General features: G+C 70.1%; 50 protein-coding genes and 1 pseudogene (2 of these 51 cut by a window edge). 34 read left to right on the top strand and 17 right to left on the bottom strand.

Features of this window, described 5'->3' with window-relative positions; all coding sequences use genetic code 11:
• Window positions 1-509, bottom strand: the 5' portion of a protein-coding gene (corA, locus tag ACIBVL_RS27085; RefSeq protein ID WP_399100717.1) for a magnesium/cobalt transporter CorA. It extends 487 nt beyond the left edge of the window; the window shows 509 of its 996 coding nt (coding positions 1-509); the start codon lies at window positions 507-509; the stop codon falls past the left edge of the window.
• Between the two features lie 62 nt (window positions 510-571).
• Between corA and ACIBVL_RS27090 the strand changes: the two genes are divergently transcribed.
• The 5 genes from ACIBVL_RS27090 to ACIBVL_RS27110 all read left to right on the top strand — a co-directional run bounded on the left by ACIBVL_RS27090 (window position 572) and on the right by ACIBVL_RS27110 (window position 5,251).
• Entirely contained in the window at window positions 572-1,258 is a 687-nt protein-coding gene (locus tag ACIBVL_RS27090) for a histidine phosphatase family protein (RefSeq protein ID WP_399100719.1), read from the top strand.
• Window positions 1,259-1,345: 87 nt separating this feature from the next.
• Window positions 1,346-1,936 (top strand): DUF3090 domain-containing protein, encoded by a 591-nt coding sequence (locus tag ACIBVL_RS27095; RefSeq protein ID WP_399100722.1) that lies wholly within the window; start codon window positions 1,346-1,348, stop codon window positions 1,934-1,936.
• The gene (locus tag ACIBVL_RS27100) at window positions 1,900-2,733 is read left to right on the top strand and encodes an SCO1664 family protein (protein WP_399100724.1); all 834 of its coding nucleotides are present in this window, start codon (window positions 1,900-1,902) and stop codon (window positions 2,731-2,733) included. The genes ACIBVL_RS27095 and ACIBVL_RS27100 overlap by 37 nt, the downstream gene beginning before the upstream one ends.
• A gap of 103 nt (window positions 2,734-2,836) precedes the next feature.
• The gene (gene mshC, locus ACIBVL_RS27105; RefSeq protein ID WP_399100726.1) at window positions 2,837-4,066 is read left to right on the top strand and encodes a cysteine--1-D-myo-inosityl 2-amino-2-deoxy-alpha-D-glucopyranoside ligase; all 1,230 of its coding nucleotides are present in this window, start codon (window positions 2,837-2,839) and stop codon (window positions 4,064-4,066) included.
• Window positions 4,067-4,288: 222 nt separating this feature from the next.
• Window positions 4,289-5,251, top strand: coding sequence for an SMP-30/gluconolactonase/LRE family protein (locus ACIBVL_RS27110; RefSeq protein ID WP_399100728.1), 963 nt, complete (start codon window positions 4,289-4,291; stop codon window positions 5,249-5,251).
• 51 nt (window positions 5,252-5,302) lie between these two features.
• Here the strand turns inward: ACIBVL_RS27110 and ACIBVL_RS27115 are convergent, their stop codons facing one another.
• From ACIBVL_RS27115 to ACIBVL_RS27145, 7 genes are all read right to left on the bottom strand, one after another.
• Window positions 5,303-6,238, bottom strand: a complete 936-nt coding sequence (locus ACIBVL_RS27115; protein WP_399100730.1) for a PAC2 family protein — start codon at window positions 6,236-6,238, stop codon at window positions 5,303-5,305.
• Window positions 6,239-6,416: 178 nt separating this feature from the next.
• Window positions 6,417-7,088 carry a FadR/GntR family transcriptional regulator gene (locus ACIBVL_RS27120; RefSeq protein WP_399100732.1) on the bottom strand — a complete coding sequence of 224 codons (672 nt, stop codon included), beginning with the start codon at window positions 7,086-7,088 and terminating at the stop codon, window positions 6,417-6,419.
• A 260-nt stretch (window positions 7,089-7,348) separates the two neighbouring features.
• Window positions 7,349-7,888, bottom strand: coding sequence for an SMI1/KNR4 family protein (locus tag ACIBVL_RS27125; RefSeq protein ID WP_399100734.1), 540 nt, complete (start codon window positions 7,886-7,888; stop codon window positions 7,349-7,351).
• Window positions 7,889-8,007: 119 nt separating this feature from the next.
• Window positions 8,008-9,624, bottom strand: coding sequence for an FAD-dependent oxidoreductase (locus ACIBVL_RS27130; RefSeq protein WP_399100736.1), 1,617 nt, complete (start codon window positions 9,622-9,624; stop codon window positions 8,008-8,010).
• A 50-nt stretch (window positions 9,625-9,674) separates the two neighbouring features.
• The gene (gene glpK, locus ACIBVL_RS27135; RefSeq protein ID WP_399100738.1) at window positions 9,675-11,213 is read right to left on the bottom strand and encodes a glycerol kinase GlpK; all 1,539 of its coding nucleotides are present in this window, start codon (window positions 11,211-11,213) and stop codon (window positions 9,675-9,677) included.
• Between the two features lie 72 nt (window positions 11,214-11,285).
• Complete coding sequence (locus tag ACIBVL_RS27140; protein WP_399100740.1) at window positions 11,286-12,080, bottom strand: MIP/aquaporin family protein; 795 nt, start codon at window positions 12,078-12,080, stop codon at window positions 11,286-11,288.
• Window positions 12,081-12,455: 375 nt separating this feature from the next.
• A complete protein-coding gene (locus ACIBVL_RS27145; RefSeq protein ID WP_399100742.1) occupies window positions 12,456-13,220 on the bottom strand; it encodes an IclR family transcriptional regulator in 765 nt (254 codons plus the stop codon).
• Window positions 13,221-13,545: 325 nt separating this feature from the next.
• Between ACIBVL_RS27145 and metH the strand changes: the two genes are divergently transcribed.
• The 4 genes from metH to ACIBVL_RS27165 all read left to right on the top strand — a co-directional run bounded on the left by metH (window position 13,546) and on the right by ACIBVL_RS27165 (window position 21,630).
• Complete coding sequence (gene metH, locus ACIBVL_RS27150; protein WP_399100744.1) at window positions 13,546-17,061, top strand: methionine synthase; 3,516 nt, start codon at window positions 13,546-13,548, stop codon at window positions 17,059-17,061.
• 109 nt (window positions 17,062-17,170) lie between these two features.
• Window positions 17,171-17,866, top strand: coding sequence for an HAD family hydrolase (locus ACIBVL_RS27155; RefSeq protein ID WP_399100746.1), 696 nt, complete (start codon window positions 17,171-17,173; stop codon window positions 17,864-17,866).
• A 483-nt stretch (window positions 17,867-18,349) separates the two neighbouring features.
• Window positions 18,350-19,957 (top strand): ABC transporter substrate-binding protein, encoded by a 1,608-nt coding sequence (locus ACIBVL_RS27160; protein ID WP_399100747.1) that lies wholly within the window; start codon window positions 18,350-18,352, stop codon window positions 19,955-19,957.
• An 89-nt stretch (window positions 19,958-20,046) separates the two neighbouring features.
• Window positions 20,047-21,630, top strand: a complete 1,584-nt coding sequence (locus ACIBVL_RS27165; RefSeq protein WP_399100749.1) for an ABC transporter substrate-binding protein — start codon at window positions 20,047-20,049, stop codon at window positions 21,628-21,630.
• 73 nt (window positions 21,631-21,703) lie between these two features.
• On the opposite strand, the gene ACIBVL_RS27170 is transcribed toward ACIBVL_RS27165, so the two are convergent.
• Together ACIBVL_RS27170 and ACIBVL_RS27175 are read right to left on the bottom strand one after the other, a co-directional pair.
• Complete coding sequence (locus tag ACIBVL_RS27170; RefSeq protein WP_399100751.1) at window positions 21,704-22,375, bottom strand: response regulator; 672 nt, start codon at window positions 22,373-22,375, stop codon at window positions 21,704-21,706.
• A gap of 14 nt (window positions 22,376-22,389) precedes the next feature.
• Window positions 22,390-23,352 (bottom strand): RecB family exonuclease, encoded by a 963-nt coding sequence (locus tag ACIBVL_RS27175; RefSeq protein ID WP_399100753.1) that lies wholly within the window; start codon window positions 23,350-23,352, stop codon window positions 22,390-22,392.
• Window positions 23,353-23,526: 174 nt separating this feature from the next.
• Here ACIBVL_RS27175 and ACIBVL_RS27180 point away from each other — a divergent pair, with 174 nt between their 5' ends.
• The 3 genes from ACIBVL_RS27180 (at window position 23,527) to ACIBVL_RS27190 (ending at window position 27,082) form a co-directional block, all read left to right on the top strand.
• Window positions 23,527-25,338: a site-2 protease family protein gene (locus ACIBVL_RS27180; RefSeq protein WP_399100755.1), complete on the top strand. Its 1,812-nt coding sequence runs from the start codon at window positions 23,527-23,529 to the stop codon at window positions 25,336-25,338.
• Window positions 25,339-25,396: 58 nt separating this feature from the next.
• The gene (locus tag ACIBVL_RS27185) at window positions 25,397-26,299 is read left to right on the top strand and encodes a tRNA (adenine-N1)-methyltransferase (protein WP_399100757.1); all 903 of its coding nucleotides are present in this window, start codon (window positions 25,397-25,399) and stop codon (window positions 26,297-26,299) included.
• A gap of 204 nt (window positions 26,300-26,503) precedes the next feature.
• The gene (locus ACIBVL_RS27190) at window positions 26,504-27,082 is read left to right on the top strand and encodes a hypothetical protein (protein ID WP_399100759.1); all 579 of its coding nucleotides are present in this window, start codon (window positions 26,504-26,506) and stop codon (window positions 27,080-27,082) included.
• Window positions 27,083-27,139: 57 nt separating this feature from the next.
• On the opposite strand, the gene ACIBVL_RS27195 is transcribed toward ACIBVL_RS27190, so the two are convergent.
• Window positions 27,140-27,445, bottom strand: a complete 306-nt coding sequence (locus tag ACIBVL_RS27195; RefSeq protein WP_399100761.1) for a ferredoxin — start codon at window positions 27,443-27,445, stop codon at window positions 27,140-27,142.
• A 243-nt stretch (window positions 27,446-27,688) separates the two neighbouring features.
• Between ACIBVL_RS27195 and arc the strand changes: the two genes are divergently transcribed.
• The 6 genes from arc to prcA all read left to right on the top strand — a co-directional run bounded on the left by arc (window position 27,689) and on the right by prcA (window position 33,745).
• Window positions 27,689-29,455 carry a proteasome ATPase gene (gene arc, locus ACIBVL_RS27200; protein WP_399100763.1) on the top strand — a complete coding sequence of 589 codons (1,767 nt, stop codon included), beginning with the start codon at window positions 27,689-27,691 and terminating at the stop codon, window positions 29,453-29,455.
• A gap of 238 nt (window positions 29,456-29,693) precedes the next feature.
• The gene (gene dop, locus ACIBVL_RS27205) at window positions 29,694-31,205 is read left to right on the top strand and encodes a depupylase/deamidase Dop (RefSeq protein ID WP_399100765.1); all 1,512 of its coding nucleotides are present in this window, start codon (window positions 29,694-29,696) and stop codon (window positions 31,203-31,205) included.
• A gap of 198 nt (window positions 31,206-31,403) precedes the next feature.
• Window positions 31,404-31,622, top strand: a complete 219-nt coding sequence (locus ACIBVL_RS27210) for a ubiquitin-like protein Pup (protein ID WP_133913474.1) — start codon at window positions 31,404-31,406, stop codon at window positions 31,620-31,622.
• A 346-nt stretch (window positions 31,623-31,968) separates the two neighbouring features.
• Window positions 31,969-32,145 carry an endonuclease domain-containing protein gene (locus ACIBVL_RS27215; RefSeq protein WP_399101241.1) on the top strand — a complete coding sequence of 59 codons (177 nt, stop codon included), beginning with the start codon at window positions 31,969-31,971 and terminating at the stop codon, window positions 32,143-32,145.
• Window positions 32,097-32,942, top strand: coding sequence for a proteasome subunit beta (prcB, locus tag ACIBVL_RS27220; RefSeq protein ID WP_399100767.1), 846 nt, complete (start codon window positions 32,097-32,099; stop codon window positions 32,940-32,942). The genes ACIBVL_RS27215 and prcB overlap by 49 nt, the downstream gene beginning before the upstream one ends.
• 62 nt (window positions 32,943-33,004) lie before the next feature.
• Entirely contained in the window at window positions 33,005-33,745 is a 741-nt protein-coding gene (prcA, locus tag ACIBVL_RS27225; RefSeq protein WP_399100769.1) for a proteasome subunit alpha, read from the top strand.
• 67 nt (window positions 33,746-33,812) lie between these two features.
• Here prcA and ACIBVL_RS27230 read toward each other — a convergent pair whose 3' ends face one another.
• Window positions 33,813-34,829, bottom strand: a complete 1,017-nt coding sequence (locus ACIBVL_RS27230) for a LacI family DNA-binding transcriptional regulator (protein ID WP_399100771.1) — start codon at window positions 34,827-34,829, stop codon at window positions 33,813-33,815.
• Between the two features lie 170 nt (window positions 34,830-34,999).
• Here ACIBVL_RS27230 and ACIBVL_RS27235 point away from each other — a divergent pair, with 170 nt between their 5' ends.
• Entirely contained in the window at window positions 35,000-35,362 is a 363-nt protein-coding gene (locus tag ACIBVL_RS27235; protein WP_399100773.1) for a hypothetical protein, read from the top strand.
• A 263-nt stretch (window positions 35,363-35,625) separates the two neighbouring features.
• On the opposite strand, the gene ACIBVL_RS27240 is transcribed toward ACIBVL_RS27235, so the two are convergent.
• Window positions 35,626-36,822, bottom strand: a complete 1,197-nt coding sequence (locus tag ACIBVL_RS27240) for an MFS transporter (RefSeq protein ID WP_399100776.1) — start codon at window positions 36,820-36,822, stop codon at window positions 35,626-35,628.
• 231 nt (window positions 36,823-37,053) lie between these two features.
• Between ACIBVL_RS27240 and ACIBVL_RS27245 the strand changes: the two are divergent.
• The 11 genes and pseudogenes from ACIBVL_RS27245 to ACIBVL_RS27295 all read left to right on the top strand — a co-directional run.
• Window positions 37,054-37,338 (top strand): annotated as a pseudogene (locus ACIBVL_RS27245) (MFS transporter); the annotation flags it as partial.
• A gap of 9 nt (window positions 37,339-37,347) precedes the next feature.
• The gene (pafA, locus tag ACIBVL_RS27250; RefSeq protein ID WP_340382033.1) at window positions 37,348-38,709 is read left to right on the top strand and encodes a Pup--protein ligase; all 1,362 of its coding nucleotides are present in this window, start codon (window positions 37,348-37,350) and stop codon (window positions 38,707-38,709) included.
• Between the two features lie 130 nt (window positions 38,710-38,839).
• Entirely contained in the window at window positions 38,840-39,844 is a 1,005-nt protein-coding gene (locus ACIBVL_RS27255; RefSeq protein ID WP_399100778.1) for an FKBP-type peptidyl-prolyl cis-trans isomerase, read from the top strand.
• Between the two features lie 60 nt (window positions 39,845-39,904).
• Window positions 39,905-40,276, top strand: a complete 372-nt coding sequence (locus ACIBVL_RS27260) for an FKBP-type peptidyl-prolyl cis-trans isomerase (RefSeq protein ID WP_399100780.1) — start codon at window positions 39,905-39,907, stop codon at window positions 40,274-40,276.
• Between the two features lie 130 nt (window positions 40,277-40,406).
• The gene (locus ACIBVL_RS27265; RefSeq protein WP_399100782.1) at window positions 40,407-41,408 is read left to right on the top strand and encodes a helix-turn-helix transcriptional regulator; all 1,002 of its coding nucleotides are present in this window, start codon (window positions 40,407-40,409) and stop codon (window positions 41,406-41,408) included.
• A gap of 18 nt (window positions 41,409-41,426) precedes the next feature.
• On the top strand, window positions 41,427-42,503 hold the full coding sequence (locus ACIBVL_RS27270) for a helix-turn-helix transcriptional regulator (RefSeq protein WP_399100784.1): 1,077 nt from the start codon (window positions 41,427-41,429) through the stop codon (window positions 42,501-42,503).
• The gene (locus ACIBVL_RS27275) at window positions 42,500-42,790 is read left to right on the top strand and encodes a hypothetical protein (protein ID WP_399100786.1); all 291 of its coding nucleotides are present in this window, start codon (window positions 42,500-42,502) and stop codon (window positions 42,788-42,790) included. Before ACIBVL_RS27270 ends, ACIBVL_RS27275 begins: the two co-directional genes overlap by 4 nt.
• Before the next feature lie 20 nt (window positions 42,791-42,810).
• Window positions 42,811-43,005 (top strand): hypothetical protein, encoded by a 195-nt coding sequence (locus ACIBVL_RS27280; protein ID WP_399100788.1) that lies wholly within the window; start codon window positions 42,811-42,813, stop codon window positions 43,003-43,005.
• 281 nt (window positions 43,006-43,286) lie between these two features.
• Window positions 43,287-43,574, top strand: coding sequence for a Sec-independent protein translocase subunit TatA (gene tatA / locus ACIBVL_RS27285; protein WP_399100790.1), 288 nt, complete (start codon window positions 43,287-43,289; stop codon window positions 43,572-43,574).
• Window positions 43,575-43,621: 47 nt separating this feature from the next.
• Window positions 43,622-44,581, top strand: coding sequence for a twin-arginine translocase subunit TatC (tatC, locus tag ACIBVL_RS27290; protein WP_399100792.1), 960 nt, complete (start codon window positions 43,622-43,624; stop codon window positions 44,579-44,581).
• A gap of 109 nt (window positions 44,582-44,690) precedes the next feature.
• Window positions 44,691-47,546: a DEAD/DEAH box helicase gene (locus tag ACIBVL_RS27295; protein WP_399100794.1), complete on the top strand. Its 2,856-nt coding sequence runs from the start codon at window positions 44,691-44,693 to the stop codon at window positions 47,544-47,546.
• Between the two features lie 142 nt (window positions 47,547-47,688).
• On the opposite strand, the gene atzF is transcribed toward ACIBVL_RS27295, so the two are convergent.
• The 4 genes from atzF to ACIBVL_RS27315 are packed head-to-tail and all read right to left on the bottom strand — an operon-like array spanning window position 47,689 to window position 54,299.
• On the bottom strand, window positions 47,689-49,341 hold the full coding sequence (gene atzF, locus ACIBVL_RS27300; RefSeq protein WP_399100796.1) for an allophanate hydrolase: 1,653 nt from the start codon (window positions 49,339-49,341) through the stop codon (window positions 47,689-47,691).
• A 13-nt stretch (window positions 49,342-49,354) separates the two neighbouring features.
• Entirely contained in the window at window positions 49,355-52,861 is a 3,507-nt protein-coding gene (locus ACIBVL_RS27305) for a 5-oxoprolinase/urea amidolyase family protein (protein WP_399100798.1), read from the bottom strand.
• Window positions 52,858-53,475, bottom strand: coding sequence for an urea amidolyase associated protein UAAP2 (locus tag ACIBVL_RS27310; RefSeq protein ID WP_399100800.1), 618 nt, complete (start codon window positions 53,473-53,475; stop codon window positions 52,858-52,860). The genes ACIBVL_RS27305 and ACIBVL_RS27310 overlap by 4 nt, the downstream gene beginning before the upstream one ends.
• A complete protein-coding gene (locus ACIBVL_RS27315; protein WP_399100802.1) occupies window positions 53,472-54,299 on the bottom strand; it encodes an urea amidolyase associated protein UAAP1 in 828 nt (275 codons plus the stop codon). Before ACIBVL_RS27315 ends, ACIBVL_RS27310 begins: the two co-directional genes overlap by 4 nt.
• A 149-nt stretch (window positions 54,300-54,448) precedes the next feature.
• Here ACIBVL_RS27315 and ACIBVL_RS27320 point away from each other — a divergent pair, with 149 nt between their 5' ends.
• From ACIBVL_RS27320 to ACIBVL_RS27335, 4 genes are all read left to right on the top strand, one after another.
• Window positions 54,449-55,084, top strand: coding sequence for a TetR/AcrR family transcriptional regulator (locus ACIBVL_RS27320; protein WP_399100804.1), 636 nt, complete (start codon window positions 54,449-54,451; stop codon window positions 55,082-55,084).
• A gap of 282 nt (window positions 55,085-55,366) precedes the next feature.
• Complete coding sequence (locus ACIBVL_RS27325; protein WP_399100807.1) at window positions 55,367-56,995, top strand: ATP-binding protein; 1,629 nt, start codon at window positions 55,367-55,369, stop codon at window positions 56,993-56,995.
• The gene (locus tag ACIBVL_RS27330) at window positions 56,992-57,399 is read left to right on the top strand and encodes a roadblock/LC7 domain-containing protein (protein ID WP_399100809.1); all 408 of its coding nucleotides are present in this window, start codon (window positions 56,992-56,994) and stop codon (window positions 57,397-57,399) included. Before ACIBVL_RS27325 ends, ACIBVL_RS27330 begins: the two co-directional genes overlap by 4 nt.
• Window positions 57,396-57,671: the 5' portion of a DUF742 domain-containing protein gene (locus tag ACIBVL_RS27335; protein WP_399100811.1), read on the top strand. It continues 135 nt past the right edge of the window; the window shows 276 of its 411 coding nt (coding positions 1-276); its start codon is at window positions 57,396-57,398; the stop codon falls past the right edge of the window. Before ACIBVL_RS27330 ends, ACIBVL_RS27335 begins: the two co-directional genes overlap by 4 nt.

The following is a 57,671-nucleotide window of genomic DNA, read 5'->3' on the forward strand; positions in this document are numbered from 1 at the left end:
TCCGCCTCCAGCTCCTCCAGGTCGGTCCCCAGCTCGGTCGCCACGTCCAGGTAGTGGTCGACGGTGACGTCGGCGATCGCGTACACCACCGCCGTGGGGCCCTTGGCGAGCATCTCCGGCTCGTCCTCCAGCCGGCGCCGTACGGAGGCCAGCGGCGCGCCCTCGCCGTGGCGGACGGTCACCACGAACGCGTCCCCCAGGAACACCATGACCTCGCCGGAGGAGACGGTGTCGCTCTCGGCCTCGTACACGACCGGTTTGAACACCATGAAGAGGGAGTCCTCGTACACCTCCAGCTTCGGGCGCTGATGGGCCTTGAGCGCGTCCTCCACCGCCAGCGGGTGCAGCCCGAACTCCCGGGTGACGTGGTCGAACTCCTGCTCGGAGGGCTCGTGCAGCCCGATCCACACGAAGCCGCCCGCGGCGCGTGCCTCGTCCAGGGCGTCGGAGAGGTCCTGCGGACCGTCCGTACGGTGCCCGTCACGGTAGATGGCGCAGTCGACGATCACCGGGCGCGTTCTCCGTTCGGGTGTTCTCCGGCGTACGCGCGCGTACGCCTACGCTGGGCCGCATGCCCACGCTGATCCTCGTCCGGCACGGACGTTCGACCGCCAACACCTCCGGAGTGCTCGCCGGCTGGACGCCCGGCGTCGCCCTCGACGAACGCGGGGCCGCGCAGGCCGCCGCGCTGCCCGGCAGGCTGGAGGGGCTGCCGATCGCCGAGGTCGTCGCGAGCCCCCTGCAGCGCTGCCAGGAGACGATCCGGCCCCTCCTCGACGCCCGCCCCGGCCTGCCCGCCCACACCGACGACCGGATCGGGGAGGCCCACTACGGCGACTGGTCCGGCCGCAAACTCGCCGAACTGAAGGACGAGCCCCTGATGGAGGTCGTCCAGGCGCACCCGTCGGCGGCCGCCTTCCCGGGCGGCGAGTCCATGCGGGCCATGCAGACCCGTGCCGCCGAAGCCGTACGCGAGTGGAACGCGCGCGTGGAGCGCGACCACGGCGCCGACGCCGTCTATCTGATGTGCTCGCACGGCGACATCATCAAGTCGCTCGTCGCGGACGCCCTGGGACTCCATCTCGACCTCTTCCAGCGGATCTCCGTCGAACCGTGTTCCATCACCGCGATCCGTTACACCCGGCTGCGCCCCTTTCTCGTGCGCCTCGGCGACACCGGCGACTTCGCCTCCCTCGCGCCCCGTGAGGAACCGCCGACCGGTGACGCGACGGTCGGGGGTGGTGCGGGCGCACCGTGATCGTCGGCCGCAGTAGGGTGAAGCGGTCCACACACGCGCGTACACGCATGGACGTTCCCGAAACCACGACTCCCATGGAGACAGGACGTGTCCCGTCAGGTGTTCCTCTACGACCCACCGGACCGCTTCGTGGCCGGTACGGTCGGACTGCCCGGGCGCCGTACCTTCTTCCTCCAGGCCACCGCCGGCGCCCGAGTGACCAGTGTCGCCTTGGAGAAGACCCAGGTCGCCGCGCTCGCCGAGCGTATGGACGAACTGCTGGACGAGGTCGTACGCCGTAGCGGCGGCAACGCGGCCGTGCCCGCCGTGGCGCCCGCCGAGAACGCCGACACGGCCCCCCTCGAGACCCCCGTCGAGGAGGAGTTCCGGGTCGGCACCATGGCTCTCGCCTGGGACGGCGAGGAACAGCGCATGATCGTCGAGGCGCAGGCCCTCGTGGAGCTGGAGGCGGACTCCGAGGAGGACCTCGCCGAGGCCGAGGAAAGGCTTCTCCAGGACGAGGAGAACGGGCCCCCGATGCTGCGGGTCCGGCTCACCGGCGCGCAGGCGAGAGCCTTCGCCAAACGCGCCCTCGACGTCGTCAACGCCGGCCGGCCGCCGTGCCCGCTGTGCAGCCTGCCGCTCGACCCGGAAGGACACGTATGTCCGCGCCAGAACGGATACCGCCGCGGGGCGTGACGACCACCGACCCGGCCGCCGCCGAGCTGCTCGCGCACGGCGAGCTGACCGTCCGGGGACGTATCCGTGACGCCTCCAACGCGGCCCTGTACTGCACCGTCGTACACGAGGGCCGCGAGGCCGCCTGCGTCTACAAGCCCGTCGCCGGGGAGAGACCCCTGTGGGACTTCCCCGACGGCAACCTCGCCCGGCGCGAGGTCGCCGCGTACGAGGTCTCCGAGGCGACCGGCTGGGGGCTCGTCCCGCCCACCGTGCTGCGCGACGGGCCGTACGGCGAGGGCATGTGCCAGCTGTGGATCGAGGTCGCCCCGGAATCCGAACTGCTGGCCCTCGTCGACGGCGAGGAGCCGGAACCGGGCTGGAAGGCGATCGGGTTCGCCGAGGTCGGAGAGGGCCGCACGGCCCTCCTCGTGCACGCCGACGACGAACGGCTGCGGCGGCTCGCCGTCCTCGACGCGGTGATCAACAACGCCGACCGCAAGGGCGGCCACCTGCTGCCCACCGCCGACGGCTGGCTCTACGGCATCGACCACGGCGTGACCTTCAACACCGAGAACAAGCTGCGCACCCTCCTGTGGGGCTGGGCGGGGGAGCCCCTGACCGGCGAGGCCGTCGCCGTCCTCGAAGGGCTCAAGGCCGCCCTGGAACCCTCCGGGCAGCTGACGGCCACCCTGGCCGCCCTCGTCACCCCGGCCGAACTCGACGCCACACGCGCGCGTGTCGAGGCGCTCCTGGTGTCCGGGAAGCACCCCGAGCCCAGCGGCGAATGGCCGGCCATCCCCTGGCCACCGGTGTAACGGTCCGCAAGCACACCGGACGGAATCGCACAAGAGCGCCTTCCCGGTCATGCGGGCCGCTCCGGTTCGTATACGCAACATCCGTCCGGGTTACGCTCATGACATGCATGCCTGGCCCGCTTCCGAGGTCCCCGCCCTGCCTGGTCAGGGCCGCGACCTGAGGATCCACGACACCGCGACCGGTGGCTTGGTCACCCTCGACCCCGGTCCCGTCGCCCGTCTCTACGTCTGCGGCATCACGCCGTACGACGCGACCCACATGGGTCACGCGGCGACCTACAACGCGTTCGACCTCGTTCAGCGCGTGTGGCTCGACACCAAGCGGCAGGTTCACTACGTCCAGAACGTCACCGACGTCGACGACCCGCTCCTGGAGCGCGCCGACCGCGACGGCGTCGACTGGGTCGCCCTCGCGGAGAAGGAGACGGCCCTCTTCCGCGAGGACATGACCGCCCTGCGGATGCTCCCGCCGCAGCACTACATAGGCGCCGTCGAGGCGATACCCGGCATCGTCCCGCTCGTCGAACGCCTCCGTGACGCGGGCGCCGCCTACGAGCTCGAAGGCGACATCTACTTCTCCGTCGAGTCCGACCCGAACTTCGGCAAGGTCTCGAACCTCGACGCCGCAGCCATGCGGCTGCTGTCCGCCGAACGCGGCGGCGACCCCGACCGCCCGGGCAAGAAGAACCCCCTCGACCCGATGCTGTGGATGGCCGCCCGCGAGGGCGAGCCGAGCTGGGACGGCGGCTCGCTGGGCCGCGGCCGGCCCGGCTGGCACATCGAGTGCGTCGCCATCGCCCTCGACCATCTCGGCATGACCTTCGACATCCAGGGCGGTGGCTCCGACCTCGCCTTCCCGCACCACGAGATGGGTGCCTCCCACGCCCAGGTGCTGACCGGCGAGTTCCCCATGGCCAAGGCGTACGTCCACGCCGGCATGGTCGCCCTGCACGGGGAGAAGATGTCCAAGTCCAAGGGCAACCTCGTCTTCGTCTCCCAGCTGCGCCGGGACGGCGTCGACCCCGCCGCCATCCGGCTCAGCCTGCTGGCCCACCACTACCGTGCCGACTGGGAGTGGACGGACCAGGTCCTCGCGGACGCCGTCGCCCGCCTCGGGCGCTGGCGTGCGGCCGTCTCCCGGCCCGACGGCCCGCCCGCCGAGGCCCTGGTGGGGGAAATCCGCGAAGCTCTCGCGAGCGACCTCGACGCGCCCGCCGCCCTGGCCGCCGTCGACCGCTGGGCCGCACTGCAGCAGGAACAGGGGGGCACGGACATCGGTGCTCCCGGCGTGGTGTCCCGCGCCGTGGACGCGCTGCTCGGCGTCGCGCTGTAGGACGGGTACGAGGGGTCCTTCCCGCCGGGCGCGGGCAGGGCCCCTCACTCAGAGCTCCGAACAGGAATGGAGCCCGGCTCCTCTTTCGTCCGGAGCTCTTACTGTCGAAATGCTGTGGACCGGCCACGAGAAGCTGTGACCACGGCGGCACCTGTGGTGAGGTGGGGCGGTAGTTGACCGTTGGACCGGCCAACTGCCGGTCCCTACGCGGAAGGACGACCCGTGGCACCGACACACGGTTCCTTCGCACACTCCCTCTCGCGCCGCAGACTGCTCGCGATCGGCGCGGCGACCTTAGGTGCCGCCTCCCTCGGCACGCCCGCCCACGCCGCCGCCACCTGGCCGGACGTGATCCCCCTGCCCGACGGCTTCCGGCCGGAGGGCATCGCCGTCGGCCACGGCCCCCACGCCTACCTCGGCTCGCTCGGCGACGGCTCGATCTACCGAGCCGACCTGCGCACCGGCGAGGGCGGCATCATCTCGGCCGGTCCCGGCACCCCGTCCGTCGGCCTCAAACTCGACGACCGCGGGCGGCTTTTCGTCGCCGCACGCGATGCCGGCGCCCGGGTCGTGGACGTGCGCAGCGGCGAGATCCTCGCCTCCTACCAGCTCGCCACCAGCACGCCGACATTCACCAACGACGTGTTCCTCACCCCGCGCGCGGCCTGGTTCACGGACTCCTTCCAGCCCACCCTGTACGCCCTGCCGCTCGGCCGGCACGGTGAACTCCCGGACGCCGCCGATGTCGTACGCCTCCCTCTGAGCGGCGACTGGAAGCAGGTCGACGACGGATCGGTGAACGCCAACGGCATCACCCGCACCCCGGACGGCTCGGCACTGCTGGTCGTCCAGAGCGGGGCCGGCGGACTGCACCGCGTCGACCCGCGCACCGGCGTCACCCGCCTGGTAGACCTCGGCGACGCTGCTCCGCTCACCTACGGCGACGGCCTGCTGCGCGCCGGACGGACGCTGTACGCCGTACAGAACCGGCAGAACGCGATCGACGTGTTCACGCTGGCCGGCGACGGCCGCAGCGGTGTCTTCCGGCGCCGGATCACGGACGCGGACTTCGACGTGCCGACCACCGTCGCCGCGTACGGGAACCGGCTCTACCTGCCCAACGCACGCTTCACGACCACGCCGACGCCGGAGACGGCGTACTCGGTGGTCGCCGTGTCCGCATGAAGGAACGGGCGGTGCGCCCAGTGGCACACCGCCCGTTCTCAGCCCTCCGAGTCACTCCTCCGACGAGTCGTCCTCGTCGGAGACGTCCCCGCTCGGCTTCGGCGGCTTCGGCGGACGCGTCCGCTCCCCGGGGTCGGGTGGACCGCCGCCGTCCCGGCGCCGCAGATAGCGCTCGAACTCGCGGGCGATCGCCTCGCCGGAGGCCTCCGGCAGCTCGGCGGTGTCGCGGGCCTCCTCCAGTGTCTGCACGTACTCGGCGACCTCGCTGTCCTCCGCCGCCAGCTGGTCCACGCCCACCTGCCACGCGCGCGCGTCCTCGGGCAGCTCGCCCAGCGGGATGCGGACGTCGATCAGGTCCTCCAGCCGGTTGAGCAGGGCCAGCGTCGCCTTCGGGTTCGGCGGCTGCGACACGTAGTGCGGTACGGCCGCCCACAGCGACACCGCCGGCACACCCGCGTGCGTGCACGCCTCCTGCAGGACACCGACGATGCCCGTGGGACCCTCGTACTTGGTCTCCTCCAGGTCCATCCGCTGCGCCAGGTCGGTGTCGGACGTCGTCCCGCTGATCGGGACCGGACGCGTGTGCGGGGTGTCACCGAGCAGGGCACCCAGGATGACCACCAGCTCGACGCCGAGCTCGTGCGCGAAGCCGAGCAGTTCGTTGCAGAACGAGCGCCAGCGCATGGACGGTTCGATACCGCGGACGAGCACCAGGTCCCGCGGCTTCTCGCCGCCGACCCGCACCACCGACAGTCTTGTCGTCGGCCACGTGATCTTGCGCACGCCGGCGTCCATGAACACCGTGGGCCGGTTCACCTGGAAGTCGTAGTAGTCCTCGGCGTCCAGCGCCGCGAACACCTCGCCCTTCCACTCCCGCTCCAGATGCGCGACCGCGGTGGAGGCGGCGTCGCCGGCATCGTTCCAGCCCTCGAACGCGGCCACCATGACCGGGTCGATCAGCTCGGGAACCCCCTCGAGCTCGATCACCCAGCGCCTCCTTCCGACGTGCCCTCGCTTGACCACCCAACCTTACGGCGTTCCGCGCGGGCGCCCGCAGCCCCCTTGCACGGGGGAGTGAACGGATCACTGCCCCGTTCGTCACTCTCGAACACCCCGTGTCAGTCCCCTCTCGGACGGCACCTGTCACAGGGAGATCAAAGGGAGATCAAAGGGTGGATCTCAGCCACTGCTCCACGCTCGCGATGTGCACCGTCGCCCAGGACCGGGCCGCCTCCGCGTCCCGGTCCCGCAGCGCCGCCAGGATCGCCCGGTGCTCGCGCAGGGTCCCGCTGACCGCGTCCTCCTGGGTCAGCCCGCGCCAGATCCGAGCGCGGGTGGTGGGCCCGGAGAGTCCGTCCAGCAGCGAGCACAGCACCGAGTTGCCGGCGCTGTGCACGATGCCCCGGTGGAACTCCAGGTCGCTGGCGACAAGCTCCTCCACCGACGGCGCCTCGCCCAGCTTGTCCAACTGGGCTTCGAGCGCGTCCAGTTGCTGCTCGCTGATGCGCAGGGCGGCCATCGAGGTCGCGGCCGGCTCCAGGATGCGGCGCACGGCCAGGAACTCCAGGACCGTGTCGTCTCGGTGGAAGTCCACGACGAAGGAGAGTGCCTCGAGCAGCAGTTGGGGATCGAGACTCGTCACGTACGTCCCGTCGCCCTGACGCACGTCCAGGATCCTGATGAGCGACAGCGCCCGCACCGCCTCCCGCAGGGAGTTGCGGGACAGGCCCAGGTCGGCGGCGAGTTCGCTCTCCTTGGGGAGCCGGTCGCCGGGGCGCAGCGCACCCGAGACGATCATCCCTTTGATCTTCTCGATCGCCTCGTCGGTGACTGCCATGACCGGCCTCCCTGTCGCTTTCCGACCATCCGTTGTGTCCATCCGCTCAGACATCGGATGTCTCAGACATTATGTGCACGTCAGCCCGCTGCTGGGGAGTGATCGGACAACCACCCCCGGATCGCTCGAACGAGGGTCCGGCAACGGTTCTCCGAGGTCATGCGGGGTGTCGGACAGCAGCCTCGCGCCGATCGAGCGGACCGCCCTGTCGCGGCACTGGACGCCGCGATGTGGGCACCCTGGTCAGCGACTTCGGCGCCTCACTCGGCCTCGAACCAGTCGTGGCCCCCGGACCAGTGCCTCACCCATCCGGTGAAGCCGGCCTCGGCCGTCGTACCGCCGAACTCGGCGCCGTACGGCAGCGCGCCTTCGCCCGTGACGAGCCAGAGATGCCCTCGCTGGGTACCGCTGACGATCAGGTGCCAGTCCATCCCGCACCCGTCCGTGCCCAGGTTCAGCGAACCGTGGTGGACGACCTGTCCGACGACGGCGCCGGGGTCCTCGTACCCCCCGTCGTCGTCCTCCCACACCCACAGCTCGGTCAGCGGAAAGGGCTTGCGCAGGTCCTGCCCCTCGGCGCTCTCGGCCAGGCCCACGAGCCCGTACGACGGCGGTCCCTGGAACGACCCGTCCGATATCTCCGCCACGAACGTGCGGTACGGCTCCGGCAGGACCACCCCGTGGTCCGCCTCGAAGGCGTGCACCGCTTCCCAGCCCAGCGCCGACTCGCCGCCGTCGTCCACGCCGAACGCCTCGCGCAGCGCGGCGAGGTCCTCGGGGGAGGCCTGATCGATGTTCATGCGCCCATTGGAACACCCGGCACCGACAACCGGGCATGCGCGAGGGGCGGCTCCGATCGACGGAGCCGCCCCTCGCGCGCGAACCGGCCCTGGTCAGGGGAGAGCGCCGGTCCGAGGTCTCACTTCTTGTCGAGCAGGTCCTGCACCCTGCCGCGCACCTCGTCCGTGGCCAGGCCGCGGATCGTCAGGGTCGTACGGCGGCGCAGCACGTCGTCCGCCGTCTCGGCCCACTCGTGGTCGCGGGCGTAGACGACCTGCGCCCAGATCTCCGGGGCGTCGGGGTGCACGCGCTCGCGCAGCTCGGGGTTTTCGTTCGCCAGGCGGGCGATGTCGAAGGCCAGCGAGCCGTAGTGGGTGGCCAGGTGCTTGGCGGTGTCGGCCGCCATGCGCGGGCCGGGCGCCGGGTTGTCGACCAGCAGACGGTGGGCGACCGCGCGCGGGTTGGCCACGCCGGGCAGCGGCAGCTTCTTCGGCAGCGAGGAGATCGGCTCGAAGTCGTCGCCGAGCGGCTGTCCCGGCAGCGCCTCCAGCTTCTGCATCACCGTACGGCCGATGTGACGGAAGGTGGTCCACTTGCCGCCCGCGACGGACAGCATGCCGCCCCTGCCCTCGGTGACGACCGTCTCCCGCTTGGCCTTGGCGGTGTCGCCGGGGCCGCCCGGCAGCACCCGCAGACCCGCGAAGGAGTAGGTGATCAGGTCACGGCTCAGCTGCTGGTCGCGGATGGAGAACGCGGCCTCGTCGAGGATCTGCGCCATGTCCTTCTCGGTGACCGAGACGTCCGCCGGGTCGCCCTCGAACTCCTCGTCGGTGGTGCCCAGCAGGAGCATGTCCTCCCAGGGCAGGGCGAAGGTGATGCGGTACTTGTCGATGGGGGTGGCGAGCGCGGCCTTCCAGGGGGAGGTCCGCTTCAGGACCAGGTGCGCGCCCTTCGACAGCCGGATCGACGGAGCGGCGTTCGGGTCCTCCATCCTGCGCAGGTGGTCGACCCACGGCCCGGTCGCGTTCAGCACCAGCCGGGCGTCGACACCGAACTCGTCACCGGAGAGGCGGTCCTTGAGGTCCGCGCCCGTGACCCGGCCCCTGGTGAAGCGCAGGCCGGTGACCTCGGCGTGGTTGAGGACGACGGCGCCCGCCTCGACGGCCGCGCGGACCGTCATCAGCGCCATGCGCGCGTCGTTCATCTGGTCGTCGCCGTACACGGCCACGGCCTTGAGGTTCTGGGTGCGCAGCTCGGGTACGTCCTGCGCGGCCTTGGCCGGCGAGAGCAGGTGCCCGACGCCGTCGCCGAAGGCCGACAGCGCGGAGTAGGCGAAGACGCCCGCCCCGAGCTTCGCCGCGCCGTGCGGCCCGCCCTTGTACACGGGGAGGTAGAACGTGAGCGGGTTCGCCAGGTGGGGGGCCACCTGGCGGGAGACCGCACGGCGCTCGAAGTGGTTCTCCGCCACCAGCTTCACCGCGCCGGTCTGCAGATAGCGCAGACCGCCGTGGAGGAGCTTGGAGGAGGCGGAGGAGGTGGCGCCGGCGAAGTCGCCGGCGTCGACCAGGGCCACCCTGAGCCCGGACTGCGCGGCGTGCCAGGCGGTGGAGATGCCCAGGATGCCGCCGCCGATCACGAGAAGGTCGTACGACGCCTTGGAGAGCTGCTCCCGGGTCTCGGCGCGGCTCGGGAGGGAGCCGGAGGCCGGGCGCGTCCCGAGGGCAGGCACGGACTGCAGGGTGGACTGACTGGTCATGTCGGGTTCTTACTCCTCATCAGAGCCGTCTGAGCTTTCGGGGAGGCTCGTCAGCTCTCGTCTTCGAGCCAGCCCATGGTCCGCTCGACGGCCTTGAGCCAGCTCTTGTACTCACGGTCGCGGGTCTCCGCGTCCATGCGGGGGGTCCACTCGGCGGCCCGCCGCCAGTTGGCGCGCAGGTCGTCGGTGCTGGTCCAGAAGCCGACGGCGAGACCGGCGGCGTAGGCGGCGCCGAGGCAGGTCGTCTCGGCGACCATCGGGCGCACCACGGGGGCGTCCAGGAAGTCCGAGAGGGTCTGCATCAGCAGGTTGTTGGAGGTCATGCCGCCGTCGACCTTGAGGGCCGCGAGCTCGACGCCGGAGTCCTTGGTCATGGCGTCGGTGATCTCACGGGTCTGCCAGGCGGTGGCCTCTAGGACGGCGCGCGCGAGGTGCGCCTTGGTGACGTACCGGGTGAGGCCGGCGATCACACCGCGGGCGTCGGAGCGCCAGTACGGGGCGAACAGACCGGAGAAGGCCGGCACGAAGTAGGCGCCGCCGTTGTCCTCGACGGAGAGCGCGAGCGTCTCGATCTCGGCGGCGGTGGAGATCAGACCCATCTGGTCGCGCATCCACTGCACCAGCGAACCGGTGACGGCGATCGAGCCCTCGAGGGCGTAGACCGGCTTGTCGTCGCCGATGCGGTAGCCCACCGTGGTCAGCAGGCCGGAGTACGAGTTGATGATCTTCTCGCCGGTGTTCATCAGCATGAACGTGCCGGTGCCGTACGTCGACTTGGCCTCGCCCTCCGCGAAACAGGTCTGGCCGAACAGGGCCGCCTGCTGGTCGCCGAGCGCGGAGGCGACCGGGATGCCGCCGAGCAGATCGCCCAGCTTGCCGCCGGTGATCTCGCCGTACACCTCGGCGGAGGAGCGGATCTCGGGGAGCATCGCCAGCGGCACGCCGATGGACTCGGCGATCTTGTCGTCCCACTCCAGGGTGTGGAGGTTCATCAGCATGGTGCGGGAGGCGTTGGTGACGTCGGTGTAGTGCTTGCCGCCGTTGACACCGCCGGTCAGGTTCCAGATGACCCAGGTGTCCATGGTGCCGAAGAGGATGTCGCCCGCCTCGGCGCGCTCGCGCAGGCCCTCGACGTTGTCGAGCAGCCAGCGGGCCTTGGGGCCGGCGAAGTAGGAGGCCAGCGGCAGACCGGTCTCGCGGCGGAAGCGGTCCTGGCCGACGTTGCGGCCGAGTTCCTTGCACAGGGCGTCGGTGCGGGTGTCCTGCCAGACGATGGCGTTGTGGACGGGCTCACCGGTGTTCTTGTCCCAGAGCAGAGTGGTCTCGCGCTGGTTGGTGATGCCGATGGCCTTGATGTCGTCGCGGGTGATGCCGGCCTTCTCGATGGCCCCGGCGACGACCTCCTGGACGTTGGTCCAGATCTCGTTGGCGTCGTGCTCGACCCAGCCCGGCTTGGGGAAGATCTGCTCGTGCTCCTTCTGGTCGACGGAGACGATGCGTCCGTCGCGGTCGAAGACGATGCAGCGGCTGGAGGTGGTGCCCTGGTCGATGGCGGCGATGAAGGGGCCGGCGGTGTGCGCGTCGGTCACTGAGTGCTCCTGGGGTTCCGTGGGTAAGGGCTGCCTGTCGGCGCTGATTACTACAGGGTGTGGCTGGTGCTCTTAAGCAAAAGCGACGTTGTAGATGCCTGCAGCGATGGCGCCGCCGATCAGCGGGCCGACCACCGGGATCCAGGCGTAGCCCCAGTCGGAGCCGCCCTTGTTGGGCAGGGGCAGGAGGGCGTGCACGATGCGCGGACCGAGGTCGCGGGCCGGGTTGATCGCGTAGCCGGTCGGACCGCCGAGGGACAGACCGATGGAGACGACCACCAGCGAGGTGATCAGGGCACCGATGGTGCCCAGGCCGTTGCCCTTGTCGTTCAGACCCTGCGTGAGGATGGCGAGCACGAGCACGATCGTGCCGATGATCTCCGTGGCGAGGTTCTGCCAGGCGACCCGGACCTCCGGGCCGGTCGAGAAGATGCCGAGGACCGGGCCGGCGCCCTTCTCCTGCGCTTCGACGGCCTTGGCCGCCGTGGCCTGCGCACCCGGGCCGCCGACGATCTCCCTGTCGGTGAGGTGCGCGTGGAACTGGCCGTAGTAGGCGACCCAGACCAGGGCCGCGCCGATCGCGGCGCCGAGCAGCTGGCCCGCCCAGTAGACCGGAACGTTGCTCCAGTCGTCGTCCTTGATCGCGAGCGCGAGGGTCACGGCCGGGTTCAGGTGGGCGCCGGACAGCGGCGCCGAGGTGTAGACCGCCGTGAGCACTGCGAAGCCCCACCCGAAGGTGATGGCGAGCCAGCCGGCGTTGCGGGCCTTGGAGGCCTTCAGCGTGACGGCGGCACAGACGCCACCGCCGAGCAGGATGAGTATGGCGGTACCGATGGTCTCGCCGATGAAGATGTCGGAGCTGGACACCCGCGACTCCTTTGTCCTTCGTCCAGGGAAGCCGTTCTCCCCGGGTCCCTCCGGGGGTCTGGCGCCCTCGGGGGTGAGAGCGATGCCGGTCCTTGGCGTTGTCACACTCTAGCGCGTATTGCCGGTAGGTGTTCGACAATGCCGACCGATGGACGGGAGTCTTGCTCCGGCGTTACGTGTGCGTCAAGGGTTCGGTTATCGAAAACGCGATCGTTATTGATCGATGGGACCCATCTCTTCCCGTTGATCTTGCGGGCAGAGCTCCGCTCTCGCCGCGAATGTCCCGTTGGATGCATGTTTCGGAACACGCCGAAAGCCGGAACGCCGACCGGCGTCCCGGTGTGCTCTTACGCGGTTCTCAGGTCCGCGGGCTGCTCAGAAGCGCCCGGCGCCCAGGTCGCGCGACACCGCGCGGGCACAGTCGCGCACCGCCGCGATCAGCTCGGGCCGCAGCTCCCCGTCCCGGCCCAGCCGCTCCACGGCACCGGTGATGCCGACGGCCCCGACGGGCATGCGCCGCCGGTCGTGGATGGGGGCGGCGATGGAGGCGACACCCTCCCAGGTCTCCTCCACGTCGGCCGCATACCCACGCGCGCGCGTGACGTCGAGGATGTGCTCGAAGTCCTCCAGCTCGCACACCGTACGGTCCGTGAAGGGCTTGCGGTCGGCCTCCAGGGCCTCGCTGTGCGCCACCGGGTCGTAGGCCGACAGCACCTTGCCCAGAGCCGTGGAGTGCAGCGGCTGCATGGCGCCGATCTCCAGCACCTGCCGGCTGTCGTCGGGCCGGAACACGTGGTGCACGATCAGCACGCCCTGCTGGTGCAGAACGCCCAGGTGGACGCTCTCCCCGCTGGAGCGGGCCAGGTCGTCCGTCCAGACCAGGGCACGCGCGCGCAGCTCGTGCACGTCCAGGTAGGTCGTGCCGAGGCGCAGCAGCTCCGCGCCCAGCTGGTAGCGCCCGGAGGCGTCGTCCTGTTCGACGAAGCCCTCCTGCTGGAGGGTGCGCAGGATGCCGTGGGCGGTGCCCTTGGCCAGGCCCAGCGACGAGGCGATGTCCGACAGGCCCAGCCGTCGCTCCCCGCCCGCGAGCAGCCGCAGCATCGCGGCCGCCCGTTCGACCGACTGGATGTTCCGTGCCATCGCCGTCCTGCCTCCCCTTCGACCGTCAACGCGCGGTCAAGTACCGGCGTTCGGCAATGCCGAACACTACCGGTCCATGTCGACTCTCCGCTAATGGTCGGTCGATATGCGTCAGGCCACTCGTCCCCCCGGAGTGACGCCGCGGCCGTCCGCCCGAGCCGGGAGTGCCGGCCGGCCCGCCGTCGCCGTCCGTCCCGTGGACGCCCTGACCATACGGCCCCCGTCCCGGCTACCCTGACGGCGTGCGCTCTCCTCGGGAAGCCGTTCCTCCCGCATCCTGAGGTGAGGCAAAGCCGACAGCCGTCGCATTCGAGGGAGCCCTTTCATGGCCTCTGTGCCGCCGACCCCTTCCGCCGACAGCCGGACCCGTGTGTCCGCGCTCCGCCAGGCCCTGGCCACCCGTGTGGTGGTGGCCGACGGGGCCATGGGCACCATGCTCCAGGCCCAGGAGCCCACCCTGGAGGACTTCGAGAACCTCGAGGGCTGCAACGAGATCCTCAACCTCACCCGGCCCGACATCGTCCGTTCGGTCCATGAGGCGTACTTCGACGCGGGCGTGGACTGCGTGGAGACCAACACGTTCGGCGCAAACCACTCCGCCATGGCCGAGTACGAGATCGCCGACCGCGTCTACGAGCTGTCCGAGGCGGGTGCCCGCATCGCCCGTGAGACGGCCGATGCCTACGGTGCCCGCGACGGCCGCCAGCGCTGGGTCCTCGGCTCCATCGGCCCGGGAACGAAGCTGCCGACCCTGGGCCACATCGGCTACGGCGTCCTGCGTGACGGCTTCCAGGCCAATGCCGAGGGCCTGCTCGCCGGTGGCGCGGACGCCCTGATCGTGGAGACCACGCAGGACCTGCTGCAGACGAAGTCGTCGATCCTGGGCGCCCGGCGTGCCATGGAGGCGACCGGCACTCAGGTGCCGCTGCTGGTGTCGATGGCGTTCGAGACGACCGGCACCATGCTGCTGGGTTCGGAGATCGGGGCCGCGCTCACCGCGCTCGAGCCGCTGGGCATCGACATGATCGGCCTGAACTGCTCGACCGGCCCCGCCGAGATGAGCGAGCACCTGCGCTACCTGGCCCGGCACTCGCGCACTCCGTTGCTGTGCATGCCCAACGCCGGTCTGCCGATCCTCACCAAGGACGGCGCGCATTTCCCGCTCGACCCCGAGGGCCTGGCCGACGCGCAGGAGACGTTCGTGCGCGACTACGGGCTGAACCTGATCGGCGGCTGCTGCGGTACCACGCCCGAGCACCTGCGCCGGCTGGTGGAGCGCGTCCAGGACACGACGCCTGTCGAGCGTGACCCGCGGCCCGAGCCGGGTGCCGCCTCCCTCTACCAGACGGTCCCCTTCCGGCAGGACACCTCCTACCTCGCCATCGGTGAGCGAACCAACGCCAACGGCTCGAGGAAGTTCCGGGAGGCGATGCTGGCCGGTCGCTGGGACGACTGTGTGGAGATGGCCCGCGAGCAGATCCGTGAGGGCGCGCACATGCTCGATCTGTGCGTGGACTATGTCGGCCGTGACGGTGTCGCCGACATGGAGGAGCTGGCCGGCCGCTTCGCCACCGCCTCCACCCTGCCGATCGTGCTGGACTCCACCGAGGTCGACGTCCTTCGGGCGGGGCTGGAGAAGCTCGGCGGCCGCGCGGTGATCAACTCCGTGAACTACGAGGACGGTGACGGGCCGGAGTCCCGTTTCGCGAAGGTCACCCGGCTGGCGCAGGAGCACGGCGCCGCCCTGATCGCGCTGACGATCGACGAGGAGGGCCAGGCCCGCACGCCGGAGAAGAAGGTCGAGATCGCCGAGCGGCTCATCGACGACCTGACCGGGAACTGGGGCATCCTCGAGTCGGACATCCTCATCGACACCCTGACCTTCACGATCTGTACCGGTCAGGAGGAGTCCCGCAGGGACGGCATCGCGACCATCGAGGCGATCCGCGAGCTCAAGCGCCGCCATCCCGACGTCCAGACGACGCTGGGTCTGTCGAACATCTCCTTCGGCCTCAACCCGGCCGCCCGGATCCTGCTGAACTCCGTCTTCCTCGACGAGTGCGTCAAGGCGGGCCTGGACTCCGCGATCGTCCACGCCTCGAAGATCCTGCCGATCGCCCGTTTCAGCGAGGAAGAGGTCCGCACCGCCCTCGACCTGATCTACGACCGCCGCGCCGAGGGCTACGACCCCCTGCAGAAGCTCATGCAGCTGTTCGAGGGCGCCACGGCGAAGTCCCTGAAGGCCGGCAAGGCCGAGGAGCTGGCCGCGCTGCCGCTGGAGGAGCGCCTCAAGCGCCGCATCATCGACGGCGAGCGCAACGGCCTGGAGGCCGACCTGGACGCCGCGCTGCGGGACCGCCCGGCCCTGGACATCGTCAACGACACCCTCCTGGACGGCATGAAGGTCGTCGGTGAGCTGTTCGGCTCCGGGCAGATGCAGCTGCCGTTCGTGCTGCAGTCCGCCGAGGTCATGAAGGCCGCGGTCGCCTACCTCGAACCGCACATGGAGAAGACCGACGCCGACGGCAAGGGCACCATCGTGCTGGCCACCGTGCGCGGTGATGTCCACGACATCGGCAAGAACCTCGTCGACATCATCCTGTCCAACAACGGCTACAACGTCGTCAACCTCGGCATCAAGCAGCCGGTATCCGCGATCCTGGAGGCCGCCACCGAGCACCGCGCCGACGTCATCGGCATGTCCGGGCTCCTGGTCAAGTCCACGGTGATCATGAAGGAGAACCTGGAGGAGCTCAACAGCCGCGGCCTGGCGACCACCTACCCGGTCATCCTGGGCGGCGCGGCCCTCACCCGCGCCTACGTCGAGCAGGACCTGCACGAGATCTACCAGGGCGAGGTCCGCTACGCCCGCGACGCCTTCGAGGGCCTGCGACTGATGGACGCCCTGATCGGCGTCAAGCGGGGCGTGCCCGGCGCCAAGCTGCCCGAGCTCAAGCAGCGCCGGGTCCGCCCGGCCGCCGCCGTCGAGACCGAGGAGAGCCCGCAGGAGGGCCACGTCCGCTCGGACGTCGCCATCGACAACCCCCTCCCCACGCCGCCGTTCTGGGACACCCGCGTCATCAAGGGCATCCAGCTCAAGGAGTACGCCACCTGGCTGGACGAGGGCGCGCTGTTCAAGGGCCAGTGGGGCCTGAAGCAGGCCCGCACCGGCGACGGACCGTCGTACGAGGAACTCGTCGAGAGCGAGGGCCGCCCGCGCCTGCGCGGCCTGCTGGACAGGCTCCAGACGGAGAACCTCCTGGAAGCCGCCGTGGTCTACGGCTACTTCCCCTGCGTGTCCAAGGACGACGACCTGATCATCCTGGACGAGCACGGCAACGAACGCACCCGCTTCACCTTCCCTCGCCAGCGCCGCGGCCGCCGCCTGTGCCTCGCGGACTTCTTCCGCCCCCAGGAGTCGGGCGAGACCGACGTCGTCGGACTCCAGGTCGTCACCGTCGGCTCCCGCATCGGCGAGGAGACCGCCAAGCTCTTCGAGTCCAACTCCTACCGCGACTACCTCGAACTGCACGGCCTGTCCGTACAGTTGGCCGAAGCCCTCGCCGAGTACTGGCACGCACGCGTGCGCTCCGAACTCGGCTTCGCCGGAGAGGACCCCGCCGACATCGAGGACATGTTCGCCCTGAAGTACCGCGGCGCACGCTTCTCCCTCGGCTACGGCGCCTGCCCCAATCTGGAGGACCGCGCCAAGATCGCCGAGCTGCTCCGCCCCGAGCGGATCGGCGTCCACCTGTCCGAGGAGTTCCAGCTGCACCCGGAGCAGTCCACGGACGCGATCGTGATCCACCACCCGGAGGCGAAGTACTTCAACGCACGGTGACAGGTGTGCCACTGAGCACGCTGATCCGATAAGTCGTACACTGGTCGGTCCACTGCAGGCCGGTTCCCCAGCGGGAACCGGCCTGCTCGTCCCTCAAGGAGGTACGTGGATGACCAGCACGGTTCCCGCGCCCGTAACCCGCACGGCCGAGGGCTCGGCCCTCCAGGCCGTGCTCCTCGACATGGACGGCACCCTGGTGGACACCGAGGGCTTCTGGTGGGACGTCGAGGTGGAGGTCTTCGCCGGTCTCGGCCACACCCTCGACGACTCCTGGCGCCATGTGGTGGTCGGCGGCCCGATGAGCCGCAGCGCCGGATTCCTGATCGAGGCGACCGGAGCCGACATCACCCTCGCCGAACTGTCCGTCCTGCTCAACGAGGGCTTCGAGGACCGCATCACCCGCGCCCTGCCCCTGATGCCGGGGGCCGCCCGGCTGCTCGCCGAACTCGCCGAGCACGAGGTGCCCACGGCTCTCGTCTCCGCCTCGCACCGGCGCATCATCGACCGCGTCCTCGCCTCGCTCGGCCCCCAGCACTTCAGACTGACGGTGGCCGGCGACGAGGTCGCGCGCACCAAGCCCTACCCCGACCCGTATCTGTTCGCGGCCGCGGGCCTCGGCGCGGACCCGGCCAGATGCGCGGTCGTCGAGGACACCGCGACCGGTGTCGCCGCGGCGGAGGCGGCGGGCTGCCATGTCGTGGCGGTGCCCTCCGTGGCCCCGATCCCGGCGGCCGTCCGGCGTACGGTCGTGCCCTCGCTGGAGCACGTCGACCTGACTTTTCTGCGCGGCCTCATGCCGCTGTGACACCGCTCTTCTGATCACCGGGGTGATCATTGGTGATCGGTCGATGACGCCAATGCGCGAGGACGTTCACCGAGCGTGCACCGCCGATAGCCGGGGAATTCGGCGGGTGTGCGCGCGGGGGAATTCCGATCTTCGCCGACGGTTGAATTCCGTACCGGTCAACCTTGTTAAGTGTGTGACGTTCCCCACCTCACAGGGGGTCGACAGGGAGCCTCCCCTGTGCCGCAGCCCCCCGTTCCGGGTGGTTGGGCGCGCCCTTGTGTCCTGATTGATGGACAGCTGCGCGTATCGTTCCGCTGACGATTTTTCAATGCGTTCGCATACGGTTTCGCTGCGTGATGGGCTTTCAACTCCGGTTGCAGTCAACGCTCGTGCTGGTGCGGACTAATCTCGTCGCGAGAACATCACCCCTATCCCCGTGATCCGCTGCGACACCCCTGCATGCGTGATACACGGACTCGACAGCTCTGGAGAAACTCGAGCATGAACCGCAAGACTTTGGTGCTGCCGGCTGTGGTCGGCCTGCTCGCGCCCGTACTCGCCGCCTGCGGCGGGTCCGACAGCGGGAGCGGCAGCGGCGACGCCATCGTCGTAGGCACCACCGACCGGTTCACCGCCACCAAGGCCGCGCCCGCACCGCTCGATCCCGCCTACGCCTATGACGTCGGCACCTGGAACATCCTGCGCCAGACCGTGCAGACCCTGATGATCGTGCCCAAGGGGGAGGGTGACCCCATCCCCGAGGCGGCCCAGTCCTGCGGCTTCACCGACAGCGGCAACGAGCGTTACGCCTGCAAGCTCCGCAGCGGTCTGAAGTTCTCCAACGGCGACGCGATCACCGCCGAGGACGTCAAGTTCTCCATCGACCGTGCCCGCGCCATCAAGGCCGACTCCGGCGTCTTCGCCCTGCTCTCCACCATCGACACCGTCGAGACGCAGGGTGACAACGAAGTCATCTTCCACCTCAAGACCGCCGACGCCACCTTCCCGTACAAGCTGACGACCCCGGTCGCCGGCATCGTCAACCCCGACGACTACGAGAAGGACAAGCTGCGCGACGGTTTCGAAGTGGACGGCTCCGGCCCGTACACCCTCAAGGCCGAGACCGACGGCGACGCCGTCACCAAGGCCGTGTTCACCAAGAACCCCAACTACAAGGGGACACTGAAGGTGAACAACGACCAGGTCGACATGGTGTCCTACGACGACGCCGACGACATGGGCACCGCCCTCGAAAAGGGCGACATCGACCTGATGACCCGCACCATGTCGCCGGAGCAGATCCAGAAGCTCTCCGACGCCGCCGCCGACAGCGACATCGACCTCGTCGAACTCGCCGGCCTCGAGATCCGCTACCTGGCCTTCAACACCGACGCCCCCGTGGTGAAGTCGAAGGCCCTGCGCCAGGCGATGGCCCAGGTCGTCAACCGCAACGAGCTCGTCTCGCAGGTCTACGGCTCCCAGGCCGATGCCCTCTACTCGCTCGTCCCGGCCTCCATCACGGGTCACTCCAACTCCTTCTTCAACAAGTACGGCGACCCGAGCGTCAGCAAGGCCAAGGAGCTGCTGACCGAGGCGAACATCACCACCCCGGTGAAGCTGACGCTGAACTACACCACCGACCACTACGGACCGGCCACCAAGCAGGAGTTCGAGCTGCTGAAGAAGCAGCTCGACGACAGTGGTCTGTTCGACGTCACCCTCAAGGGCTCCCTCTGGGACACGTTCGTCCCCGCCGAGCGCAAGGGCAAGTACGCGGTCTACGGCATGGGCTGGTTCCCGGACTTCCCCGACGCCGACAACTTCGTCGCGCCGTTCCTCGACAAGGACAACTTCCTCAAGTCCCCGTACGCCAACAGCGAGATCATCGACAACCTGATCCCGGACTCCCGGCGCGAGGCCGACCGCCTCAGCGCGGCCAAGAGCCTGACCGAGATCCAGGACGTCGTCGCCGACGACGTCCCGATCCTCCCGCTGTGGCAGGGCAAGCAGTACGTCGCCGCCAGCACCGACATCACGGGCACGGCGTACGCCCTCAACTCCTCGGCCACCCTGCAGCTGTGGGAGCTCGGCCGCGGCGTGAGCAACTGAGAGGCTGCTGCGGTCGGCTGATACGTTTTTTGTGGCCGGGGCCCTGGACGGCGGTCCCGGTGAGATGAACCAATCGACAAAGGTACTTCGTGAACATGCGTAACCAGTGGCCGGTTCTGCCGATCGTGGCAGGGCTGGCCTCCGGCTTGTTGACCGGCTGCGGCACCCAGACCGGGGGCTCGGACGGCGACGGCACCGCCGTGGTGCTGGGGATGTCGGACGACGTCCTCGCCACGGATCCGGCCTCCGGCTACGACCCGGGATCCTGGATGTTGTTCAACAACGTCTTCCAGTCGCTGCTCAGCTTCCCCAACGGCGGGACCGAACCCGAGCCCGACGCCGCGAAGGAGTGCTCCTTCACGGACCAGCAGGCCAAGACGTACCGGTGCACCCTCAAGGACGGCCTGAAGTTCTCCAACGGTGACGACCTCACCTCCGAGGACGTCAAGTTCTCCTTCGACCGCATGCTGAAGATCAACGACGACTCCGGCCCCGCCCTCATGTTCCCCATGCTCGACGAGGTCGAGACGCCGGACGCCAAGACGGTCGTCTTCAAGCTCAAGGTCCCCGACGCCACCTTCCCCAGCAAGATCGCCTCCGGCGCCGGCTCCATCGTCGACCACCAGGAGTACGACGCCGACGGCCTGCGCGAGGACGGCGGCGCCGTCGGCTCCGGTCCCTACGAACTGGCCTCCTTCGACGACGACCAGGCCGTCTTCACCGTCAACGACTCCTACAAGGGCTCCGCCGGCGACACCCGGAACCAGGGCGTCACCCTGAAGTTCTTCGGCGGCGACCAGAAGGCCCTGAAGAAGGCCCTTCTCGACGGCGACATCGACATCGCCTACCGCGGCCTCACCGCCACCGACATCGCCGACATCCAGCAGAGCACCGGCGACACCGGCGCCGAGGTCGTCGAAGGCAGCAGCGCCGAGGTCCAGCACCTCGTCTTCAACACCGACGACCCCGTCGCCGGAAAGCTCGGCGTCCGCCGCGCCATCGCCCACCTCATCGACCGCGAAGCCCTCATCAGGGACGTCTACCAGGGCACCGCCGACCCGCTCTACTCGATCGTCCCGGCCGGCATAGCGGGCCACAACACCGCCTTCTTCGACCGCTACGGCGCCCACCCCTCCCGCGCCAAGGCCGCCGCCGCACTCCAGGACGAGGGCATCACCGGCAAGGTCAAGCTGACGCTCTGGTCCACACCCACCCGCTACGGCCCCGCCACCGACCAGGAACTCAAGGCCATCGCCGCCCAGCTCAACGCCAGCGGTCTCTTCGCCGCCGACGTCGAATCCGTCCCCTTCGACCAGTACGAGAAGGACATCGCCGCCGGCAAGTACGGCGTCTACGTCAAGGGATGGGTCCCCGACTACCCCGACGCCGACAACTTCACCGCGCCCTTCTTCGGCGACGGCAACGTCCTCGGCAACAACTACGCCAACAGCACCATCACCGGCACCCTCATCCCCCGCACCGCCGCCCAGAGCGACCGCTCCGCCACCGACGACGACTACGCCGAACTCCAGGACATCGTCGCCGACGAACTTCCTGTCCTGCCGCTCTGGCAGGCCAAGCAGTACGCGGTCGTCAGCGAGAACGCCTACGGCCTCGAGAACTGCCTCGACGCCTCCACCGTGTTCCGCTTCTGGGAACTCAGCAAGAGCTGACGGACCCCCGCGAGAACGACGCAGGGCGCCCCCGCTCGACCAGGGGGCGCCCTACGCGTCGTACCCGAACGTCCTACTGCGCGCCCGGGCGCACCAGACCACTCTCGTACGCGTACACCGCGGCCTGCACCCGGTCCCGGAGCCCCAACTTCGTCAGCACATGGCCCACATGCGTCTTCACGGTCGTCTCGCTGACGAACAGGTCGGCGGCGATCTCCGCGTTCGACAGGCCCCGCGCCACCAGCTTCAACACCTCCACCTCACGATCCGTCAGCGTGTGCAGGGTGTCCGGCACCGGCTCGTCGCCCGACGGCAGATGTGTGGCGTACTTGTCGAGCAGCCGGCGCGTGATGCTCGGTGCCAGCATGGCCTCACCGGCCGCCACCACCCGGATCGCCTGGACCAGTTCATTGGCCGGGGCATCCTTCAGCAGGAACCCACTGGCCCCCGCCCGCAACGCCTCCACCACATACTCGTCCAGGTCGAAGGTCGTCAGTACCAGGACCTTCGCCGGTCCGTCCCGCCCCGGCCCGGTGATCTGCCGGGTCGCCTCCACCCCGTCCATCCGGGGCATACGGATGTCCATGAGCACCACATCGGGCTGCAGCACCCGCACCTGGTCGAGGGCTTGCAGACCGTCTCCGGCCTCACCGACGACCGCGATGTCCTGCTCGGCCTCCAGGATCATCCGGAAGCCGGTACGCAGCAGCGGCTGGTCGTCGACCAGTAGGACGCGGATGGCCACGTAAGTCTCCTTCGCTAGTCCGGCCCCATTCTGCCCTGCGGCTCACCACGGGACTCGGCCGCCCTCACCGGCAGCGGATACGGCGGGGGAGTGCCGCCGAACTCCGGACAGTGCGCCTGGTGATCGCACCAGCCGCACAGCTTCGTCGGCCGCGGCCGCCACTCACCCGTCTCCGTCGCCAGCCGGATCGCCTCCCACAGCGCGAGCAGCTTGCGCTCCACCCGCTCCAGATCGGCGAGGACGGGGTCGTACGTCACCACATCCCCACTGCCGAGATAGACCAGCTGCAGCCGCCGGGGAATCACGTTCTTCAGCCGCCACACCACCAGCGCGTAGAACTTCATCTGGAACAGCGCGCCCTCGGCGTACTCCGGCCGGGGCGCCTTGCCCGTCTTGTAGTCGACGATCCGCACCTCGCCGGTGGGCGCCACGTCGACCCGGTCGATGATCCCGCGCAGCCGCAGCCCCGACTCCAGCTCCGCCTCCACGAACAGCTCCCGCTCGGCCGGCTCCAGACGCGTCGGATCCTCCAGCGAGAACCAGCGCTCCACCAGCCCCTCCGCCTCCGCCAGCCACCCCGCCAGCCGCTCACCGTCCGGATCGTCGGCGAACAGCTCCCCGATCTCCGGCCGCGACTCCCGCAACCGGTCCCACTGCCCCGGGATCAGCGACTTGGCCCGCGGCGCCGTCCGCTCCGCCGCCGGGGCGTCGAACAGCCGCTCGAGGACCGCGTGCACCAGGGTCCCCCGGGTCGCCGCCGCGCTCGGCTTCTCCGGCAGCCGGTCGATCACCCGGAACCGGTACAGCAACGGACACTGCATGAAGTCACCGGCCCGCGAGGGCGACAGCGAGGAGGGCGCTGTGGCGACGGCCTCCACCACCGCCTCCGGCACGACCACCGCCCCCGCACCGGCCGTGTCCTCCACGACCACACCCTCGTCGCCCGTCCCGCCGACGCCCTCACTCGTGCTCTCCATGCCCCAGACCATACGGCCCGCCACTGACAGTCACCCACCCCCGCCCGGCACCCGCGGCGACCACCCGGGAAACACCGGGGGTGCCGGGGCGGAACACGTCACGACGGCCGCATACCATCGGTCACGAGACCTTCCGCCCGCAGGAGTGGAAGACGCTTCGAACGAGGGGACACCGTGGTGGAAAGCGGCGGGACCGGGCGGCCGCGGCCGGACAACGAAGAGTCGGCCGAGCACCCCGCCACACCAACGCCCCAGCCCCCCGCGCCGGAGCGACCCCCGGGCGAGCCCACCCGAGACGCCCACGACCAGCCCGAGAGGCCCCCCGCACCCCCGACCACCGAAGAACCGGAAGCCCCGCCCGCCGCCCCCGGGCCGACCCCGCCGGAGACGCCGGCCACGGGGGCGGAGGGTGAGCAGGCCGACGGCTCCGGGCCGAGCCTGCCGGACGCGGCGGTTGAACCGGCCGACGGCCACGACCCCCGGCCGACCCCGTCGGAGACGCCAGCCGCCGAGCCGGACTCGGCACCCCCGGCCGAGGCGGCTTCCTCCCCGGTCCCGGCCGCGAAGGCGACGGGCGGCGAGTCCGCGGGAAGGGAGCCCGCGGGCGGCGAGGCACCCGAGCCGAAGGCGGACACCGCCGACGCCGACGCCGACGCGGCGCCCGCGACCGCTCCCGACGCCCCAGCCCAACCCCCGGCCCCGACCGCTCCCACGCACGAGGCGCACGAGGAGCGGGCGCGGGCGCACGCGGGTGGGCACGAGCCGAGTCCGGCCGAGACCACCGCGCCCACACCCGCCCTCACCAAGGGGCCCCCGCCGCAGCGCCCCCCGGAGCAGCCGCGTGGTGGGCTGCTCATGGGGCGGCCCTTCGGCGTGCCCGTCTACGTGGCGCCCAGCTGGTTCCTCGTCGCCGCGCTGATCACCTGGGTGTTCGGCGGGCAGCTCGACCGTGTCCTGCCCGAGCTCGGGGCCGCCCGCTACCTGGTCTCCCTCTTCTTCGCGGTCGCCTTCTACGCCTCCGTCCTCATCCACGAACTCGCCCACACCGTCGCCGCCCTCCGCTTCAGACTCCCGGTCCGCCGCATCCAGCTCCAGTTCTTCGGCGGCGTCTCCGAGATCGAGAAGGAGGCCGAGACCCCCGGCCGCGAGTTCTGGCTGGCCTTCGTCGGCCCTCTGCTCTCCCTCGCCCTCGCCGGCGTCTTCTACCTCGCGATGCAGCCCGTCGAGCCCGGCACCGTCCCCGGTGTCCTGCTCGCCGGCCTGATGGTCTCCAACCTCATCGTGGCCATCTTCAACCTCCTCCCCGGCCTCCCCCTCGACGGCGGCCGCATGCTCCGCGCCGTCGTCTGGAAGATCACCGGCAGACCCATGAGCGGTACCGTCGCCGCCGCCTGGGTCGGCCGAGCCCTCGCCGTCTCCGTCCTCATCGGCCTGCCCCTGCTCACCCAGTCCGGCGCCCTCGGCTCCAGCGCCGAGGACAGCGTCGGCATGGACACGGTCACCGACGCCCTGCTCGCCGCCATCCTCGCGGCGATCATCTGGACCGGAGCCGGCAACAGCCTGCGCATGGCCCGCCTCCGTGAGCACCTCCCCGAACTGCGCGCCCGCACCCTCACCCGCCGCGCCGTCCCCGTCGAGACCGACACCCCCCTCTCCGAGGCCCTCCGCCGCGCCAACGACGCCGGTGCCCGCGCCCTCGTCGTCGTCGACGCCCACGGCGAACCCCTCTCCCTCGTCCGCGAGGCCGCCATCGTCGGCGTCCCCGAGCACCGCCGCCCCTGGGTCGCCGTCAGCGGCCTGGCCCAGGACCTCACCGACGGCATGCGCGTCTCGGCCGAACTCGCCGGCGAGGACCTCCTCGACGTCCTGCGCGCCACCCCCGCCACCGAATACCTCGTCGTCGAGGAGACCGGCGAGATCTACGGCGTCCTCTCCGCCGCCGACGTCGAGCGCGCCTTCGTCAAGGCCATGGCCCGCCCCAACTGAGAACCGGTCTCCCGAAACGGTGGTCGGCGGCCTCCGCAAACGCCGGTAGGCTGTTCACATGTCCGAACCGACCGGTGCCGCCCGCAGGCGCGGGCCCTTCAAGGTCGGGGACCAGGTTCAGCTGACCGACCCCAAGGGCCGCCACTACACGTTCACGCTCGAGGACGGGAAGAACTTCCACACCCACAAGGGTTCCTTCCCGCACGACGAACTGATCGGCGCTCCCGAGGGCAGCGTTGTCCGCACCACCGGGAACGTCGCCTACCTCGCGCTGCGCCCCCTGCTCCCCGACTACGTCCTGTCCATGCCCCGCGGGGCAGCCGTCGTCTACCCCAAGGACGCGGGGCAGATCCTCGCCTTCGCCGACATCTTCCCCGGCGCCCGCGTCGTCGAGGCCGGCGTCGGCTCCGGGTCGCTCAGCAGCTTCCTGCTGCGCGCCATCGGCGACCAGGGCATGCTGCACTCCTACGAGCGCCGCGAGGACTTCGCCGAGATCGCCCGGCAGAACGTCGAGCGCTACTTCGGCGGCCCCCACCCCGCCTGGCAGCTCACCGTGGGCGACCTTCAGGACAATCTGTCCGACACCGACGTCGACCGTGTCATCCTCGACATGCTCGCCCCCTGGGAATGCCTGGAGGCCGTCTCCAAGGCGCTCGTCCCCGGCGGCATCCTGTGCTGCTACGTCGCCACCACCACCCAGCTCGCCCGGACCGTCGAGTCCATCCGCGAGATCGGCTGCTTCAACGAGCCGACCGCCTGGGAGACGATGATCCGCAACTGGCACATCGAAGGCCTGGCCGTCCGCCCCGACCACCGGATGATCGGCCACACCGGCTTCCTCCTCACCGCCCGCCGCCTCGCCGACGGCGTCGAACCGCCCATGCGCCGTCGCCGCCCCGCCAAGGGCGCCTACGGCGAGGACTACGCCGGACCCAACGCCGACGGAGGCAGCGGCCGCTGACACGGTCTTGGTGCCACGGACAACGACAGGGCGCCGTGGCCGAGTTCCCGGAACACCTCCGGAACTCGGCCACGGCGCCCTTCCGTTGAAAACCCGCATAACGGACGTACGACATCCCGCACCCCGCCGTTCCCCCGCCCTGTGACGTGTGGCACGATGCTGGCCACCCCCCCACCGGCTCAGCCACCCCAGGAGACGCTCCTAGTGCAGCAATCCGCCGTCCCGGAACTGGCACACACCCACACCCGGCCGATCCACTGGGTCGCGACCGCAACCGCCGTGGCCGGCGTCGTGGCCCTCTCCTCGCTCGTGCAGCCCAGACCCGCGACGGCGGCCCAGGCCTCCGGCCCGCAGACCCGGCCCGCGCCCGTCACCACCGCCGCCCCCGGCACCACGGGCATCGACTTCCCCATCCAATGCGGCCCCGTCAAGGCCCTCGTCAGCAAGAAGGCCAGCGGCGACCTCGACGGCGACGGCAGACCCGAAACCGTCGCCGTGGTCCACTGCGACGCCCCCATGGGCACGCCGCCCGACGGCGTCTACGTCCTCACCCAGGGTGCCCACAGTACCCACGCGCGCGTGGTCGCCACCCTCGTCGATCCCAAGGCCCGCACCAACGTCATGAGCATCTCCGTCACCGACGGTGCCGTCCTCGCCACGCTCCTCGGCTACTCGTCGGCGGACGTGCCCAGTTGCTGCCCCGACGTCAAGGACAGCGCCAAGTGGCAGTGGAAGGACCAGAGGTTCATCCGCTCGACACCCGCAGGCGCCCACAGCGTCTGAATCAGGCCACCCCGGCTGTGAGAAATCAGACAGAAATCACGGCACGTGCCCGACCGGTCACTCCGCGTCGGGCCCGTACACCTCGACGCTGTCCGAAACGCGCCGTACGTGAATGCACTCGCCGGGACACTCCCGCGCCGAGTCCACCACGTCACCCACCAGCGGCAACGGCACCGGCGTCGTGGCCCCAACGGCCTGCAGGAGCTCGTCCTCAGGGCTCTTCACATACGCCAGACCGTCGATGTCCAACTCGAACACCTCGGGCGCATACTGGGCACAGATGCCGTCGCCGGTACAGAGATCCTGGTCGATCCAGACCTCCAGGGCCTCGCCGCCGACACCGACCTCCTGCTGCACGCTCATCTCTCCTGCCGTTTAGTGTCGAGCCGCACGGGAACGATGCAGGCTCTGACGGGTGTTGAACACTTCGACCCTACCCCCGCCCGCTTTCCAATCATGTTCGGTGGGTATTCCCCTGGCGTGAGGGAGAGCGCAAGGGTGAAGATCGGACACACCCCGACAGTCTTTGTGATCTAGGGGTTTCAATCGACACCCGCCCAGGTAGGGTCTGGAAGCGTCCAGCTCCCCTTGGAGGAGGTGAGGACCGTGGCAGCCCACGACGACGACATGAACCGCGGCATCCGCCCGGGACGAGGGTCCGACGACCCGGCCGGGCAGATTGCCTACCTTGAGCAGGAGATCGCCGTCCTGCGACGCAAGCTCGCCGACTCTCCGCGACACACGAGGATTCTCGAAGAGCGGATCGTCGAGCTGCAGACCAACCTGGCCGGCGTGTCCGCCCAGAACGAGCGACTCGCCAACACGCTCCGTGAGGCCCGCGACCAGATCGTGGCCCTCAAGGAGGAAGTCGACCGGCTCGCGCAGCCTCCGGCCGGCTTCGGTGTCTTCCTCACGGCGAACGAGGACGGCACAGCCGACATCTTCACCGGCGGCCGCAAGCTACGGGTGAACGTCAGCCCCAGCGTCGAACTCGACGACCTGCGGCGTGGCCAGGAAGTAATGCTCAACGAAGCGCTCAACGTGGTCGAGGCCATGAAATTCGAGCGGGTCGGGGACATCGTCACCCTCAAGGAGATCCTCGAGGACGGCGAGCGCGCCCTGGTCATCGGGCACACCGACGAGGAACGGGTGGTCAGGCTCGCCGAGCCGCTGCTGGACGTCACCATCCGCCCCGGCGACGCCCTCCTGCTCGAACCCCGCTCCGGCTACGTCTACGAGATCGTCCCCAAGAGCGAGGTCGAGGAACTCGTCCTCGAAGAGGTCCCCGACATCGGCTACGAGCAGATCGGCGGCCTCGGCGGACAGATCGAGGCCATCCGGGACGCCGTGGAGCTCCCGTATCTCTACCCCGACCTGTTCAAGGAGCACGAACTGCGGCCACCCAAGGGTGTGCTGCTCTACGGGCCCCCCGGATGCGGTAAGACGCTCATCGCCAAGGCCGTCGCGAACTCGCTGGCCAAGAAGGTCGCCGAGGTCACCGGCCAGGCCGCCGGCAAGAGCTTCTTCCTCAACATCAAGGGTCCCGAGCTCCTGAACAAGTACGTCGGCGAGACGGAGCGCCAGATCCGCCTCGTCTTCCAGCGAGCCCGTGAGAAGGCCAGCGAGGGCACCCCCGTCATCGTCTTCTTCGACGAGATGGAATCCCTCTTCCGCACCCGCGGCTCCGGCGTCAGCTCGGACGTGGAGAACACCATCGTCCCGCAGCTGCTGGCCGAGATCGACGGTGTGGAAGGCCTGCAGAACGTGGTCGTCATCGGCGCCTCCAACCGCGAGGACATGATCGACCCCGCCATCCTGCGCCCCGGCCGCCTCGACGTGAAGATCAAGATCGAGCGCCCCGACGCCGAAGCCGCCAAGGACATCTTCGGCAAGTACCTCACCGAACGCCTCCCCCTGCACGCCGACGACCTCGGCGAGCACGGCGACAGCAAGGCCACGACCGTCGCCAGCATGATCCAGACGGCCGTGGAACACATGTACGCCGAATCCGAGGAGAACCGCTTCCTGGAAGTCACCTACGCCAACGGCGACAAGGAAGTCCTCTACTTCAAGGACTTCAACTCCGGCGCCATGATCGAAAACATCGTGGGCCGCGCCAAGAAAATGGCGATCAAGGACTTCCTCGAAAAGAACCAGAAGGGTTTGCGCGTCTCCCACCTCCTCCAGGCATGCGTGGACGAGTTCAAGGAGAACGAGGACCTGCCCAACACCACCAACCCGGACGACTGGGCCCGCATCTCCGGAAAGAAGGGCGAACGGATCGTCTACATCCGTACCCTCATCACCGGAAAGCAGGGCGCAGACACCGGACGCTCCATCGACACGGTGGCAAACACCGGACAGTACCTGTAATAAGCAGGGCGGCTGCGGGTGCCCTCAACGGGTACCCGCAGCCGACTGTTTTTCAGGGCCACGGCTGGAGCAAGGCAATGAAGCAAATGATCTCCCCACCAGCGCAGAGGCGTTCTAGGCTCTTCCGTACCGCCGGGTTGCGCAGTGCGAGGAGGACGGGCACCGCACCCGCACCGGAGCACCACCGGTATCTGAGCGGCGCCCACGACCGAGGGTGCCGCCGGGCAAGGAGGGCCGCATGACCGTACGGCGAGTAATGGGCATCGAGACGGAGTACGGGATCTCCGTCCCCGGCCACCCCAACGCCAATGCCATGCTCACCTCATCCCAGATCGTCAACGCCTACGCGGCGGCGATGCACCGGGCCCGCCGAGCCCGCTGGGACTTCGAGGAGGAGAACCCGCTACGGGACGCCCGAGGCTTCGACCTCGCCCGCGAGGCCGCCGACGCCAGCCAGCTCACCGACGAGGACATCGGCCTCGCCAACGTGATCCTCACCAACGGCGCCCGCCTCTACGTCGACCACGCACACCCCGAGTACAGCGCCCCCGAGGTCACCAACCCCCGGGACGCCGTCCTCTGGGACAAGGCCGGTGAGCGGATCATGGCCGAAGCAGCCGAACGCGCGGCCCAGCTTCCGGGCGCCCAGCCCATCCATCTCTACAAGAACAACACCGACAACAAGGGCGCCTCCTACGGCACGCACGAGAACTACCTCATGAAGCGGGAAACCGCCTTCTCCGACATCGTGCGCCACCTCACCCCCTTCTTCGTCTCCCGCCAGGTCTTCGCAGGCGCCGGCCGCGTCGGCATCGGCCAGGACGGCCACGAACACGGCTTCCAGCTCAGCCAGCGCGCCGACTACTTCGAAGTCGAGGTCGGCCTCGAGACGACCCTGAAACGCCCCATCATCAACACCCGCGACGAACCGCACGCCGACGCGGAGAAATACCGCCGCCTCCACGTGATCATCGGCGACGCCAACCTCTCGGAAATCTCGACGTACCTGAAACTCGGCACGACCGCCCTCGTCCTCTCCATGATCGAGGACGGCTTCATCGCCGTGGACCTGGCGGTCGACCAGCCCGTCCGCACCCTCCACCAGGTCTCCCACGATCCCACCCTGCAACGCCTGGTCACCCTCCGCAGCGGCCGCACACTCACCGCGGTCCAGCTGCAGATGGAGTACTACGAGCTCTCCCGCAAATACGTGGAGGAGCGCTTCGGCTCCGACGCCGACGACCAGACCAAGGACGTCCTCGCACGCTGGGAGGACACCCTCACGCGTCTGGAGAACGACCCCATGAGCCTCGCCGGCGAACTGGACTGGGTGGCCAAGCGAGAGCTCATGGAGGGCTACCGGCGCCGTGACGGCCTCGACTGGGACGCCGCGCGCCTGCACCTCGTCGACCTCCAGTACGCCGACGTACGGCCCGAGAAGGGCCTCTACAACCGCCTCGCGGCCCGCGGGCGCATCAAGCGGCTCCTGGGCGACCACGAGGTCGAACGGGCGAAGGCGAAGCCGCCGGAGGACACGCGCGCGTACTTCCGCGGCCGCTGCCTCGAGCAGTACGCCGACGACGTCGCCGCCGCCTCCTGGGACTCGGTCATCTTCGACCTGCCGGGACGGGACTCGCTCCAGCGCGTTCCAACCCTCGAACCTCTTCGCGGAACGCGAAATCACGTCAAGGAGCTGCTGGACCGCTGCCGCACCGCAGAAGACCTGGTCAGGGTCCTGTCGGGCGGCTGAGCAGGCTTACGGAAGGCACCGGACGGCACCGGGCGGCGGGGTGGAAACCCCGCCGCAAGGGAATCATCGAGATGGCCCTCGTACGTTGGAACAAGTACCGGGCCGATGTCAGACCCGCCTTGTAGGGTCTGATCATCACCGATCGGCAGGAAAGCCGACCTGTCGACCATGTCGGGCGAACTGAGCGGGGTGAGGGTTATGGCGACCAAGGACACCGGCGGCGGCCAGCAGAAGGCGACGCGGTCCACGGAGGAGGTCGAGGAGCAGGCAACCGAGGCGCAGGGTTCGGAGGACCTGAAGGAGCGCCACGAGAAGCTGAGCGACGACGTGGACTCCGTCCTGGACGAAATCGATGATGTGCTCGAAGAGAACGCCGAGGACTTCGTGCGGTCCTTTGTCCAGAAGGGTGGGGAATAGCCCTAGATGTTCGATTCGAGTGCCGGGAAGCGGTGCTCGGCGGACAAACGGGCTCTTCCCACCGGTGCATTCGCGGCCAACAGGTCCAAGCCCGACAGGCTTCAGGACCGTTGCCGCGAATGCGGGTCGGAGGCCTACCGGCGTCGCAGGGAAGCCCAGGGCTGCCTGGGCCGTGACGAGGTTACGCACTGGAGCGAGTGGCATAGCAGGGCATCGGTCCCCGATGGACTGTCGACACGCTGCAAGGCGTGCCGGGCGACAGTGGGGCGTGAGCGACATCTGAAGCGAAGCCACGGCCTCTCGGAGGGGGCTCCGCGTGATCTGCCTGAAAGCTCCGGCCTTACATGTGGATCACTGCCATGAGACGGGTAGGGTCCGTGGCGTACTGTGCTTCAACTGCAATTCGGCCATCGGCAAGTTGGGAGACGATCCCGACGCTGTTCGTCGGGCAGCCGCTTACCTGGAAGGAACTCCGTGGAAGCCAACACTCGTAGCATCGGGCGTCTACCAGCTGCCTTCCTGACGCCTGGGTCCTCGTCCTTCATGGACTTCCTCTCCGAGCACCAGCCGGAGATGCTGCCGGGCAAGCGGCAGCTGCCCCCGACGCAGGGTGTGATCGAGGCACCGCACGGGACGACGATCGTGGCCGTCACCTTCCCCGGCGGGGTGGTGCTCGCCGGTGACCGGCGGGCGACCATGGGCAACGTCATCGCGCAGCGGGACATCGAGAAGGTCTTCCCGGCGGACGAGTACTCGGCCGTCGGTATCGCCGGCACCGCCGGTCTCGCCGTCGAGATGGTGAAGCTGTTCCAGCTGGAGCTGGAGCACTTCGAGAAGGTCGAGGGGGCGCAGCTCTCGTTGGAGGGCAAGGCGAACCGGTTGTCGACCATGATTCGGTCCAACCTGGGCATGGCCATGCAGGGGCTGGCGGTCGTGCCGCTGTTCGCCGGGTTCGATGTGGACCGTGGCAAGGGGCGGATCTTCTCGTACGACGTGACCGGCGGCCGTTCCGAGGAGCACAACTTCGCCGCCACCGGCTCCGGCTCGATCTTCGCGCGCGGGGCGATGAAGAAGCTGTTCCGTGACGACCTGTCCGAGGAAGAGGCCACGACGCTCGTGGTCCAGGCTCTCTATGACGCGGCCGACGACGACTCGGCGACCGGTGGTCCCGATGTCGCCCGCCGGATCTACCCCATCGTCACCGTGATCACCGACGACGGTTTCCGTCGGCTCGACGACGACGAGTCCGCCGAGATCGCCCGCTCGATCCTGGCGCGCCGTCTGGAGCAGCCGGACGGCCCGCGTGCCGCCCTGCTGTAGCGGTCGGCTCCGTTCTTGTTCCAGGTGATCCAGTGACTTCGACAGAAAGGGACGGATAACCGGTGTCGACGCCGTTCTATGTCTCACCTCAGCAGGCGATGGCGGATCGCGCGGAGTACGCGCGCAAGGGCATCGCCCGTGGCCGCAGCCTGGTCGTGCTGCAGTATGCCGACGGAATCGTGTTCGTCGGCGAGAACCCGTCCCGTGCGCTGCACAAGTTCAGCGAGATCTACGACCGGATCGGTTTCGCGGCCGCCGGCAAGTACAACGAGTACGAGAACCTGCGGATCGGTGGCGTCCGGTACGCCGATCTGCGGGGTTACACCTACGACCGGGACGACGTGACCGCCCGTGGTCTGGCGAACGTCTACGCGCAGACGCTGGGCACGATCTTCTCCTCGGCGGGTGAGAAGCCGTACGAGGTGGAGCTGGTCGTCGCCGAGGTGGGTGAGACTCCGGACGGTGACCAGATCTACCGGCTGCCGCACGACGGGTCGATCGTGGACGAGCACGGTTCGGTCGCGGTGGGCGGCAACGCGGAGCTGATCAGCAACTACCTGGACCAGCGCCACCAGGACGGCATGACGCTCGCGGAGGCGCTCAAGCTGGCCGTGCAGGCACTGTCGCGCGAGTCGAACGGCTCGCAGCGGGAGATTCCGGCGGAGCGTCTGGAGGTCGCGGTGCTGGACCGTACGCGGCCGCAGAAGCGGAAGTTCAAGCGGATCGTGGGTCGTCAGCTCGCCCGGCTGCTGGAGGCGGGCGGTGCGGCGACCGAGGCGGAGAGCTCCGACGAGGAGGAGTAGAGCCGCGTCCACCTCCTCCATCCCCTTCTGCGCCCCGGCCGTCGACACGGCCGGGGCGCAGGGCGTTTCAGCAGGCGCCTGGTGGGGCCGTGGAGGCTCGCACGACGAGTTCGACGGGTATGTCCCCGGCGTCCGGTGCGCGGCCGTCCAGGACGGCGAGGAGGGCTTGCATGCCGCGTTCGCCGAAGAGCTCGGCGTCGAGTCGTACGGTGGTGAGCTCGGGGTCCAGGGCGGCGGCGAGGGCGATGTCGTCGACGCCGGTGACGGAGACGTCGTCGGGGATGCGCAGGCCTCGGCGGCGCAGGGCTTTGTAGACGCCTGCGGCGAGTTTGTCGTCGTCGCAGACCACGGCTGTGGGGTGGGGGCGGGCGGCGTCCAGCACGGCCTCGGTGGCTGTCAGGGCGCCCTCGATGGTGAGCGGGGTGTGGGCGGTCCGTAGGGAGGTGCCGGGGACCGCTCCGACCCGTTCGGCGAGCTCACGCGCGCGTACCTCGAAGGTCCAGGACGGCACGTCGGCCGCGAGGTGCAGGAAGTGCCGGTGGCCGAGACCCAGCAGGTGGTCGGCGACCTGGCGGACACCGTCGGTGATGTCGAGGTTGACGGTGGCGGCGCCGAGGCTGCCGGTGGGGTCGCTGTCGAGCATGACGAGGGGGAGTTGGTCGCCGCGGATGGCGGTGAGGGCGTCGGCGGCCATGGAGGAGGCGATGACGCCGTCGAGGGCTGCCTGGGCGGAGGCGAAGGGGTCGCGGGCGGGGCCGACGCCTTCGGGGGAGGGATAGAGGACGACGCCGAAGCCGTGGTCGGCGGCCACGCGGGCCGCGCCGGTGTAGACGCCGGCGAAGAATTCGGTCGTGAGGGCCGGGACGACGAGCAGGACGGTGCGGGTGTGGCCGAGGCGGAGGTTGCGGGCCGCAAGGTTGGGCCGGTAGCCGAGTTCGCGCGCGGCTTGGCGTACGCGTTCGGCGGTGGGCTCGGAGACGCGGCCGCGCCATTTGTCGCCGAGGACCAGGGAGACGGCGGCCTGGGAGACGCCTGCGGCGTGGGCGACGTCACGGCTGGTGGGGCGCGTGCTGGCTCGTGCCACCGTGGGCCCGCTCCTTCGTCTGGTCTGTCGTCTGGATGGGTGGACAGCGCACATGGTACGTATGACATGCGGCGTCATACGTACAACCTCCGGAGGGCTCATCACCCCGGGCGAGCCGACGGAGGCGGGATTCCCGGCCGCGGGATACGGGGAGATCCTCAGGACCAGGCATGCCGCCCCGGCGCTCACCGGCACGCTCGTGGGCCGGCTGGCCGACCTGTACGGGCAGCCGCGGGTCCGTGCCCTGGCACCGTCAGCGCATGGAGCTCATCCTCACCGTGCCCACCCTCCAGGCGGGCGCGACACTGCGGTTCCCCGCGTGGCGCCGCATCATCACCGATTTCGCGGCGGTGCGCACGGGCCTGCCCGCCTCGGCCATGCCCCCCCGTCTGGTCGGCCACGCGGCCCTGGGCGCGGCGCTCTCGGCCCACGAGACCTGGCTGGCCGATCCGGACGCGGACCTGTCCGTCCTGCTGGACGCGGCGGTCGGGCGGCTCGCCCGGGGCTTCGGCGCGCTCGCGACGAACGCCTGACACCAGCCGATCCCCTTCCGCCCGGTCGCCGGGCGCTTTCGCATGCCCGGAAGTCCCGACAACGGGCCCCTGAGGCATTTCAGCGCGACGTCTTCCCTTTTGGCTGGTCAGGCAGCTGCCGAGCAGCCCGGCGCGGCGGCCGCCTGCAGGTCTTCCGCGTCGACGTCGGGGGCGGTGAGCCGACGGTCCGTTCGGACTTCTGGGAACCGGTCGCCGCGCTCAACTGGTCGTCATCGCCTGGCGGCCAGACTCCCCCGAGCGGGCTATCGGGTCGATGACCTCGTGAACGGGGCCGTGGAGTCGGCTGACGCCGGGGTGCGCGCATGCCGGTCCGGATCCATCCGCCGCTGCCCGGCCAGGAGGATGAGGATGCCGACCACAAGCCCCAGCACGCCGCACGCCGCCGCCCATCTCGGGCCGCCGTGCTCCAGGACCAGTCCGACGACGGTGGATCCGAGCGCCATGCCCGAGGTCATCAGTGTGACGAGCCAGGCGAATGCCTCGGTGGTGGTGCCTGCCGGGGCGAGCTCTCCGACCAGGACGAAGGAGACCGTCAGCACGGGTGCGAGGAACAGTCCGGTCAGCAGCATCAGGCAGGACATCAAGGGTGGCGCGGGCACCAGGCACAGCAACGCATAACCCGGTGCCAGCCCGACGGTCAGCAGCAGAGCCCGCCGCGCAGGCCGCTCCGACCAGCGGCGTACGGCGCCGTAGGCGAGTCCACCGATCAGGGCTCCGAGGGCGTTGAGAGCCAGGAGCGTCGGGGCACCGCCGGGCATTCGGTGATCCTCCGCGTACGCCACGACGACCACATTGAGCGTACCGAGCGCCACGCCTACGCCGGTGAGGCTGACCAGCAGGACGACGAGACCTTGGCTGCGCAGCGGGCCGAGCCAGTCGGGATCGCGAGCGGGCGCCCGCCAGGCCCGCGCGGGCTCAGCGGTTGCGACCACGAGCGCACCCACGAGTCCCAGCAGCGCGGCGGCCCACAAGGCTGTGACAGGTGAGGCGACGGAGACGCAGCCGGCAACGATCAGCGGCCCGCCCACGAAGATCAGTTCCTGGGAGGCAGAATCCAGGGCGTAGGCCGACTCCAGTTCCTGGGGGGAGACGACTGTAGGCCACAACGCCCTCAGACAGGGCTCCAGCGGCGGCGACGCCGCTCCCGCCACAACGGCTCCGGCGACAACGGGAGCCTGCTGGCCGGGAGCCGCCGCGATCAGAAGGAACCCACAGCCCGCCAGCACGGCTGACGGCAGCAGCACCAGAGTCTGACCGACACGGTCCACCAGTCGGCCGAGCAACGGTCCTCCTGCGGCCGTGGCAAGGGCGTACGCTCCGACGGCCAATCCGACGAACCAGTACGGTGCGTCTGCGTTGCGCAGTGCCAGGGGGATCGCGACGGCGGCCATCCCGCTCGGCAGCCGTCCCACAAGGGTGCCCACCAGCAGGCGGGTCACATGTGGACTTCGCAGGAGATTCGCGTAACTCACAGGGCGCCTGCCACCCCGTTGGAAACCGGGGCGACGGGGCCGACCGGGCTGAGGATGTTCGTCATTAAACGTCCCTATCGGTGGAAAGCGGGCAGCGATACGGGGGCAGGTTATACGTAACACTTAGCGGGGCGAGCCGGTTCGAGTCAACCGGGCTCAACGGTGATGGCGGCCAAGGTGATGTTCACCGTCGGGCCGGACCGGCACGCGCCGAGCGGGACGGTGACGGAGGCGTTCTGGCTGGTGACCACATTCACCGTGTGCGTCGGTGGGAAGGGGTGTCGGGGGGCCCGTCGTCGAGGCGCGTGGCGCCGTTCGGGGTTCGCCGTTCCGGGTGTCGCAGGCGATGTGTCCTCGGTGGTTTCGCTGGTCACGGGGCGGGTACTGGCGGCTCCCGTGGGAAGTGCGATGGTTGCGGCTTCATTGGAAAATGATCCAAACCGTGCTGCCGAATCTCGTTTCAGTTCAGGGGATCGGGCGTAATGTTCAGTCATGGACCGCCGCATTTTCGGGCTGGAGAACGAGTACGGCGTCACGTGCACGTTCAGGGGACAGCGCCGCCTGTCGCCTGACGAGGTGGCGCGGTACCTCTTCCGCCGTGTCGTGTCATGGGGCCGTAGCAGCAATGTCTTTCTGCGGAACGGCGCCCGCCTCTATCTCGACGTGGGATCACATCCGGAATACGCGACACCGGAATGTGACAATGTGACCGAACTGGTCACCCACGACAAGGCCGGCGAGCGCATTCTCGAAGGACTCCTGGTGGACGCGGAACGACGCCTGCACGAGGAAGGAATCGCGGGCGACGTCTACCTCTTCAAGAACAACACCGACTCGGCGGGCAACTCTTATGGTTGCCACGAGAACTACCTGGTGGCCCGGCACGGGGAGTTCTCCCGGCTCGCCGACATCCTCATTCCGTTCCTGGTGACCCGGCAGCTGCTGTGCGGCGCGGGCAAGGTGCTGCAGACGCCCCGAGGGGCCGTCTACTGCGTCAGCCAGCGGGCCGAGCACATCTGGGAGGGCGTCTCCTCGGCGACGACCCGCTCGCGGCCCATCATCAACACGCGCGACGAACCGCACGCGGACGCGGAGCGCTACCGCCGGCTGCATGTCATCGTGGGCGACTCCAACATGTCGGAGACGACCATGCTGCTGAAGGTCGGAGCGACCGACCTGGTGCTGCGCATGATCGAGGCGGGCACGGTGATGCGGGACCTGACGCTGGAGAACCCGATCCGGGCGATCCGCGAGGTCAGCCATGACATCACCGGCCGGCGCAAGGTGCGTCTGGCGAGCGGCCGCGAGGCGTCCGCGCTGGAGGTGCAGCGCGAGTACTACGAGAAGGCCGTGGACTTCTGCGAGCGCCGCGGCATCCGCACGGGTACGGTCGAGCAGGTGCTGGAGCTGTGGGGCCGTACGCTGGACGCGATCGAGGCGGAGGATCTCGACCGGATCGGCACCGAGATCGACTGGGTGATGAAGTACAAGCTCATCGAGCGGTACCGGGCCAAGCACAACATGACGATGTCGCATCCGCGGGTGGCGCAGATAGACCTCGCCTACCACGACATTCACCGTCGTCGTGGCCTGTACTACCTGCTGGAACGCAAGGGGCAGGCGACCCGGATCTGCAACGACCTGAAGATCTTCGAGGGCAAGTCGGTTCCCCCGCAGACGACTCGGGCGCGGCTGCGCGGTGACTTCATCCGCCGGGCGCAGGAGCAGCGCCGGGACTTCACGGTGGACTGGGTCCACTTGAAGCTCAACGACCAGGCGCAGCGCACCGTGTTGTGCAAGGACCCGTTCCGTTCGGTGGACGACCGGGTGGAGAAGCTGATCGCCGGTATGTGAGTGGTCGCGGGCCGGGAGGATCTTCCGGAACGCAACGCGGGCGCCGTACGTTTCCCGTACGGCGCCCTTCTCACGCCGTAGAGTTGCGCGCACGCCCTTCACAAGATCGACCGATTACGAGGCCCTCATCGTGCGCCGACGCTCACTCATTCTTGCCGCCGTACCCGCCGGACTGGTCACGCTCTCCGCATGCGGTGACGACAAGTCCGACTCGAGCAAGGCGAGCGACAGCGCGTCGCCCTCGGCCTCGGCCACGTCGGCGGCGCCCCCGCCGAAGATCGTGGACGGTCCGCTGCCGGCCATCACGGCGGGCACGAAGTTCGACGAGAAGCCGACCGTGGCCAAGGGCAGCGGTGATCCGTCGGACCAGCTCGCGGTGAAGACGGTGATCGCGGGCGGTGGCAAGGTCGTCGCGGAAAACGACTACGTTCAGGCGAACTACCTGGGACAGATCTGGGACACCGGGAAGGTGTTCGACAACTCCTACGACCGTAAGACGCCGCTGGTCATCCAGCTTGCGCAGGGCAGCATCATCGATGGCTGGCGGTATGCGCTGACCGGCAAGAAGTCCGGCAGCCGGGTGGAGTTCTCCGTGCCGCCGACCTGGGGCTACGGCAAGGCGGGGCAGTCGCAGGCGGGCATCAAGGGCACCGACACGCTGGTGTTCGTGGTGGATCTGCAGGCGACGTTCAACTCCAAGAGCTCCGCCGAGGGCAAGGACGTCCCGCAGGACGACGCCAAGCTGCCCGAGGTCGGCACGAACACCGACGGCAAGGCGCCCTCCGTCGACATCCCGAAGGCGGACCCGCCGGCCAAGCTGGTGGCGAACTACGTCATCGAGGGCGACGGCGAGGAGGTCGGGGCCGACGACAGCGTGCTCGTGCAGTACAAGGGCGTCGTCTGGGACACCGGCAAGGAGTTCGACTCCACGTATGGGCGCAACGCGCTGACGTCGTTCTCGCTCCAGCAGGTCGTCAAGGGCTGGGCGCAGGGGCTGACGGGCAAGAAGGTGGGCAGCCGGGTCGTCATCGTGATTCCGCCGTCGCTGGGGTACGGCGACAGCCCGCCGGCGAACAGCGGCATCGAGAAGGACTCCACGATGGTGTTCTCGGTGGACATCCTCGCGAAGATGTGAGCCCGTCCGGGGTGTAAGACTGTGCGTGTTGCCTTTCCGTAGACAAGCAGGAGCAGTGACGTGAGCAACGAGAAGCCCGAGATCGACTTCCCCGGCGGCGAACCCCCGGCGGACCTCGAGATCAAGGACATCTGGGAGGGCGACGGCGAGGTTGCGCAGGCCGGTCAGACCGTCACCGTCCACTATGTCGGTGTCGCCTTCAGCACGGGCGAGGAGTTCGACGCCAGCTGGAACCGTGGCACGCCGTTCCGCTTCCCGCTGGGCGGAGGCCGTGTCATCAAGGGCTGGGACCTGGGCGTGCAGGGCATGAAGGTCGGTGGCCGCCGCCAGCTGACCATCCCGGCGCATCTGGCCTACGGCAACCAGAGCCCCACCCCGGCGATCAAGCCCGGTGAGACGCTGATCTTCGTCGTGGACCTGCTCGGGGTCTGATCGTCGCAGGACCGGTCGCGACCACCTGGGGCCCATGCCTGCTCGGGCATGGGCCCTCGGCTTTTGCCGGGGGACCGCGGAGCGGTACGGTCGTCGATCGTAAGCACCATAGGGGAGGCGAAAGGCGTCGATGGCCATTGCCAAGGCCGAGCGGCTGATGAACCTCGCGCTGTGCCTGCTCGGGACGCGCAGGCCGTTGAGCAAGCGTGAGCTGCGTGACTCCATCGAGGCTTACGTGGAGGCCTCGAGGCCGGGCAGGGGTGGGGCCGCCAGGCCGGATCACGGCGCGGCCGGCAGCGACGACTCGTTCAACCGGATGTTCGAGCGGGACAAGGACGATCTGCGCGAGCTCGGTCTGGTCATCGAGACCGTGGAGAGCCTGGACGGCGAGATCGGCTATCTCGCCCGTCGGGACAGCAACCGCCTCCCGCCGATCACCCTCGACGCCGAGGAGGCCGCCGCCCTGGGCCTGGCAGCCAAGGTGTGGCAGCAGGCCCGTCTCGCCGGCGCGGCCAGCGGCGCCCTGCAGAAGCTGCGCGCGGCCGGCCTGCCCGAGGACGTCGACCCCTATGAGGCGCATGGCGCGCTGGAGCCCCGCATCCCGGTGCACGAGGCGGCGTTCGAGCCGCTGATGCTCGCCTGCCGTGACCGCCGCCCGGTCGTGTTCGACTACCGCAAGGCCACCGCCGCCCATCCCGAGCCCCGGCACGTGGAGCCGTGGGCCCTCGAGTGCTGGCGCGGCCACTGGTACCTGGCGGGCTTCGACCGCGACCGGGGTGCCGAGCGCGTCTTCCGGCTGTCGCGGATCACCGGCAAGGTCCGCTCGCGCGGCGCGGGCTTCACCGCGCCCGTCCCCGATGTCGTCACCGTCCGTGAGACCGTCGCGAGCTGGGCGGGGGAGACCGCCGACCGCAGCGCGCTGATCCGGCTGCGTACCGGCGCCGGATACCCCTTGCGGGCGAGGGCGACCGCGGTGCGGGAACTCGGAGACGGCTGGGACGAGTTGGAAATTCCGTACGGGCACGGTCTGGACGCCTGGCTGGTGGAGTTCGGGCCGGACGTGGTGGTCCTGGAGCCGGCCGAGCTGCGGGCGGACGTCGTGGACCGGCTACGGGCCGTGGCCAAGGGCTGAGGGGGAGCGAGCAACACAGTGGCAGGCAAACCGGTCAGGCCGGCGAACGCGATCGACCAGACCCGGCGGATGCTCTCCCTGGTGACCTATCTCAGGGAGCGCCCCGGCGCGCGGATCGAGGACGTGGCGCGCGCCTTCGGCATCACCGAGGACGAACTGGTCTCGGACCTCGACGTGCTGCCCATGTGCGGCACCAGTTTCCGGGGCGGCGACCTCCTGGACATCGACACCGACGGCGAGCGGATCTGGTGGCACAATCCGGCCGCGCTCGGCGCGGAGGCCGCCGAGCCGCTGCGGCTGGCCGCCGACGAGGCGACGGCCCTGCTGGTGGCCGCCCGTGCGGTCGCCACGCTGCCAGGTCTGCGCGAGGGCGACCGCCAGGCGCTGCTGCGGGCCACCGCCAAGGTGGAGACCGCGGCCGGCGAGGCGGCGGGCGCCAGCTCCCGCCTGTCGGTGACCTTCGAGTCCGAGGGCGGGGTCTTCGCCGACGTCGACCGGGCGATCTCGGAGCGCCGCCGCCTGTGGATCCGCTACTACTCGCCCGCGCGGGACGAGCTCAGCGAGCGGGAGATCGACCCCATCCGCCTGGTCAGCGTGGGGCACACCTATGTCGAGGCCTGGTGCCGCCGCTCCGAGGCCCGGCGCACCTTCCGCCTGGACCGGGTCGCCGAGATCAAGATCCTCGACGAACCGTCCGCGCCGCCCGAGATCGAGCTGAGGGACCTGTCGGAGGCCCTGGTTCAGCCGGCCGCCGAGGACCCGGAGGTCGTCGTCGAGGTCGGCCCGGGCGGCCGCTGGGTCGCCGAGTACTACCCGCACGACAGCGCCGATGAGCTTCCCGACGGCGGGCTGCGTATCACCCTGCGCACGCCCGACCCGGCCTCGCTGAAGCGGCTGGCCCTGCGGCTCGGCCGCGACGGCCGGATCGTCTCGCCGTCGGACCTCGCCGACAGCGCCCGCCGGGCCGCCCGCGACGCGCTGGCGGCGTACGACGGCATCGAGGCGCAGGGGGTGGCCGGCGGGTCGTACACCCCGGGCGACGGGCGGCAGGGCGTGCGGCACGACAGTCGGATCGACGGGCGGGAGCAACTGTGAGCGAGTCGGTGACGTCGGGTGCGCGGGGCATCTCGGTGGCCTCCGCGTTCGCGGGCATGCGGAGCGTGGCGCCGGTGACGTTCAGGGCCGGCTGCCCGGACTGCCGGGGCCGCTTCGAGCTCGGCGCCGGTGCCCTGCGCCTGGCCATCGGCGCCACCAGCCGCACCACCTTCTACTCCTTCACCTGCCCCGACTGCGGCGCGGCCGTCCGCAAGCCGGCCGGTGAGCGGATCGTGGAGCTCCTCCTCGGCGGCGGTGTGCGGACCCTGCGCCTGCACACGCCGTAGGACGGTCTAGGCTCGGCGTCATGTTCTGGCCGATGTTGGCGGTAGCCGTGGGTTTCGTGGGTCTCGCCGTGCTGGCGGTGTCCGCCGTCCGGGTCTTCCTGGAGGCGCAGCGGCTGGGGCGGCAGGTCGCGGAGTCGGCCGGCCGCATCAACCGGGCCGCCGAGGACCTCGAGCGGGCCTCCCTGAGTGCCGCCAGGGCTGTGGACACTCTGTGAATGACGCTGTTGAGCCTGGTGCCGGGCTGTGGTGGTTCTGTGAGTCGGGAGGCGAATGCGTTTTGGGCCACTTCGCCCTCCCGGATCGGCGGGGGAGACGGGTACGCTGCTGATCGCGGCCCGGAGAACGAGGCGCGGACCGCGGACCGGGAGTACGCACGGGGATTGCCTCACGTTCACCCCTGAGCGTTACGATCGCTGCCAGCACGATCGTTCGGACACTTGTCCGACCGGTCGGACAGCACCCCCACCCAGCCGCCTCGGTGAGAAGGTAAAGACTTATGTTCGGAAGGCTCGGCGCCCCCGAGATCATTCTCATCCTCGTCGTCATCATCCTGCTGTTCGGCGCGAAGAAGCTTCCGGACATGGCCCGCTCGCTCGGCAAGTCCGCGCGCATCCTCAAGAGCGAGGCCAAGGCGATGAAGGAAGAGGGCAGCAACACCGCCACCCCGGCGGGCCCGCCGAACACCGGCGAGCAGCCCCCCGCGCAGCGCACCATCCAGGCCGCCCCCGGCGATGTGACCAGCTCCCGCCCGGTCACCGAGCCGACGGACACGACCAAGCGCTGACGCAGGGCCGGTGACCTCCGGCCCGCCGTACGAGATGGGAACGTGGGTTGCTGAAGTCTGCCCGCAAGCAGGAGAAGGACCCCGAGGGGCGGATGCCCCTCGCGGATCACCTTCGTGAGCTGCGCAACCGGCTCGCGAAGGCGATGCTGGCCATCGTCCTGGTGACGGTCGTCGCCGCCTTCTTCTACAACGACATCATCAACTTCCTCACCAAGCCGATCCTCGACTCGGTCGGCTGTGGGAAGACCTTCGAGCAGATCGCGACCGCGCTGAAGGACGGCGACAACGTCAACAAGTGCGCCAGCATCACGATCAACGGTCTGCTCGCACCCTTCACGCTCGCCCTTCAGGTCTCCCTGATGGCGGGTGTCGTGTTCGCCTCCCCGGTCTGGCTCTACCAGCTGTGGGCCTTCATCGCGCCGGGCCTGCACAAGCACGAGCGCAAGTACGCCTACGCGTTCGTAGGCACCGGCGTCCCGCTCTTCCTGGGCGGCGGCTACTTCGCCTACCGCGTGCTGCCGACCACCGCGAAGGTGCTGATCGACTTCACCCCGGGCGGCGTCAACAACCTGCTGCCCCTGGACGACCTGCTGCAGCTGGTCACGCGCATGGTCGTGGTCTTCGGTCTCTCCTTCGAGCTGCCGCTGCTGCTGGTCATGCTCAACCTGACCGGCATGGTCACCGGCACGCGCATGCTCGGCTGGTGGCGCGCCATGATCATCGGCATCACGGTCTTCGCCGCCGTCGCCACCCCCAGCACGGACCCCATCTCGATGCTGGCCCTCGCCGGACCGATCTGGGTCCTGTACTTCGGCGCGACCGCCTTCTCGCTGATGAACGACCGCCGCAGGCGCCGGCGCGACGCCCTGGGCCCCGCCGACGACGAGGCCTCCGAGCTGGATCTCACCCCCGAGGACATCGGCGCGGTCGAGTCGGTCTCCGCCAGCCGCGCCCTGCCCGAGCAGGCGGGCCCGGAGCGGGTCAACGGCTACGACGACGTGACCTGACCGCCCCGTGACAGTTCGCGGCCGGTGCGCTCACGCAGTGCAGCCGGCCGCTTCTGCTTTCGCCCCCTGAACTGCGTGATCGCAGGTTTGCCAGGACCTGATCCGGATAATGATCGTCCTGTTGTCAGTGGGGCCCGGTACGGTGGAAAGCACGATGACAGAGGACCTCTCCCCGGCCGAGCGGTACGCGGCAGCCCGTAAGCGTGCCGCCGAGCAGGCCACCGCGCTCGCGTCCTTCCGCGAGATGTACGACTTCGGTCTCGACCCCTTCCAGATCGAGGCCTGTCAGGCACTCGAGGCGGGCAAGGGCGTCCTGGTGGCCGCCCCGACCGGCTCCGGCAAGACGATCGTGGGCGAGTTCGCCGTCCACCTCGCCCTCCAGCAGGGCAAGAAGTGCTTCTACACGACACCCATCAAGGCGCTGTCGAACCAGAAGTACTCCGACCTGTGCCGTCGCTACGGCAGCGGCAAGGTCGGCCTGCTCACCGGAGACAACAGCGTCAACTCCGACGCCCCGGTGGTCGTGATGACCACCGAGGTCCTGCGGAACATGCTGTACGCCGGCTCGCAGACCCTCCTCGGCCTGGGATACGTGGTGATGGACGAGGTGCACTACCTCTCCGACCGCTTCCGGGGCGCAGTATGGGAGGAAGTGATCATTCACCTTCCCGAGTCGGTCACCCTGGTCTCCCTCTCCGCGACCGTGTCCAACGCCGAGGAGTTCGGCGACTGGCTGGACACCGTGCGAGGCGACACCGAGGTGATCGTCTCCGAGCACCGGCCGGTGCCGCTGTTCCAGCACGTACTCGCCGGACGGCGGATGTACGACCTGTTCGAGGAGGGCGAGGGCCAGCGCAGGGCCGTCAACCCCGACCTCGCCCGCCTGGCCCGCATGGAGGCCAGCCGCCCCTCGTACCAGGACCGCAGACGCGGCCGGAACAACCTGCGCGAGGCCGACCGGGAGCGCGAGCGACGTCAGCGGTCCCGGGTGTGGACCCCCGGGCGCCCCGAGGTCATCGAGCGGCTCGACGCCGAGGGCCTGCTGCCCGCCATCACCTTCATCTTCAGCCGCGCCGCCTGCGAGGCCGCCGTCCAGCAGTGCCTGTACGCCGGCCTCAGGCTCAACGACGAGGACGCGCGGGCGGAGGTCCGTTCCCTCGTCGAGGAGCGCACCGCCGCGATCCCGCGCGAGGACCTGCACGTCCTCGGCTACTACGAGTGGCTCGAAGGCCTGGAGCGGGGGATCGCCGCCCACCACGCGGGCATGCTGCCGACGTTCAAGGAGGTCGTCGAGGAGCTGTTCGTCCGAGGACTGGTCAAGGCCGTCTTCGCGACCGAGACCCTCGCGCTGGGCATCAACATGCCCGCGCGGTCCGTGGTGCTGGAGAAGCTCGTCAAGTGGAACGGCGAACAGCACGCCGACATCACCCCCGGCGAGTACACCCAGCTCACCGGGCGGGCCGGCCGACGCGGCATCGACGTCGAGGGCCACGCGGTCGTGCTGTGGCAGCGCGCCATGAACCCCGACCACCTCGCCGGTCTGGCGGGCACCCGCACCTACCCGCTGCGCTCCAGCTTCAAGCCGTCGTACAACATGGCGGTCAATCTCGTGGAGCAGTTCGGGCGCCATCGGTCCCGGGAGCTGCTGGAGACCTCGTTCGCGCAGTTCCAGGCGGACCGTTCGGTCGTCGGGATCTCCCGCCAGGTGCAGCGCAACGAGGAGGGACTGGAGGGCTACAGGGCCTCCATGACCTGCCACCTCGGCGACTTCGAGGAGTACGCGCGGCTGCGCCGCGAGCTGAAGGACCGCGAGACCGAGCTGGCCCGGCAGGGCGCGGCCCAGCGGCGCGCCGAGGCCGCGGTGGCCCTGGAGAGGCTGAAGCCGGGCGATGTCATCCATGTACCCACCGGCAAGTACGCCGGCCTGGCACTGGTGTTGGACCCCGGCCTGCCCGCCGGGCGGGCCGACGGACACCGCGGATTCGACCACCACGACGGGCCGCGCCCGCTGGTACTGACGGCGGAACGGCAGGTCAAGCGGCTGGCCTCGATGGACTTCCCGGTGCCGGTCGAGGCGCTGGAGCGGATGCGGATCCCGAAGTCGTTCAATCCGCGCTCGCCGCAGTCGCGTCGGGATCTCGCCTCCGCGCTGCGGACGAAGGCCGGGCACATCCCGCCGGAGCGGGCCCGCAAGCAGCGGTCGCAGGCCGCCGACGACCGCGAGATCGCGCGGTTGCGGACGGCGCTGCGCGCACATCCGTGTCATGGGTGCAACGAGCGTGAGGATCACGCCCGCTGGGCCGAGCGTTACCACCGGCTGCTGCGTGACACCTCGCAGCTGGAGCGGCGCATCGAGGGACGCACGAACACCATCGCCCGCACCTTCGACCGGATCGTGGCGCTGCTGACCGAACTCGACTATCTGCGCGGCGACGAGGTCACCGAACACGGCAAGCGGCTGGCCCGGCTGTACGGCGAACTCGATCTGCTGGCCAGCGAATGCCTGCGGGCGGGCGTGTGGGAGGGGCTGGGCCCGGCCGAACTGGCCGCCTGCGCCTCGGCACTGGTGTACGAGGCCCGGGTCGGCGACGACGCGATGGCGCCGAAGCTGCCCTCCGGCAAGGCCAAGGCCGCGCTCGGGGAGATGGTCCGGATCTGGGGGCGGCTCGACGCCCTGGAGGAGGATTTCCGGATCAACCAGACCGAGGGCGTCGGGCAGCGCGAGCCCGATCTCGGCTTCGCCTGGGCCGCGTACATGTGGGCTTCCGGGAAGGGGCTCGACGAGGTGTTGCGGGAGGCGGAGATGCCGGCCGGCGACTTCGTGCGGTGGTGCAAGCAGGTGATCGACGTCCTGGGGCAGATTTCCGCGGCTACTCCCGCGGAGGGCTCGACCGTGGCGAAGGCCGCGCGCAAGGCGGTTGACCAGTTGCTGCGGGGCGTTGTCGCCTACTCGTCGGTGGGCTGACATGCCGTCGGGCGGGCGCGGGTCGACTGTGCCGCTTTGAGCACTCACCCGGTCGGTGGCTTCGGTCACCGACCGGGTGTTGCGCTGCCTGCGGGGCGGCCGCGGCCGCCCCGCAGGCGGAGCCGGATGTCGACACGGAGCTCTAAAGCACCTCAGCGCTTGTCAGATACGAGCGCCAGCCGCCGTACCGCGTGATGTCCTGTGCGTCCCGCAAGGCGCTCGGCTCGCACAGGAAGCCCGGCACCCTGCTGCCGTCCGCCAGCTCCACGCTGCCCAGGGTCATCGGGCGGGGGAGTGCCGTCAGCAGGCGGCCCAAACCCTCCGCCGGTAGGCGCCAGACCTCAGCCTCGATCGACGCGCCTGCCTCGCCCACGTGCTCCAGTCCCGGCTTCGGCGGGGTCGTCTCCAGGGCGTGCAGGCGGTAGACCGGGGCCGTTGTGGTCGTACGGTCCAGTACGGCGCCGAGGGAGAGCAGCTGTGGGTTCAGGGGCTGGCCCGTGAGATGGGCGCCCACCACGGCCAGGTACGCCGGAGGCTGCAGCAAGGCGGCGATCCTCGCCAGCCGTTCGTCCGTGTGAGCCGGGCCGATCAGCATCACACCGAACGGGAGTCCGTTCACCTCGCCGGCGGGAGCGGCTACCGCGGCCAGGTCGAAGAGGTTGGTGGAGTTGGTGAAGCGGCCCAGGCGGGCGTTGGCGCCCAGGGGGTCGGCGGCGACCTCGGCGAGGGTGGGGTGGCCGGGCGCGGTGGGCAGGAGAAGGGCGTCCGCCTCGGCGAGTTCCGACAGGGCGCGGATCCGCAGGGTGGTCAGCCGGTCCTGGTCCGCGAAGAGCTGGTGGGCGGGGATGTCGCGGGCGCGGGTGATGATGGCGGCGACCGTCGGGTCCAGACCCTCCCCGCCCTCCGACATCAACTTGTCGACAAAGCTCCCCACCGCCGTGTAGCGCTCGGCGACGAACGCGCCCTCGTACAGCATCGTGGCCGCCTCGGTGAACGGGCTGAGGTCGAGGGCCCGGATCTGCGCCCCTGCCGCCGAGAGCCGCCGTACCGCCGCCTCGTAGGCCTCCGCCCAGCCCTCGTCCAGTTCGCCGAGCTGGTCGAGCGGCGGGACCGCGATGCGCCAGGGGCCGGGAGGGCGGCCGGGGAGGGACGGTGTGGTGCCGGTCGTCATATGGGCCAGGGCCTGCTCGGCCTCCGGCAGGGTGCGGGCGAAGACGGTCACGCAGTCCAGGGACGCGCAGGCCGGGACGACGCCCTCCGTCGGGACCAGGCCGCGGGTGGGCTTCAGGCCGACGATGCCGTTGAAGGCGGCGGGGACCCGGCCCGAGCCCGCCGTGTCCGTACCGAGGGCGAAGTCGACGATGCCGAGGGCCACCGCGACGGCCGATCCGGAGCTGGAACCGCCGCTGATCCGCGCCGGATCGTGCGCGTTGCGTACCGCGCCGTACGGGGAGCGGGTGCCGACCAGGCCCGTCGCGAACTGGTCCAGGTTCGTCGTGCCCAGCAGCAGGGCGCCGGCCGCGCGCAGACCGGCGACGACCGGGGCGTCGGCGGCGGGCTCGTAGGCGTACGCCGGACAAGCCGCCGTCGTGGGCAGGCCGGCCACGTCGATGTTGCCCTTGGCGGCGAAGAGGCGGCCGGCGAGCGGGAGGCGGGCCCCGGAGGCGACGCGCTCGTCGATCGCCCGCGCCTCCGCCTCGACCTCTTCTCTCGGGCGCAGGTCGATCCAGATCTCGGGACGGTCGACGGCCTCGATGCGGTCGTGGGCGGCGCGGACACGGGAGAGAACGGACATGGGGGTTCCTCTTTCAGTTCGCGGACGGGGCCAGGACGACCAGCGCCGTCCCCGCCTCCACCTGGTCGCCCGGCCTGGCCAGGACCTCAGCCACCACGCCGGTCATCGGGGCGTGCACCCTGGACTCCATCTTCATCGCCTCCAGCGCGAGCAGCGGCTGTCCGGCCGTCACCTCGTCACCGGGCGCCACGTTCAACTGCCAGACCGAGGCGGCGAATTCGGCCTCGACGAGGCGTCCGCCGGCCGGGACCGTCACCTCGGCCGCAGGAGCGGGCGGTGCGGCGGCCGCCTCCGCCCGCGCGAACTCGCCCGCCGCCTCCCACGCGTCCCGTTCCGCCGCGAACGCGGACTGCTGACGCTGCCTGAACTCCCCGATGGAACCGGCGTGTTCGGTCAGGAAGGACTGGTACTCCGCGAAGGAGAACGTGCCGTCCTCGATGCGGGGCACGAAGCGGCCCGAGGTGATGTCGGCGCGCAGGTCGAGGAGTTCGTCGGCGTCGACCGGGTACCAGCGGATCCGGTCGAAGAAGCGCAGCAGCCAGGGCGAGCCCGCTTCGAACGCGCCGCGCTGCTGCCACGGCGACCACACCTGGGTCGTCCGGCCCACGAACTGGTAGCCGCCGGGGCCCTCCATGCCGTAGACGCACAGGTACGCCCCGCCGATGCCGACCGAGTTCTCGGCCGTCCAGGTGCGCGCCGGGTTGTACTTGGTCGTCACCAGGCGGTGCCGGGGGTCGAGCGGGGTGGCCAGGGGGGCGCCGAGGTAGACGTCGCCCAGGCCCAGGACCAGGTACTCCGCGGCGAAGACCGTGTCGTAGACGTCCGCGACCGAGTCCAGTCCGTTGACGCGGCGGATGAACTCGATGTTCCACGGGCACCAGGGCGCGTCGTCGCGGACGCCCGCCATGTAGCGGGCGATCGCCTCGCGGGTGGCCGGGTCGTCCCAGGAGAGGGGGAGATGCACGGTGCGGGAGGGGACGACCAGCTCGTCCGTGGCCGGCAGCGAGCGCGCCATCTCCCGCACGGCTGTGAGGAGTTGGGATTGGGAGAGGCGGTCCGGGTCGGTCTGGATCTGGAGGGAGCGGATGCCGGGGGTGAGGTCGGTGACCCCCCGCAGACCGGCCCGCGCCACGGCCTCCATCAGGGCGTGGACCCGCATGCGCAGGGCCAGGTCCAGCTGCATCGGGCCGAACTCGACCAGCAGATTGTCGTCACCGCTGCGGCGGAACGTGACATCGCCGTCCCGGGCGAGCACTCCGCCGTCGACGATCTCGGGGCGCGGGACCCCGTCCACGTCCACCGGCTGGAAGCGGACCGTGTCGCCCGGGCGCAGCTGGCCCAGTTTCCAGCGCTCGGAGCTGAGTACCGTCGCCGGGCACACGAACCCGCCGAGCGAGGGACCGTCCGGCCCGAGCAGCACCGGCATGTCGCCGGTGTAGTCCACGGCTCCGACGGAGTAGGGGGTGTCGTGGATGTTGGACGGGTGCAGGCCCGCCTCGCCGCCGTCGGTGCGTGCCCAGCGGGGCTTGGGCCCGACCAGGCGGACACCGGTGCGCGCGGAGTTGAAGTGGACCTTCCAGTCGGCGGCGTAGAAGTCGCGGATGTCGTCCTCGGTGAAGAACTCCGGTGCGGCGTGCGGGCCTTCGACGGCGCCGATGTGCCAGACGGAGGTGAAGCACGGACGCTCCGCGACCCCGGCGGCTTCGGTCACCGTCCCGCCGTGCAGTACGTCCCCCGTCCGCAGCGCCCGGCCGCCGTGTCCGCCGAACCGGCCCAGCGTGAAGGTGCTCGCGCTGCCCAGGAAGGCGGGGACGTCGAGGCCGCCCGCGAACAGGACGTATGTGCGCAGGCCGTGCTCGGCCGGGGCGCCGACCTCCAGCACCGCCCCGGCCGGGATGGTCAGCGGCTCCCACTGCGTCACCGGTGTGCCGTCCACGGTGACCGGAGCGGGCGCGCCCGTCACGCACACCGTGGTGGCGTGGCTGAAGCGCAGGGCCGGGCCCTTGAGCGTGCACTCCAGGCCCGTGGTGCCCTCGGGGTTGCCCAGCACCCGGTTGCCGAGCCGGAAGGAACGGTCGTCCATGGGGCCGGACGGCGGGACCCCGACCTGCCAGTGGCCGGTGCGGCCGGGCCAGTCCTGCACGGTGGTGAGGACGCCGCCGGAGACGACCTCGATGCGCGGGGTCGGGTCGTGGACCTCCGCGAGGGTCGCCGTCGAATGGGCCGCCGTCATGAAACGGGGGTCGGCGAGCGCCGCCCGCACCAGGCCCAGGTTCGTCTCGATGCCGTCGACGCGGGTGCGGGCCAGCGCCTCGTCGAGGCGGGCCAGCGCGCGCGCACGGTCCGAGCCGTACGCGATCACCTTCGCGAGCATCGGGTCGTACGACGTCGTCACCTCGGTGCCCGTCTCCACCCAGCTGTCCACGCGTACCCCGCCGGGGAACTCCACCCGGGTCAACAGGCCCGCGCTGGGCCGGTGTTCGCGGCTGGGATCCTCGGCGTACAGGCGTGCCTCGACGGCGTGGCCGCGCGGCGGTCCCGGGTCGCGTACGACGTCCCGCTCGCCGCGTGCCAGGCGCAGCATCCAGGCGACGAGGTCGACGCCGTAGATCTCCTCGGTGACCGGGTGTTCCACCTGGAGTCGGGTGTTGACCTCCAGGAAGGAGGCCTGCTCACGGGCGGCGTCGTAGACGAACTCGACGGTGCCGGCGGATCGGTAGCCGACGGAGGCGCACAGGTCGCGCGCGGCGGCGGCCAGTTGGTGGCGGACGTGATCGGGGAGTCCCGGTGCCGGCGCCTCCTCCACGACCTTCTGGTTGCGGCGCTGGAGGGAGCAGTCGCGGTCGCCGAAGGTGACCACCTTGCCCTCGCCGTCGCCGAAGACCTGGACCTCGACATGGCGCGCGTGCTCCACGAGCCGTTCCAGGAAGACGCCGGCGGAGGAGAAGGAGGCGGCGGCGACGCGCTGGACGCGTTCCCAGGCGTCGGTGAGTTCTTCGGGCGAGTGGCAGGCGGACATGCCGATTCCGCCGCCCCCGCCCGTCGCCTTGAGCATGACGGGATAGCCGATGAGCTGCGCTTGGCCCAGTGCTTCGGCCAGGTCCGACAGCAGTCCGGTGCCCGGTGCCAGGGGCACGCCCGCCGCCTCGGCCGCCGCCCGGGCCGTGTGCTTGGCGCCGAACAGCTCCAGCTGCTCGGGCGTCGGGCCGACGAACACGATTCCGGCGTCGGCGCAGCGGCGGGCGAAGGCCGCGTCCTCGGAGAGGAAGCCGTAGCCGGGGTGGATGGCGCCCGCGCCGGTGTCCTTGGCCGCCTTCAGGACGAGGTCGGGGTCCAGGTACGACTGCTTCGCGGGCGCCGGGCCGAGCCGTACCGCCTCGTCGGCGAGCCGGACGTGGGGCGCGGAGCGGTCGGGGTCGGAGTACACGGCGACCGTGCGCAGGCCCAGTTCGCGGGCGGTGCGCAGGATGCGGACGGCTATCTCGCCCCGGTTGGCGACCAGTACCTTGTCGAAGCTCATGCCTGGATCCCGGTGATCGTCATCTCCACGGCCGTCGGCTCGAAGCCGTTGCAGGGGTTGTTGATCTGGGGGCAGTTGGAGACGAGGACGAGGACGTCCCGTTCGGCGCGCAGGACGAGGGAGAGGCCCGGGGCGGAGAGGCCGTCGACGATGCCGAGGGTGCCGTCCTTCTCGACGGGCACGTTCATGTACCAGTTGATGTTGGAGACCAGGTCGCGCTTGCCGAGACCGTGCTTCGCGCCCTCGGCCAGGAAGTTGTCCACGCACGCGTGCTGCGAGAAGGTGTGGTGGCCGTAGCGCAGGGTGTTGGACTCCTTGGAGCAGGCACCGCCGACGGTGTCGTGGCGGCCCACGGTGTCGGCGGTCACCGTCATGAGCGGGGTGTGCTCGTTGGACATCAGCACACTGCCCGTGGTGAGGAAGATGCCGCCCTGGGCGTGGATCGTGTCGGGGGCGCTGTAGCGCACGGAGGTGTCGTGGGCGTCGTAGACGAGGAAGTCGACGGCCTGGTTGCCGTGCAGGTCGGTGATGGTGAGCGTCTCGCCGGTACGGATGACGGACGACCAGGCGGCGCGGGCCGGGACGACGGTCTTCAACGGGACGACGGCGTTCATGCGAGCCCCCTCGCGGTGAGGAATTCGGCGGTGTTGAGGAAGGCGCGGCGGCCCTCGGGGGTGGCGTCCCACAGGGGGTCCCCGGGCTGGGTGGGCGCCGCCCGCCAGGCGAGCACCTCCAGCGGGGTGCTGACGTAGTCCCAGCGGGGGTCGGCCGGGTGCGGCACGTTGGCGATCAGCACCGTCACGTCCTGCTCGGCGCGCAGGGTGACGCTGCCGCCGGGGCCGGCCGAGCCGGTGAAGTCGAGGGTTCCATCCTCGTGGATCTCCACACCCTGGAAGAACGAGAGAGAGGGCGGCAGATCGCGGGGTTCCAGCCCGTTCTTGGCGGCGGCCAGCTTGAACAGCTCACGCCCGGCGGGGGAGGGGCCCTGCGGGGTGCCGTCGCCGTAGCGCTCGGTGTTGCGCACGAGGGTGGAGGTGCCGCACAGGGCGTCGTGCCGGCCGGAGGTGTCGGCGACGACCGAGGCGAGGACCCGGCCCTGGTCGGACAGGAGCAGCACGCCCTCGCCGAGGTAGGCGTTCCACTGGACCTTGACCGTGTCGGCGACGTTCAGCCGCTCCCAGGGGCGGCCGTCCACGTGGAGCAGCAGATGGGCGCAGGCGTCGCCGCGCAGGTCGGTCAGGCGCAGTTCGGTGCCGCGGGCGAGGACCCGGTGCGTGTAGTTGCCGCCCGCCACGGTCTCGGCCCAGACCAGGTGACCCGCCTCGCAGGGCGGGGCCGGCCAGTCGGCCGCCGGGACGACGGGCATGGCCTCGGCCCGGGCGCCCTCCTGGGCGCGGGCGTGGGCGCGGGCTCCGTATGTGGTCGCTGTCGCCGCCATCCTGGACCTCCGGCTGCCGGGAAGATAATTTCTGTCGCTCGACAGAAATTAGGGGCGGGCCGGGTCGCCGGGATTGCCCGCGTGTTGCCGCTCGGTTACCGAGCCCTCACGAAGATCGCCGTCCGGCGCCGTGTGCGAGGATCGAACGCATGGGGACGGACAGTGTGGGCAATGGGCGGCGGGTCGGCAGGCCGCGGGCCGCGCAGCGGCCGGACAGCGGTCTCGCGCCGCGTGCCGAACTGCTCGCCGCCGCCGCGGAGTTGTTCACCACGCGCGGCTACGCCGCCACCACCACCCGGGCCGTCGCCGAGCGGGCCGGGATGCGCCAGGCCTCCATGTACCACTACGTCTCCGGCAAGGAGGAACTCCTCGCCGACCTGCTGGAGTCCACGGTCACGCCCTCACTGGCGTACGCCCGCGCGCTGCTCGCCGACGACACCCGGGCGGCCGAGGAGCGGCTGTGGGAGCTGTGCCGCACCGACGTGGAGCTGCTGTGCGGGGGGTCGCACAATCTCGGCGGGCTCTACCTGCTGCCCGAGGTGCGCGCCGAACGGTTCGCCGGCTTCCATGCGGTACGCGCCGAACTCAAGGACGCCTACCGGCAGTTGATCGCCGCGACGACCGCGGGGGGTGGGCTCGCCAAGAACGAGCTGGATCTGCGGACCGATCTCGTCTTCGGGCTCATCGAGGGTGTCATCCTCGTCCACCGCTCGGATCCCGAGCGTTCAGTCGAGGATTTCGCCCGCGCCACCGCCGAGGCGGCGCTGCGTATCGCCGGGGTCTGAACACCGCGTACGGGTGACGGGCTCACCCGTTCCGGTGAGCCGACCGCCGTGGATTCGCGCGCCTGTCGGCCATTACTCAGCGTGTTCGATTGGTGTCCGAGTGTGCAAATGGGGCCGAGGTTACTCCAGCCGCACGGCCGGTTTCAGAGGGTTGCCGAATATGACACGGCGATGATCCGGTCGGACTAAGCTCGCCCGCGGCGCACCGAGTTGAGCTGAATTCGTGCGTCTGTTCCCAAATGCGCCGAACATGCCGACAGATCCCCTACAGAGGGTGCCCACATGGTGAGTGTTCAGTCCCCACCCGGTCGCCGAGAACTTCCCTTCGCGCGGCTGCTGCTGCCGGCGATAGTGATGGCCGCGGTGACCGGAGCCGCCGTCGCCCTGGTGACGGCGCAGGCCCGGCTCGCCGTCGGCGTCTGCGGAGCCGTCGCCACCCTGCTGGTGATCGCGGCGGGGGCGAGCGCGATGCGCCGCGACCGCCGCCTCGAGGAGCTGCGCTCGGCGAAGGACCAGCGCATCGCCCACCTGGAACGGCGGCTCGCCACCATCCAGGACGAGTGCCGCCGCGTCGCCAAGGAGATCGTTCCCCAAGCCGTCGAGTGGATGCGCAAGGGGAATTCCCCCGAGGAGGTGATGCTGTACCTCGACGACATGGAGCCGGGCTTCCGGGAGCAGGGCGACGGGCAGCGCGCCCTCGTCAAGAAGCTCCTGGACGCCATCGACTACGAGCAGGCACTGCGCGACTCGGCCCATCGCGCCTTCGTCAACGTCGCCCGCCGTGTCCAGGCGATCGTCCACCAGCAGTCCGCGGAACTGCGGGAGATGGAGGAGGACCACGGCCGCAATCCCGAGGTCTTCGACGACCTGCTGCGCATCGACCACGGCACCTCGATGATCGGCCGCCTCGCCGACTCCATCGGCGTCATCGGCGGTGGCCGCCCCGGCCGCAGCTGGCCCAATCCGGTCCCGCTGTACAGCGTGCTGCGCGGCGCCATGTCCCGGATCCTGGAGTACCCCCGCATCAAGCTGGACGTCATCGCCAAGGTCAACATCCGCGGCATCTCCGTCGAGCCGCTCATCCACGCGCTCGCGGAACTCCTCGACAACGCCACCCGCTTCTCGCCCCCGGCCTCCAAGGTGCACGTCAACGCCACGGAAGTGCAGACCGGAATCGCCATCGAGATCGAGGACGCCGGCGTCAGCCTCAGCGAGGAGGGCCGCGCCAAGACCGAGAAGATGCTGTCGGACGCCATGCGAGGCGTCACCATCCAGGACCTCGGAGGCGCCCCGCGCCTCGGCCTGGCGGTCGTCGGCCGGCTGTGCACCTCGTTCAACCTGCAGGTCTCGCTGCGCACTTCGGCGTACGGCGGCGTCCGCGCCGTCCTCATCGTGCCGGCCGAGATGATGACCAACGACCCGGCCCCCGGATACGCCCACGGCATCGGTGCCACCTCCCAGCAGATCGACCTGAACAACCTCGAGGGCCCCAAGCGTCCGCCCAAGAGGCGTCGGCCCACCAACCCGAAGATCCCGGCCAACGTCTCCCTGGAGGACGACGTGCCCGTGGTCACCGAGTGGACCGACAAGGGGCTTCCACAGCGCCGAAGCAAGGCGTTGATCCCGATCAGCCAGCGCTATCGGGAGGCCTACGCCGCCCAGGAGGCGGCCCAGCGCGCCGAACGGGAGGGCAAGCCGGACCCGTTCGCGCAGGCCCAGCCCGAGCCCGAGCCGCCGAAGAAGAAGAAACAGGAGCCCGGCAAGGGGCTCGAGGCCTTCTGGGAGGGCCTGAAGAAGATCGCCCCTCCGGGCGTCCACCCCACCGACTTCACCCGCAACCCCACCGCCTACCTCCACCTGATCGAAGACAAGCCGAAGCCCGAGGCCGACGACGAAGGGGACCTCACGTGATCCAGCAGCGCCAGAACTTCGACTGGGTGCTCAAGGAGCTCTACGACGGTGTGCCGGGCATCGAGATGATCGTCGTGCTCTCCGCCGACGGTCTGCGCATCGCCCGCTACGCCGGTGAACCCGACGCCGCGGACCGGGTCTCCGCCGCGTGCGCGGGCATGCAGAGCCTGGCCACCGCCATCGCCCAGGAGATGGAGTGCGTCGAGGGCGACATGAGCCTCATCATGATCGAGATGGAGGGCGGCTACTTCTACATGATGTCCGCCGGCGCCAACGCCTACCTGGCGGTCCTCTCCGACGTGTGCTGTGAGCCGGGCCGGATGAGCGGCTCGATGCGCGACCTGGTCGTCCGCATCGGCGCCCATCTCACCAGCCCGCCCCGCCGTAACGGGCAGACCGTATGACGCCTCCGCGACGCCGACGGCGACACCCCGTAGCGCCCCCGCCCCCCGCACCGGCCCCGCCCCCCGAACCCCAGGAGGAGGGGGAGAAGAAGCCGGAGCGGCTCTACACCATCACGGGGCCCGACGGGGAGCGGGCGCCACTGGACCTGGTGACGTTGATCGTGGCGCGTGCCGCACCGACCTCGTCCTCCGCCCCGGAACAGACCGCGGTGCTGCGCCTGTGCGCCGCCCCCCTGTCGGTGGCCGAGGTCTCGGCCTACCTCGGCCTGCCG

Source organism: Streptomyces sp. NPDC049687 (genome assembly GCF_044465285.1).
Lineage (GTDB): Bacteria > Actinomycetota > Actinomycetes > Streptomycetales > Streptomycetaceae > Streptomyces.

Coding starts and splice junctions, on each gene's coding strand:
- ACIBVL_RS27090 (WP_399100719.1), top strand. CDS start 572: ATGCCCACGCTGATCCTCGTCCGGCACGGACGTTCGACCGCCAACACC.
- ACIBVL_RS27100 (WP_399100724.1), top strand. CDS start 1,900: ATGTCCGCGCCAGAACGGATACCGCCGCGGGGCGTGACGACCACCGAC.
- mshC (WP_399100726.1), top strand. CDS start 2,837: ATGCATGCCTGGCCCGCTTCCGAGGTCCCCGCCCTGCCTGGTCAGGGC.
- ACIBVL_RS27120 (WP_399100732.1), bottom strand. CDS start 7,088: ATGGCAGTCACCGACGAGGCGATCGAGAAGATCAAAGGGATGATCGTC.
- ACIBVL_RS27125 (WP_399100734.1), bottom strand. CDS start 7,888: ATGAACATCGATCAGGCCTCCCCCGAGGACCTCGCCGCGCTGCGCGAG.
- ACIBVL_RS27130 (WP_399100736.1), bottom strand. CDS start 9,624: ATGACCAGTCAGTCCACCCTGCAGTCCGTGCCTGCCCTCGGGACGCGC.
- ACIBVL_RS27145 (WP_399100742.1), bottom strand. CDS start 13,220: ATGGCACGGAACATCCAGTCGGTCGAACGGGCGGCCGCGATGCTGCGG.
- metH (WP_399100744.1), top strand. CDS start 13,546: ATGGCCTCTGTGCCGCCGACCCCTTCCGCCGACAGCCGGACCCGTGTG.
- ACIBVL_RS27155 (WP_399100746.1), top strand. CDS start 17,171: ATGACCAGCACGGTTCCCGCGCCCGTAACCCGCACGGCCGAGGGCTCG.
- ACIBVL_RS27160 (WP_399100747.1), top strand. CDS start 18,350: ATGAACCGCAAGACTTTGGTGCTGCCGGCTGTGGTCGGCCTGCTCGCG.
- ACIBVL_RS27175 (WP_399100753.1), bottom strand. CDS start 23,352: ATGGAGAGCACGAGTGAGGGCGTCGGCGGGACGGGCGACGAGGGTGTG.
- ACIBVL_RS27185 (WP_399100757.1), top strand. CDS start 25,397: ATGTCCGAACCGACCGGTGCCGCCCGCAGGCGCGGGCCCTTCAAGGTC.
- ACIBVL_RS27195 (WP_399100761.1), bottom strand. CDS start 27,445: ATGAGCGTGCAGCAGGAGGTCGGTGTCGGCGGCGAGGCCCTGGAGGTC.
- dop (WP_399100765.1), top strand. CDS start 29,694: ATGACCGTACGGCGAGTAATGGGCATCGAGACGGAGTACGGGATCTCC.
- ACIBVL_RS27210 (WP_133913474.1), top strand. CDS start 31,404: ATGGCGACCAAGGACACCGGCGGCGGCCAGCAGAAGGCGACGCGGTCC.
- ACIBVL_RS27235 (WP_399100773.1), top strand. CDS start 35,000: ATGCCGCCCCGGCGCTCACCGGCACGCTCGTGGGCCGGCTGGCCGACC.
- pafA (WP_340382033.1), top strand. CDS start 37,348: ATGGACCGCCGCATTTTCGGGCTGGAGAACGAGTACGGCGTCACGTGC.
- ACIBVL_RS27265 (WP_399100782.1), top strand. CDS start 40,407: ATGGCCATTGCCAAGGCCGAGCGGCTGATGAACCTCGCGCTGTGCCTG.
- ACIBVL_RS27280 (WP_399100788.1), top strand. CDS start 42,811: ATGTTCTGGCCGATGTTGGCGGTAGCCGTGGGTTTCGTGGGTCTCGCC.
- tatA (WP_399100790.1), top strand. CDS start 43,287: ATGTTCGGAAGGCTCGGCGCCCCCGAGATCATTCTCATCCTCGTCGTC.
- ACIBVL_RS27295 (WP_399100794.1), top strand. CDS start 44,691: ATGATCGTCCTGTTGTCAGTGGGGCCCGGTACGGTGGAAAGCACGATG.
- atzF (WP_399100796.1), bottom strand. CDS start 49,341: ATGTCCGTTCTCTCCCGTGTCCGCGCCGCCCACGACCGCATCGAGGCC.
- ACIBVL_RS27305 (WP_399100798.1), bottom strand. CDS start 52,861: ATGAGCTTCGACAAGGTACTGGTCGCCAACCGGGGCGAGATAGCCGTC.
- ACIBVL_RS27310 (WP_399100800.1), bottom strand. CDS start 53,475: ATGAACGCCGTCGTCCCGTTGAAGACCGTCGTCCCGGCCCGCGCCGCC.
- ACIBVL_RS27315 (WP_399100802.1), bottom strand. CDS start 54,299: ATGGCGGCGACAGCGACCACATACGGAGCCCGCGCCCACGCCCGCGCC.
- ACIBVL_RS27320 (WP_399100804.1), top strand. CDS start 54,449: ATGGGGACGGACAGTGTGGGCAATGGGCGGCGGGTCGGCAGGCCGCGG.
- ACIBVL_RS27325 (WP_399100807.1), top strand. CDS start 55,367: ATGGTGAGTGTTCAGTCCCCACCCGGTCGCCGAGAACTTCCCTTCGCG.